The 41,164-nt window shown below is 69.9% G+C and carries 37 protein-coding genes; 14 read left to right on the top strand and 23 right to left on the bottom strand.

The genetic code is table 11. The annotated features are described in order from the left end of the window. A partial coding sequence (locus FLX08_RS36005; RefSeq protein ID WP_142624736.1) for an RloB family protein occupies positions 1–357 on the top strand: 357 nt, incomplete at its 5' end. A 215-nt stretch (positions 358–572) separates the two neighbouring features. Here the strand turns inward: FLX08_RS36005 and FLX08_RS36000 are convergent. Together FLX08_RS36000 and FLX08_RS35995 are read right to left on the bottom strand one after the other, a co-directional pair. Next, positions 573–803, bottom strand: coding sequence for a DUF397 domain-containing protein (locus tag FLX08_RS36000; protein WP_142624735.1), 231 nt, complete (start codon positions 801–803; stop codon positions 573–575). Continuing rightward, complete coding sequence (locus FLX08_RS35995) at positions 794–1,573, bottom strand: helix-turn-helix domain-containing protein (RefSeq protein WP_142624734.1); 780 nt, start codon at positions 1,571–1,573, stop codon at positions 794–796. Before FLX08_RS35995 ends, FLX08_RS36000 begins: the two co-directional genes overlap by 10 nt. A gap of 130 nt (positions 1,574–1,703) precedes the next feature. Between FLX08_RS35995 and FLX08_RS35990 the strand changes: the two genes are divergently transcribed. Further along, positions 1,704–2,234 carry an ATP-binding protein gene (locus FLX08_RS35990; RefSeq protein ID WP_167530705.1) on the top strand — a complete coding sequence of 177 codons (531 nt, stop codon included), beginning with the start codon at positions 1,704–1,706 and terminating at the stop codon, positions 2,232–2,234. A 16-nt stretch (positions 2,235–2,250) separates the two neighbouring features. Here the strand turns inward: FLX08_RS35990 and FLX08_RS35985 are convergent, their stop codons facing one another. Both FLX08_RS35985 and FLX08_RS35980 read right to left on the bottom strand, forming a co-directional pair. After that, the gene (locus FLX08_RS35985; protein WP_142624732.1) at positions 2,251–2,607 is read right to left on the bottom strand and encodes a nucleotide pyrophosphohydrolase; all 357 of its coding nucleotides are present in this window, start codon (positions 2,605–2,607) and stop codon (positions 2,251–2,253) included. Between the two features lies 1 nt (position 2,608). Next, complete coding sequence (locus tag FLX08_RS35980; RefSeq protein WP_208761882.1) at positions 2,609–4,612, bottom strand: N-6 DNA methylase; 2,004 nt, start codon at positions 4,610–4,612, stop codon at positions 2,609–2,611. 146 nt (positions 4,613–4,758) lie between these two features. Between FLX08_RS35980 and FLX08_RS35975 the strand changes: the two genes are divergently transcribed. Further along, positions 4,759–5,238: a PIN domain-containing protein gene (locus tag FLX08_RS35975; RefSeq protein ID WP_142624730.1), complete on the top strand. Its 480-nt coding sequence runs from the start codon at positions 4,759–4,761 to the stop codon at positions 5,236–5,238. Positions 5,239–5,278: 40 nt separating this feature from the next. Next, a complete protein-coding gene (locus FLX08_RS35970; protein WP_142624729.1) occupies positions 5,279–6,889 on the top strand; it encodes a GMC family oxidoreductase in 1,611 nt (536 codons plus the stop codon). 18 nt (positions 6,890–6,907) lie between these two features. On the opposite strand, the gene FLX08_RS35965 is transcribed toward FLX08_RS35970, so the two are convergent. The 6 genes from FLX08_RS35965 to FLX08_RS35940 form a co-directional block, all read right to left on the bottom strand. Next, a complete protein-coding gene (locus tag FLX08_RS35965) occupies positions 6,908–7,234 on the bottom strand; it encodes an RloB family protein (RefSeq protein WP_167530704.1) in 327 nt (108 codons plus the stop codon). 110 nt (positions 7,235–7,344) lie between these two features. Beyond that, positions 7,345–8,622 (bottom strand): AAA family ATPase, encoded by a 1,278-nt coding sequence (locus FLX08_RS35960; protein WP_244313135.1) that lies wholly within the window; start codon positions 8,620–8,622, stop codon positions 7,345–7,347. 109 nt (positions 8,623–8,731) lie between these two features. Then, the gene (gene treZ, locus FLX08_RS35955) at positions 8,732–10,429 is read right to left on the bottom strand and encodes a malto-oligosyltrehalose trehalohydrolase (protein ID WP_142624727.1); all 1,698 of its coding nucleotides are present in this window, start codon (positions 10,427–10,429) and stop codon (positions 8,732–8,734) included. Positions 10,430–10,448: 19 nt separating this feature from the next. Continuing rightward, entirely contained in the window at positions 10,449–12,659 is a 2,211-nt protein-coding gene (gene treY, locus FLX08_RS35950; RefSeq protein WP_244313134.1) for a malto-oligosyltrehalose synthase, read from the bottom strand. A gap of 170 nt (positions 12,660–12,829) precedes the next feature. Next, the gene (gene glgX / locus FLX08_RS35945; RefSeq protein WP_142624725.1) at positions 12,830–14,989 is read right to left on the bottom strand and encodes a glycogen debranching protein GlgX; all 2,160 of its coding nucleotides are present in this window, start codon (positions 14,987–14,989) and stop codon (positions 12,830–12,832) included. Positions 14,990–15,294: 305 nt separating this feature from the next. Next, positions 15,295–15,666, bottom strand: coding sequence for a winged helix-turn-helix transcriptional regulator (locus tag FLX08_RS35940; RefSeq protein WP_142624724.1), 372 nt, complete (start codon positions 15,664–15,666; stop codon positions 15,295–15,297). A gap of 75 nt (positions 15,667–15,741) precedes the next feature. On the opposite strand from FLX08_RS35940, the gene FLX08_RS35935 reads away from it, so the two are divergent. Beyond that, positions 15,742–16,599 (top strand): SDR family oxidoreductase, encoded by an 858-nt coding sequence (locus FLX08_RS35935; RefSeq protein ID WP_142624723.1) that lies wholly within the window; start codon positions 15,742–15,744, stop codon positions 16,597–16,599. Between the two features lie 94 nt (positions 16,600–16,693). On the opposite strand, the gene FLX08_RS35930 is transcribed toward FLX08_RS35935, so the two are convergent. Both FLX08_RS35930 and FLX08_RS35925 read right to left on the bottom strand, forming a co-directional pair. Further along, on the bottom strand, positions 16,694–18,019 hold the full coding sequence (locus FLX08_RS35930; RefSeq protein WP_142624722.1) for a sensor histidine kinase: 1,326 nt from the start codon (positions 18,017–18,019) through the stop codon (positions 16,694–16,696). A gap of 25 nt (positions 18,020–18,044) precedes the next feature. Continuing rightward, complete coding sequence (locus FLX08_RS35925) at positions 18,045–18,728, bottom strand: response regulator transcription factor (RefSeq protein WP_142624721.1); 684 nt, start codon at positions 18,726–18,728, stop codon at positions 18,045–18,047. A 157-nt stretch (positions 18,729–18,885) separates the two neighbouring features. On the opposite strand from FLX08_RS35925, the gene FLX08_RS35920 reads away from it, so the two are divergent. Then, positions 18,886–19,533 carry a hypothetical protein gene (locus FLX08_RS35920; protein ID WP_142624720.1) on the top strand — a complete coding sequence of 216 codons (648 nt, stop codon included), beginning with the start codon at positions 18,886–18,888 and terminating at the stop codon, positions 19,531–19,533. 19 nt (positions 19,534–19,552) lie between these two features. Here the strand turns inward: FLX08_RS35920 and FLX08_RS35915 are convergent, their stop codons facing one another. Beyond that, positions 19,553–20,287, bottom strand: a complete 735-nt coding sequence (locus FLX08_RS35915) for a DUF305 domain-containing protein (protein ID WP_167530703.1) — start codon at positions 20,285–20,287, stop codon at positions 19,553–19,555. A gap of 356 nt (positions 20,288–20,643) precedes the next feature. Between FLX08_RS35915 and FLX08_RS35910 the strand changes: the two genes are divergently transcribed. Both FLX08_RS35910 and FLX08_RS35905 read left to right on the top strand, forming a co-directional pair. Continuing rightward, the gene (locus FLX08_RS35910) at positions 20,644–21,648 is read left to right on the top strand and encodes a LacI family DNA-binding transcriptional regulator (protein WP_142624718.1); all 1,005 of its coding nucleotides are present in this window, start codon (positions 20,644–20,646) and stop codon (positions 21,646–21,648) included. Beyond that, positions 21,635–23,107 carry a serine/threonine-protein kinase gene (locus FLX08_RS35905; protein ID WP_208761881.1) on the top strand — a complete coding sequence of 491 codons (1,473 nt, stop codon included), beginning with the start codon at positions 21,635–21,637 and terminating at the stop codon, positions 23,105–23,107. The genes FLX08_RS35910 and FLX08_RS35905 overlap by 14 nt, the downstream gene beginning before the upstream one ends. A 144-nt stretch (positions 23,108–23,251) precedes the next feature. On the opposite strand, the gene FLX08_RS35900 is transcribed toward FLX08_RS35905, so the two are convergent. Continuing rightward, positions 23,252–23,842 carry a class I SAM-dependent methyltransferase gene (locus FLX08_RS35900; RefSeq protein ID WP_142624716.1) on the bottom strand — a complete coding sequence of 197 codons (591 nt, stop codon included), beginning with the start codon at positions 23,840–23,842 and terminating at the stop codon, positions 23,252–23,254. A gap of 157 nt (positions 23,843–23,999) precedes the next feature. Between FLX08_RS35900 and mscL the strand changes: the two genes are divergently transcribed. Beyond that, the gene (gene mscL / locus FLX08_RS35895) at positions 24,000–24,428 is read left to right on the top strand and encodes a large conductance mechanosensitive channel protein MscL (RefSeq protein WP_142624715.1); all 429 of its coding nucleotides are present in this window, start codon (positions 24,000–24,002) and stop codon (positions 24,426–24,428) included. Between the two features lie 25 nt (positions 24,429–24,453). Here mscL and FLX08_RS35890 read toward each other — a convergent pair whose 3' ends face one another. Together FLX08_RS35890 and FLX08_RS35885 are read right to left on the bottom strand one after the other, a co-directional pair. Beyond that, positions 24,454–25,047, bottom strand: a complete 594-nt coding sequence (locus tag FLX08_RS35890; protein WP_142624714.1) for a hypothetical protein — start codon at positions 25,045–25,047, stop codon at positions 24,454–24,456. Beyond that, entirely contained in the window at positions 25,044–25,322 is a 279-nt protein-coding gene (locus FLX08_RS35885) for a hypothetical protein (RefSeq protein ID WP_142624713.1), read from the bottom strand. The genes FLX08_RS35890 and FLX08_RS35885 overlap by 4 nt, the downstream gene beginning before the upstream one ends. 506 nt (positions 25,323–25,828) lie before the next feature. Between FLX08_RS35885 and FLX08_RS35880 the strand changes: the two genes are divergently transcribed. The 3 genes from FLX08_RS35880 to FLX08_RS35870 all read left to right on the top strand — a co-directional run bounded on the left by FLX08_RS35880 (position 25,829) and on the right by FLX08_RS35870 (position 27,252). Further along, positions 25,829–26,692, top strand: a complete 864-nt coding sequence (locus FLX08_RS35880) for a helix-turn-helix domain-containing protein (protein ID WP_142624712.1) — start codon at positions 25,829–25,831, stop codon at positions 26,690–26,692. A 26-nt stretch (positions 26,693–26,718) separates the two neighbouring features. Further along, positions 26,719–26,976, top strand: a complete 258-nt coding sequence (locus FLX08_RS35875; RefSeq protein WP_142624711.1) for a DUF397 domain-containing protein — start codon at positions 26,719–26,721, stop codon at positions 26,974–26,976. Between the two features lie 75 nt (positions 26,977–27,051). Continuing rightward, complete coding sequence (locus FLX08_RS35870; protein ID WP_142624710.1) at positions 27,052–27,252, top strand: DUF397 domain-containing protein; 201 nt, start codon at positions 27,052–27,054, stop codon at positions 27,250–27,252. Positions 27,253–27,326: 74 nt separating this feature from the next. Here the strand turns inward: FLX08_RS35870 and FLX08_RS35865 are convergent, their stop codons facing one another. The 6 genes from FLX08_RS35865 to FLX08_RS35840 all read right to left on the bottom strand — a co-directional run bounded on the left by FLX08_RS35865 (position 27,327) and on the right by FLX08_RS35840 (position 35,956). Then, positions 27,327–29,303, bottom strand: a complete 1,977-nt coding sequence (locus tag FLX08_RS35865) for a glycosyl hydrolase family 28-related protein (protein WP_142624709.1) — start codon at positions 29,301–29,303, stop codon at positions 27,327–27,329. Then, on the bottom strand, positions 29,303–30,868 hold the full coding sequence (locus FLX08_RS35860) for a glycoside hydrolase family 13 protein (RefSeq protein ID WP_142624708.1): 1,566 nt from the start codon (positions 30,866–30,868) through the stop codon (positions 29,303–29,305). The genes FLX08_RS35865 and FLX08_RS35860 overlap by 1 nt, the downstream gene beginning before the upstream one ends. A gap of 41 nt (positions 30,869–30,909) precedes the next feature. Further along, entirely contained in the window at positions 30,910–31,887 is a 978-nt protein-coding gene (locus tag FLX08_RS35855) for a carbohydrate ABC transporter permease (protein ID WP_142624707.1), read from the bottom strand. Between the two features lie 11 nt (positions 31,888–31,898). Then, positions 31,899–32,822, bottom strand: coding sequence for a carbohydrate ABC transporter permease (locus tag FLX08_RS35850; RefSeq protein WP_142624706.1), 924 nt, complete (start codon positions 32,820–32,822; stop codon positions 31,899–31,901). Positions 32,823–32,995: 173 nt separating this feature from the next. Then, positions 32,996–34,375, bottom strand: a complete 1,380-nt coding sequence (locus FLX08_RS35845) for an extracellular solute-binding protein (RefSeq protein ID WP_142624705.1) — start codon at positions 34,373–34,375, stop codon at positions 32,996–32,998. A gap of 570 nt (positions 34,376–34,945) precedes the next feature. Next, the gene (locus FLX08_RS35840; RefSeq protein WP_142624704.1) at positions 34,946–35,956 is read right to left on the bottom strand and encodes a LacI family DNA-binding transcriptional regulator; all 1,011 of its coding nucleotides are present in this window, start codon (positions 35,954–35,956) and stop codon (positions 34,946–34,948) included. A 344-nt stretch (positions 35,957–36,300) separates the two neighbouring features. Between FLX08_RS35840 and FLX08_RS35835 the strand changes: the two genes are divergently transcribed. Next, the gene (locus FLX08_RS35835) at positions 36,301–39,141 is read left to right on the top strand and encodes a discoidin domain-containing protein (protein WP_142624703.1); all 2,841 of its coding nucleotides are present in this window, start codon (positions 36,301–36,303) and stop codon (positions 39,139–39,141) included. An 81-nt stretch (positions 39,142–39,222) separates the two neighbouring features. On the opposite strand, the gene FLX08_RS35830 is transcribed toward FLX08_RS35835, so the two are convergent. Beyond that, on the bottom strand, positions 39,223–40,215 hold the full coding sequence (locus FLX08_RS35830) for a LacI family DNA-binding transcriptional regulator (RefSeq protein WP_142624702.1): 993 nt from the start codon (positions 40,213–40,215) through the stop codon (positions 39,223–39,225). A gap of 130 nt (positions 40,216–40,345) precedes the next feature. Between FLX08_RS35830 and FLX08_RS35825 the strand changes: the two genes are divergently transcribed. Continuing rightward, positions 40,346–40,717 (top strand): hypothetical protein, encoded by a 372-nt coding sequence (locus FLX08_RS35825; protein ID WP_142624701.1) that lies wholly within the window; start codon positions 40,346–40,348, stop codon positions 40,715–40,717. The last annotated feature ends 447 nt before the right edge of the window (positions 40,718–41,164 follow it).

The following is a 41,164-nucleotide window of genomic DNA, read 5'->3' as shown; positions in this document are numbered from 1 at the left end:
CCGTTCAACGCCGCGAAATCCTGGTATTCACCGAGGGACGGAAGACGGAAATCAGGTGATCGTCGTGATCGGAGACTTTCACGGCGGTCCACTGCAACTCGTCGAGGCGGCGCGTCATCGCAGGGAATCCGACCTTCGCGAGCAGAAGCGCGGGCGTGGCAGAGCTTCGATGAGTACTGGTGCGTTTTCGACGTCGACGAGCATCATTCCCTTGCCCGGGCCATCGAACTGGCGTCCCTGAACTCGATCAACATCGCGGTGTCGAACCCGTGCATCGACCGCTACGAGGCGCAGGATTCGGCGAAAGCACTCCTCGGTTGCGACAAGGTCCTCACGACGAGAGCCTGGAGCAACTGATCGAGCACCACGAGATAGCCATGAGCCGGGCCCAGGCTCTGGACCGCAAGCATGACGGCGACGGCTCGCCGTCCAGGTCGAATCCCAGCAGCGACGTCTGGCGCTTGGTCCAGCGCATCCGCCGGTCCACGACCCTGAACGAATAGCAAGGCACTGCTGTCCGCGGCCCGGATGAGGACCTCGTCACGGCACGGCGTACTGGACGGGCCGCGGCCTCAGGGGGCCGGCTCGAACTCGCCGGCGTGGACGCCGAGCAGGAACGCCTTCCACTCCTCAGGGGTGAAGAACAGCACGGGGCCGTCGGGGTCCTTTGAGTCCCGTACGGCGATCAACCGGCCGCTCTTGTGCTCGGGTCCGTCGCCATCGATCTCCGCCACCTCGACGCAGTCCCCGCCGTTGCTTCCCGAGTAGCTCGACTTGCGCCAGCGCGCCCGGCTCAGGTCCATCTCTCCTCCACTGTCTTTCTGATGAGGTCGGTGGACATGCTCAGCGGCAACGCCTCGGTGCGGATGGCTTCGAAGCACTCGATGGCTGCCGTGACGTCCTCTTGGTCGCTCGTAGTGAGGCCCCGGACGGCCGTCTCCATATAGACCAGATCGTTTCCTCCGTCCAGCGTCGCAATGGAGAACCCACCGAGCAAGCCCGAATGCATCCCATGCGGGACGACCTGAATGCTCAGCCTCGGGCCCACCATCGCCAGCAGGTGATGCAGTTGTTCGCGCATGACCAGCGCTGCCCCGATCGGCCGATGCAAAACGGCCTCGTCGATGACGCATCGGAGGATCGGAGGTGGCGGATCCTCACGGGTGAGGATCCGCTGACGGTCCAGCCGTGCGGCCACCGCCGTCTCGTCCCCCGACAACAGCACGCGGGCGTACGCCTCTGTCTGCAGCAGGCCCGGTATGACAAGCGGCTGATAGGAGCGAAGTGTGGTGGCGACCTGTTCCTTGTCGCGCCACTTGCCGAACCAGGAGGGGGACACCTGGCCCTTGCGCCAGTCGAGCAGGCGGTAGAGCGCGCCGCCTGTGGACAGCGCCTCGTCGCAGCACCGCGCGAACTCCGCACTGGCCGGAAGCTGGCCGGTCTCGATACCGCTGATCAGCGACTCGCTGAAATGCACCTTGTGGGCCAGCTGGGCCTGGGTCAGCCCCGCCGCCTGCCGGTAGTGCCGTAACTCTCTGCCCCATATCGCCTGTGGTGAGTAGACATCAACCACAACGCCCCCTTGTGTCGGAGTTCAACGAATGGACACGACCTTCAAATGTCGTTCTTGGTAACGAAATCGACACTTACAGTAGTCGTGAGCGGACAGTCTGGACATGGATTTCGACAACGGGAGTACGCCGATGACCGAGGCAATCGCGGCCCGCACGGTGCTGGCCCAATATCGCTATACGCCCGACCGCCTCGTCCCCGTCCTCGGCGAGAAATGGCTGCCCCGCGACACCCGCTGCGTCGCCTCGGCGCGGCGGTTCGTCCGAGATGCGGCCGCCGACTGGAACGCGGCCGATGGGGTCCCCGAGGTCGCCGAGCTCCTGGCGTCGGAGCTCATCACCAACGCGCTCATCCACGGCACGACCGGCGTCGGCGGAGCCTCGCCGGCGGGCACGGTCCGGGTCACGGTCAGCCGGGAGAACGACCTGCTCGTCGTGGACGTCCACGACCCCTGCCCCGAGCTCCCCCGGCTGCGGCGCGCCGGCGCGCTCGACCCGTACGGCCGGGGGCTCGCCATCGTCCAGGCATGCTCCCACCACTGGGGCTGGACCCTCACGCCGTACGGCAAGTCCGTCTGGTTCCAGCTCCTCGCCTGGCCGTCGCCCGCCAGGTGGCCGAAGGGATCGATGACGCCGCCCCCGCCTCGCCGCCCGGAGGCGTGACCGGGCGACGGGGACGTCACGAGGTCAGCGGGGGCGCCTTCCTGGCCGAGCCGCGGTAGGTCTCGGGATCGTAGCGGCGTTCGTTCTCGTCCAGCTTGGCGTTCGCCGCCTCGGCCAGGTCGACGCCCAGCGCGTCGGCCAGCCTGACCAGATACAACGTCACGTCCCCGAGCTCGGCGCGGACCCTGCGCAGGGCGTCCTCGCCGAGGTCGCACGACTCCTCGGCCGTCAGCCACTGGAACTCGGCGACCAGCTCCCCCGCCTCTCCGGCGAGGGCCATCGCCAGGTTCTTGGGCGTGTGGAACCTCTCCCAGTCGCGCTCGCGGACGAACTCGCGCAGCCGGGCGGCCAGGTGCTCCAGCTCACCGCTCACGTCAGCCGACCCTGCTCGGCGGCCGTACGGCGCCGTGGGCGAGGCCGTCGGCGACCAGCCTGACCAGGTCCTCGCCGAGCGTCGCCGCCTCCCGCAGGGCCGACCGGAAGTCGGCCAGGCGCCGGAACACCGCGCCATAGCGGCGTTGCTCCTCCAACGGCAGCAGCGGCAGCTCCGCACGCCGTACGTCCACGCGATAGCGCGAGGACATGGAGGTGTAGTGGCGGACGTTCACCGACGCGCAGAGGAAACCGGCCAGGAAGTCGGGGTCGAGCACCTCGGGATCGGGCCGCAGCAGGGACAGGTAGGGGCCGAGCAGGGCGTCGCCCTTCGTCACCACCCGCGCGACCGGGACGGCGACGACCTGCGGCACCACGACGTCGCCGGGCCGCGTGACGATCGGCCGGGCTCCGGCCTGTTCCCAGGATCCCGTCGCGGGCCGGTCCGCCAGCACGTCCTCGACGGTGAGCACCGGCGCCCCCCGGAGAGGTTTCTCTCCCGGCCGGGCCGGTGTCTGCTGCTCGACCACGAGCATGCCGCGCCGCACCAGCTCGGGCAGCGGGGCCAGGGCGAGCTCGTCCGCCGGCGCCGCCGCGACGGACGGCAGCAGCCGGGCGACGGTCCCCAGCAGCTCGTCGAGCCGGGAGCGGGCTTCGGCGATGCGCTCCGGTGACAGGTCGTCGGCGGCGGTGGACAGGTAGCGGGCGGGCGTGAGGTCCACGTCGTCGTCGAGCAGATCGACGAGCGGGACCGACCTGCTGACGCCCGGCTCGTCCAGCTCGCGACCGGCGCTGAACTCGCGCCAGGCCGCGGCGGCCACCCCGGCGTAGTCGTGCGGTCTGCCGGAGGTGTCGACCATCAGCACCTGACTCGGCGTGCCGCCCTCGGGCGGCGGGCACAGGATCCACAGCGTCAGGCCGACCGCCACGTTGGGCACGGCGCCCTGCGGGAGCGCGATGACCGCGCGCAATGCGCCGCGCCGCAGCAGCTGAGACCTGATCCGGCGGCCCGATCTGCGGGAGGCGACGGCTGGAGGCATGAGGAGCACGGCCACGCCTCTCGGCGCCAGGTGGGCGAGCGCGTGCTGCACCCAGGCCAGCTCCGGCTCCACGCGCGGCGGCAGGCCGTACTCCCACCGGGGGTCGGCCGTCAGCTCCTCGTAACCCCAGTTGCGGTCGTTGAACGGCGGGTTGCACACCACCGCGTCCACCAGCTCGCCCGGGAAGGCGTCCGCGCGCAGGGAGTCTCCCGCCCTGATCCGCGCGGTGTCGCAGCGCAGCGCGAGCCGTACGGCGGCGAGCCGGGCGGCCACGGGATCAGCGTCCTGGCCGAGCAGCCGGGCCCCCGGCGAGCGTTCGAGCGCGCGGCCGAGGATGCGGCCCGAGCCGCAGGCCGGGTCGAGCAGAGAGCGGAACCCGTCGCCCACGAGGTCGAGCGTCAGCGTCACGATCTCGGCGGGGGTGGAGTAGACGCGCCGGGTGTGCACCTCGAAGTACCGCTCACGCAGGAACTCGAAGGTGTCGCGGGCGCCGCGTTCGGCGGCCAGGCGGGCGATCGAGCGGACCAGCGGCACACGGGTCACCGGAACGGTCTCGGGGAACGCCTCCGCGCTGACGGTCTCCGCGCACGCGGCGCGCACCCGGGCCGGAAGCTCCCGCGCCACCTCCTCGTCGGCCCCGGCCGAGAGCCTGGCCCAGTCGTCGGCCTCGTGCTGCACGTACACCAGGAAGGCCCCGAGGTCGGCGATCAGGTCGGCGAGATCGTCGTCGTCGACGGTGGTGCGCAGGTCCTGCCAGAGCCATTCGTCCGGGGGAAGGTCCCTGCCCTCGGTGTGGCCGCGCAGCCACTCACGGATCTCCGCGAGAGAGAAGGCCGGGCTGGTGGACGTGCCTCCCACGGGCTCGGGAAAGTCGTCGTGCCTGCGCCGCCAGTTGCTGACCGCCGCACGTCCCACGCCGGCCAGGCGGGCGATGTCCGCCGCGGTGACGTGTACGTCTCGCCGCACGCCGCTCCGCCTTCCGCCGGTTCTTCGATCCGACCGGACGATATCCGATGCCCCGGACATGGGCAACGTCCCGCCAAGGTCTGGTTGATTGTGTCAACACATGCTCTAATGGACGCCTGGAGTCGGCATGGAAGGGAGCAAGGATCGTGAGCACCCCCATCACTCGCCTCAGGTCACTGCGTCGCGGGCGCGCGATCCATCTCCTGGACATCGAGAACCTGACCGGATCTCCCCTGCCGACCACCCATGACGTACGGCGGGTGATGAGCACCTACCAGCGGACGGTGCCGGTCGGGCCGCTCGACCAGTTCATCGTGGCGGTCAACCACAACGCGCTCGTCTCCGTGGGAATCGTGCTGCGCGGGGTGCAGTTGCTGGCCCGTTCGGGCCCGGACGGCGCCGACCACGCCCTCGACGACGCGGCCCGTACGACCCGGGTGGACCTGCGGTTCGAGCGGGCGGTGATCGGGTCGGGCGACGGCTACTTCGCCGACCTCGCCCTCTGGCTGGCGGGCCGCGGCCTGCACGTGACCGTCGTCGCCCAGCGCACCTGCCTGAGCTGGCGGCTCTACACCGCCGTCCCCGACACCGTCACCTTCGAACTGCCCGCCGCCCAGGCCGCCTAGAGATCTGTCCTCACCGGAGCCGCGTGGGCAAGATGGGGGCATGATCGACTATTTGGTGATCGGGGCCGGTTCGGCCGGATGTGTCCTGGCGAACCGGCTGTCGGAGGATCCCGCCGTCCGCGTGCTGCTCGTCGAGGCGGGCGGCGCCGACCGCCACCCGCTCTACCAGGTGCCCAAGGGGTTCGGGAAGCTGTTCGACGATCCGCGGAAGGTCTGGCACTACCGGACACAGCCGTTCGGTCCCGACGGGCAGGCCGAGATCTGGCCGCGCGGGCGGGTGCTCGGCGGGTCGAGCTCCATCAACGGCATGGTGTACAACCGCGGCCACCGCGCCGACTACGACGAGCTCGTACGGCTCGGCAACCCCGGCTGGGGCTGGGACACGATTCTGCCGATCTTCCGGGCGATGGAGGACAACGCCCTGGGCGCCACGGCGACGCGCGGGGCGGGCGGGCCGCTGCACGTGTCCCCTCCGCGTGACCCCGATCCGCTCTGCGACGAGATGATCGCATCCGGCGCCGCACTCGGCCTGACCGCGATGCCGGACGTCAACGAGTCCGACGACGAACGGGTCGGCCACGCGATGGCGACCATCAAGGACGGGCGGCGGTTCAGCGCGGCCCGGGCCTTCCTCCACCCCGTACGCCACCGGAGCAACCTCACCGTCGTGACCGGGACGACGGTGACCGGGCTGCTGTTCGACGGCGACAAGGTCGTCGGGGTCACCGCCCGGGACGCCGGCGGCGCCACCGTCGAATATCGGGCGGCCCGGGAGGTCGTCCTGGCGCTGGGCAGCCTGGGCACGCCGAAGCTGCTGCAGTCGTCCGGCATCGGCCCCGCGGAGGTGCTGCGGGCGGCCGGCGTGGAGGTCCGGCTGGACCGGCCGATGGTCGGCGCCCGCATGCGCGAGCACCGGTGCCTGGCGCTGAAGTTCCGCCTGAAGGACGACCTGGGCTACAACCGCATGCTGTCCACGCCGTTGCGGCAGGGCCTCACCGCACTGCGCTACCTGATGAACCACAGGGGCCCGCTCGCCGCTCCGGCCTACGACGTGATCGCCTTCCTCAAGACCCGTCCCGAGCTGGACCGGCCGGACGCCCAGCTGCTGATGGGGCCGTGGTCGGTGGCGACCTACCGGGCGGGCGAGACGGTCGCGGTCGAGCGGCAACCGGGGGTCTCGGTCGTCGCCGAGATCCTCCGCCCGACGGCGGAGGGCAGCGTGGCCATCACCTCCGCCGACCCCGCCGCGCCGCTCCACATCGAGCCCAACTACTTCGGCTCGGAGCACGACCGGCAGGTCGGCGTCGACCTGTTCCGCCGCATGCGCGAATACTTCGCCCAGGAGCCCATCGCGGGACGGCTGGCGTCCGAGACGTTTCCCGGTCCCGGGGTCGGCTCGGACGAGGAGATCATCGACGCGGCGCTCGGCGGCGGCTACTGCGGCTACCACGCGATGGGCACCTGCGCCATGGGCCCGCACGACGACGACGTGGTCGACGCGCGGCTGCGCGTGAGAGGCCTCGACAACCTGCGGATCGTCGACTGCTCGGTGCTGCCCACGATGATCTCGGGCAACCTCAACGGCCCCATCATGGCGATGGCCTGGCACGCCGCCGACCTCATCCTCGACAAGGCCTTACCAAAGGCCTGATCAGTAGATGCACATGTCTCAGGCGATTCCCAGCGCGACCAGCAGCCGCCACACGTCGGTGGACGGATGGGAAAATGCGAGCTCGATCCGGGACTCAGCCGCCGCTTTGATCGCCTGGGGGATGTCGTCCCAGCGATCGCGGTCGAAGAGCGCCCATGCCTCGTCTTCCGCGGCGGCTGCTCTGGCTGCTTCCACAACCTGGGACGGGGTCATCCCGTTCTTCCGGTAGACCGGCTGAATACGAAAGGGCTGCCGTTCCCGGCCGTCACCGTCGCCGAACTGCTCGTTCAGATACTGCAAATAGTCCGGTTCCGTCGATTCGCCCTCGCATGCCACGTACAGCACGCGCACTTCCCGCCTACGCGACCCGAGCCTGCGCGTGAGCGGGCGCTCGTCGTCCAGCCGGCCGCGTCTCCTGCGTGCTCTCTGCTCCCTGCCGTCCTCTATGCGCCTGCTCACGCCGTCGCCTTCGCCTCCTGCCGGGCAACCTCGCGCGCGACCTCACCCGCCGTCACACGCGGAATCCCACCGTAACGGCCTCGGAGATAACCGCGCTCAAGGTTCTCCTCCTTGCGCGGCTTCACCTCGCTCAACGGGTACAGCTCGGTCTCCCCCGAGCGCTTCTTGGTGGTGATCCACACCTGGTCCCGGCCGAGTGGGCGGTCGAGCACCGCACCGCCGAGCAGGGTCGCGTCGTGCGTCGTGAACAGCAGTTGCGCGCCACGAGGGTTGGCATCGGGATCTTGGAAGACGCGCACGACCTCCGCCGCGAGCGTGGGATGCAGGCTCGAATCCAGTTCGTCGACCACGAGCACCGACCCCTGATCCAACGCGCTGAGCATGGGGCCCAGGAAGACGAACCAGGCATGCGTGCCCAGGGATTCTTCCGAATAGAAGTCGAGAGGGACCTCGCCCCCATCCGGCGTACAGTGCCAGAGTCTGATCTCGCCGGTCTCCGGGTCCGTGTCGAGCCTGGTGATCCCCAGATCGGCCGACCGCAGGAGATCGGCGATCCGTGCGTGATAGCGATCCGTGAACTCCGGGTTCGTCAGCAGATTACGTGTCGGGTACGGCCGGGACTTGCGGATTCTTCCCGGCCAGACAGTCCGCAGGCCGCGCAGAAACCACCGATGGATCGCGGACAACTGAGGATCGTTGAACGTGACGCCGGTGGACAGGAACAGCGCGTTGGGCCGGGTGAACTTCACCAGAGCATCGCGTTCGCCCTTGAAGCCCTCTCCCTTGAAGACGAACTCCCCGCCTTCCGATACGGGCCGAGCCGCCTCGCGGTCGAACCAGACGTTCCGGCGGCCGTGTGGGTAGGCGTGCAACCATTCCGCTTCCACCCGCTCATCCGACAACTCGAAGCCGTAGGTATAGCGGATCGGCTCCCGGCCGAGCATGAGGTCGACTTCGAAGAGGGTCGTTTTCTCGCGTGACTCGGCGTCGAGTTTGAACGGCTCCCGGGGCACCGCCTCCGGCGACTTCGCCCAGTCGGCGAACGAGTTCCGCACCGCCTCTCTCATCGCCAGAAGCGCGCTGAGCAGGTTGGACTTCCCCGAGGCATTGGCTCCGAAGACGCCCACAACGGGCTGCGCCAGGACATCACGCCCTCGGTGGCGGAGGCCGGTCGGCCGTGCCGTCCCCTCGTCGAACTCCGTGGCGATGAGCGACAGCTCCTGCTCATCTCTTATGGATCGGTGATTGGCCACCCGAAAGCGGAGCAGCACCACGATCTCCCCATCGACGCCTGGCGTCTACTCGTCATCTGCGTTTTCATGCAGGTTCTCTGCACGAGCAAGCCTATGACAGCGCTTCTGAGGACGCCAGATTGCGGGGCTGTCAGACCTCCAGGACGGCCAGGGAGCGGGCGGGGAGGTCGAGGACGTGGCCGGTCAGGCGGGCGGAGTCGTCGGAGGCGAGCAGGAGCCGCGACGCGGCCAGCCGTACGGGCACCGGGCAGTCGGCGAAGTTGGCGGCGATCCGCAGCGAGCCGCGTTCGATCACCACGACGCGGCGGTCCTCGTCCACCTCGACCCGCACCCGGTCGAGGCGGGGATCGGTGAGGTCGGGACGCGACTTGCGCAGCGCGATCAGGTCGCGATACCAGCCCAGCAGCGCGGCGTGCTGGCCCTTGGCCGGCTCCTCCCAGTCGAGCTTCGAGCTCAGGAAGGTCGTCTCGTCGCCCGGCTCGGGGGCCTTCCAGTCGTAGCCGAAGCCCTCGAACTCCTTCCTGCGCCGTTCGCCCTCGCCCGCGGCCAGGTGCGGCTCGAAGTGGTCGGTGAAGAAGTAGAACGGCGTGGTCGCCCCCCACTCCTCGCCCATGAACAGCATCGGCGTGAACGGCGAGGTCAGCAGCAGCCCGGAGGCGAGGCGGAGCTGCTCGGGCCGCATGCGGTCGCCTTCGGGCCGGTTGCCGATCTGGTCGTGGTTCTGTGCGCAGCAGACGAACCGGTGGCCGGGCACCCCGGTCGCCGGCCTGCCGTGCGAACGGCCGCGGAACGACGAGTAGGTGCCGTCGTGGAAATAGCCGGACGTGAGCACCTTGGCCAGGGACGACAGCGTGGCGAAGTCGCCGTAGTAGGCGTTGCTCTCCCCCGTGACGTTCGCGTGGACGGCGTGGTGGACGTCGTCGTTCCAGGCCGCGTGCATGCCGAGGCCGCCGGCCTCGCGCGGGGTGACCATGCGGGGGTCGTTGAGGTCCGACTCGGCGATGAGCGTCAGCGGACGGCCCACGGCGGCCGACAGCGTGTCGACCTCGGCCGACAGCTCCTCCAGGAAGTGGACGGCACGCTTGTCGTGCAGGGCGTGCACGGCGTCGAGGCGCAGCCCGTCGACGTGGTAGTCGCGCAGCCACTGCAGGGCGTTCTCGATGAAGTAGCGCCGCACCTCGTCCGAGCCGGGCCCGTCGAGGTTGACCGCGTCGCCCCAGTAGGACCCCTTCGCGTCGTGGAAGTAGGGCCCGAACTTGGCCAGGTAGTTGCCGGACGGCCCGAGGTGGTTGTAGACGACGTCGAGGATCACGCCGAGACCGGCCCGGTGGCAGGCGTCCACCAGGCTCTTGAGCCCGTCGGGCCCGCCGTACTCCTCGAAGACCGCGTAGAGGTCCACGCCGTCGTAGCCCCAGTTGCGCCTTCCCGGCACGGGCGGCACCGGCATGATCTCGACGAAGTCGACGCCGAGCTCCACCAGATGGCCGAGCCGGTCGGCCACCCCCTGGAAGGTGCCCTCGGGCGAGAACGTGCCGATGTGCAGCTCGTAGATCACCCCGCCGCGCAGGTCGCGCCCGTGCCAGCTCTGGTCGGTCCAGGCGAACCTGTCGTGGTGGTAGACCCGGCTCGGGCCGTTCACCCCGTACGGCTGCCGCCGCGTGCGGGGATCGGGGAACGGCCCGTCGCCGTCCACCCAGAAGGCGTAGTCGAGGTCGTGCTCGTCGCCGGGGGCGGTCCACCGCCCGCCCTCGCCCCGCGCCATCGCGTGCCGGGCGCCCCCGTGCTCGACCTCGACCCGCGCCGCCACCGGCGCCCACACCTCGAACATGTGTCGTCTCCCCCGCTGATCAGGATTCGAGAATCGCGACCGGACAGGCCGACAGCAGGCCGCCCATCCGCACCTCGCCGGCGTGCTCGGCGCCGGTGAGCAGGTCGCGCCAGCGCCCCGGCGGCAGCGTGATGGTCTCACTCCCCCAGCCGCCCCTGCGCTCCAGCCCGACCGGCAGCCGGGTCGCGACCACGACGGCGGCGGTCCCCTGCCCGGGGACGCCCCGCGTGAACGCGACCGCGTGCTCCCCCGCCTCGACCGGCGCGTACGGCGCCTCGGGGCCGAGCCGCGTGCGCAGGTGCAGAGCGGCGGCGGTGACGCGGATCTTCTGGCCGTCCCAGCTGTCGTCGGGCTCGGCGAGCAGCCGGCGGCGCCGTTCGAAGTCCACCGGCCGCCGGTTGTCCGGGTCGACCAGCGAGAAGTCGGTGATCTCGTTGCCCTGGTAGACGTCGGGGATGCCCGGCATGAGGAGCTGGACGGCCTTCTGCCCCAGCGAGTTGACCCGGGCGTAGCGGTCCACGACCTCGGTGAACGCGGCGACCGAGTAGCCGCAGGCGTCGATGGCCCGCCGGGCGAAGTCCCTGACGCCCTCCTCGTACGCCGGGTCGGGGTTCAGCCAGGAGACGGACGTCTTGGCCTCGCGCGCCGCCTTCAGCAGATAGTCGGTGAAACGGTCGAGCGGGATCGGCCAGGCCGCCATCAGCGACTGCCAGGCGAGGTAGTCGAGCCTGGGGTCGAACGACACGGCCGCCGCCCAGGAGCCGACGGCCATCGCCCACTCCTCGGGCAGCTCCGACAGCACCGCGAGCCGGGCGCGCACGTCCTCCGACCGCTTGGTGTCGTGGGTCGACAGCGTGGTCATCGTCCGCGGCGGCAGCCCGGCGCAGAACGCGTGGAACTCGGCGGGCGACACCCCGAACCTGTCGGGCTCCCCGCCGACCTCGTTGAGGCAGGCCAGCGGATACCACCGATAGAGCGCGGTGTCCTCCACGCCCTTGGCCATCACCGGCCCGCACGTCTGCTGGAAGCGGGTGACCGCCTCCGGCGGGCCGTACAGGACGAGGTCGGCCACCTTGGCCACCGCGGCGGGGTCGGTCCTGGTGGCCGCCAGGGCCGCGGCCTGCTCGATGATCGCCTCTGACTCGGCGGACGGCTGCTCGCCCGGGTTCACGTACGCCCGATAGACGGGCATCGCGGCCAGCAGCTCCACGACGGCCTCGCGCAGCGCCGGATCGCCGAGATCGTCGGTCAGCCGGTCGATCTCGCCGGAGAAGAACAGGTCGATCACGTACTTCTTGGAGTCGTGGCGCACGGTCTCGTAGTCGTCGCGCACGCCGGTGTGCCGGCCGAACGTCTCGATCAGCGCGTCGCGGCCGGCCGGGTCGACGAACAGCCGGGTGACCATGTTGAGCGCGTCATATCCGGTGGTGCCGTCGCACGGCCAGTCGGCGGGCAGCCGTTCGCCGTCGATGAGGATCTTCTCCACCCACAGCGGTCCGGGCACGTGGGGGCGCAGCCGCCGCAGGTAGCCGCGGGGGTCGGCCAGGCCGTCGGGGTGGTCGACGCGCAGCCCGTGGATCAGCCCCTCCTCGATGAGGCGGAAGGTGACGGCGTGGGTGGCCTCGAAGACCTCGGGGTCCTCCACGCGCAGGCCCATCAGCGACGAGACGTCGAAGAACCGCCGATAGCCGGGGCTGTCCCGCCAGTGGGCCAGCCTGTAGTGCTGGGCCTCCAGCAGCTCCGGCAGCGGCAGGTGCTCGGTGCCGGGCCTGATCGGGAACGCGTGGCCGTGATAACGCAGCACCCTGCCACCCGCGGCGCCGTCGATGCGCAGCGCCTCGCCGGCGTCGTCGCCGAGCACGGGCAGGGTGACCGGCCACTGGAAGTCGAACCACCGGGAGGCCGGCGACCCCGGCCCGTCGCGCAGCGCCGCCCAGAGCTGGGCGTTGTCCGACTCGGGCACCGGCACCGTCATGTGGTTGGGCACGATGTCGGAGATCAGGGGCATGCCCTCGGCCGCCAACGCCCGCAGGCCCTCCTCGCCGCCGAACTCCTCACGTAGGCGGCCGTGGTCGGTCACGTCGTAGCCGTGCTGCGACTCCCGGCACGACTGGAGGATCGGCGACAGATAGAGGTGGCCCACCCCCAGGTCGCGGAGATATCCGACGAGGCTCGCGGCCTGGGCGAATCCGAAGCCGGGCGTCAGCTGCACCCGATAGGTAGAAGTCACCGAACCGCCTTTCACAGCGCGTTTCCGGAGGTCGTGTTCATAGTGCACGGCACGGGCGCGCCCCTGCCACCAGCGCGTCGGGCAGGAGGAGCGCCCATCGCGGCTCCCCTCCTGCCCGGTGTGCCAGGGACTAACGGCCGAAGCGCACTCTATTCGGGCATCGGCGCTGGTCAGACACTTCCCAGCCCCGGCCGGACCCTGCGCAGCACCCGCACCGACCGGCCGCTCACGGGCACGGCCTCGCCGGCCCGGCACACACGCGACTCGCGCATCACCGGCATCGCCGTGTCCAGGTCGGTGGCCCACAGCTCGCCGTAGTCGTCCGGGATCGTGAACTTGATGACCTCGTGGTGGGCGTTGAACAGCAGCAGGAAGGAGTCGTCGCTGATCCGCCGGCCGCGCCGGTCGGGCTCGGTGATGGAGTCGCCGTTCAGGAACACCGCCAGCGCCTTGGCGTAGCCGTTCGTCCAGTCGGCGTCGGTCATCTCCGTGCCGGACGGCGTGAGCCAGGCGATGTCGCTCAGCTCGTCGTGCGATCCGCGTACGGGCCGGCCGTAGAAGAAGCGGCGGCGGCGGAAGACCGGGTGGTCGCGGCGCAGCCGGGCCAGGCGCCGGGTGAAGTCGAGGAGCTGGCGCTTCTCCCTGGTTCCCGCGTCGGCCCTCGCGCCGGCGTCCAGGGTCGCGCCCCAGTCGACCCAGCTGATCTCGTTGTCCTGGCAGTAGGAGTTGTTGTTGCCCTGCTGGGTGCGGCCGATCTCGTCGCCGTGCGACAGCATCGGCACGCCCTGCGACAGGAACAGCGTGGCCAGGAAGTTGCGCTTCTGCCGCTCGCGGAGCTGGGCGACCGGGCCGGTGGCCGGGCCCTCCACCCCGCAGTTCCAGGAGCGGTTGTCGTCGGCGCCGTCGCGGTTGTCCTCGCCGTTGGCCTCGTTGTGCTTGTCGTTGTACGACACGAGGTCCTGGAGCGTGAACCCGTCGTGGCAGGTGACGAAGTTGATCGACGCGGCGGGGCGGCGGCTGTCGTCCTGGTAGAGGTCGCTCGACCCGGTGAGGCGGCCGGCGAACTCCGGCAGCGCGGCGGGCTCGCCCCGCCACATGTCGCGGATCGTGTCGCGGTAGCGGCCGTTCCATTCGGTCCAGCGGGCCGGGAAGTTGCCGACCTGGTAGCCGCCGGGGCCGACGTCCCACGGCTCGGCGATGAGCTTGACCTGCGACAGCACCGGGTCCTGCTGCACGAGGTCGAAGAACGCGCTCAGCCGGTCGACCTCGTGCAGCTCGCGGGCGAGGGAGGCCGCGAGGTCGAAGCGGAAGCCGTCCACGTGCATGTCGCGCACCCAGTAGCGCAGCGAGTCCATGATCAGCTGCAGCGCGTGCGGGCTGCGCATCAGCAGACTGTTGCCGGTGCCGGTGGTGTCCATGTAGTAGCGCCGGTCGTCCTCGACCAGGCGGTAGTAGTTGGCGTTGTCGATGCCCCGCATCGACAGGGTCGGGCCCAGGTGGTTGCCCTCCGCCGTGTGGTTGTAGACGACGTCGAGGATCACCTCGATGCCCGCCTCGTGCAGGGCCTTCACCATCGCCTTGAACTCCAGCACCTGCCCGCCGCGCTGCCCCGAGCTGGAGTAGGCGTTGTGCGGCGCGAAGAAGCCGATCGTGTTGTAGCCCCAGTAGTTGGACAGCCCGCGCTTCTCCAGCATGTGGTCGGTCACGAACTGGTGCACCGGCATGAGCTCGATCGCGGTCACGCCGAGCGAGGTGAGGTGGTCGATGATCTCGGGGTGGCCCAGGGCCGCGTACGTACCCCGGATCCGCTCGGGGATCTTCGGGTGGCTGATCGTCAGGCCGCGCACGTGCGCCTCGTAGATCACCGTGTCGTGGTACGGCGTGGCCGGCGGCCGGTCGTGTCCCCAGCCGAAGAAGGGGTTGACGACGATCGACCTCGGCACGTAGGGCGCCGAGTCGCTGTCGTCCCGGCTGTCCGGCTCGCCGAAGCGGTAGCCGTACACCGCCTGGTCCCACTGCACCGAGCCCTCCACCGCCTTGGCGTACGGGTCCAGCAGCAGCTTGCCGGGGTTGCAGCGCAGGCCGTCGGCGGGCGAGTAGGGCCCGTGGACGCGGTAGCCGTACCGCTGGCCCGGCCCCACACCGGGCAGGTAGCAGTGCCAGACGAAGCCGTCCACCTCGCTCAGCGTGACGCGCTCCTCGTTGCCGTCGTCGTCGAACAGGCACAGCTCGACGCGCTCGGCCACCTCCGAGAAGAGCGAGAAGTTGGTGCCCGCGCCGTCGTACGTCGCCCCGAGCGGATAGGAATCCCCCGGCCAGATCTCCCTCACTGGACCTCCTCGCCCTCCGGCTCGGCGGTCGCGCCGGGAAGGTCCCGGAGCCCACCGGCTCTATGGTCGCGCCCGCTCACGGCCCGGCCGGTCCCGGGAACCCCGCGCGCGGGATCGTGGTGCTGAATGTCGTTCACAAGACATCGTGCCTGCCCGGAAATGGCTTCGACAGTCTCGCCACGTTAACTGCGTGTATGGCAACGGGTTGAACCGCCCATCGGCGAGCAAAGCACCGGTGACCTGCGCCGACTCGCGGCGGCGTCCTTAGCGGCGCTGAAGGCCGGCGAGTCCCGTGGCGCTCCCGGTCAGCGTCCCTCGTGGCGAAGGCGGGCCGCGACGACGTCGGGCATGCGCTCCTCCGTCCAGGCGATGAGGGGAAGCAGGCGCTCGGCGGCCTCGCGGCCGAGCGGGGTGAGGCTGTATTCGACCCGGGGCGGGATCGTGTGCTCGGCCTCGCGCAGCACGATGCCGTCGCGTTCGAGTGCCTGGAGGGTCTGGGACAGCATCTTCTCGCTCACCCCGTCGACGCGGCGGCGCAGCGCGTTGAAGCGGTACGGCGCCTCGTACAGGGCCGCGAGCGCCAGGATCGCCCACCGGCCGGTGATCGTCTCCAGCACCGAACGCGACGTGCACTTCCGCGAGAAGACATCGGCGACGAAGTCCTCGAACTCCTCCATGCCGCAAGCTTACGCTCCCGAAGTACTTTCTGATAGAAAGCACTAACCAAAGGAAAGCGCTGTGGAGGAGAAACCATGATCGTCGTGACCGGAGCCTCCGGACACCTCGGCCGTCTGGTCGTCGAGGAGCTCGCCGGGCACGTGCCCGCCTCGCACATCGTGGCGGCGGTGCGCAGCCCGCAGAAGGCGGCCGACCTGGCCGAGCGCGGCGTCCAGGTGCGCGAGGCCGACTACGACCGTCCCGACACGCTCGGACCGGCGTTCAAGGGCGCCGCCAAGGTCCTGCTCATCTCCGGCAGCGAGGTCGGCCGGCGCGTCGGCCAGCACAAGGCCGTGGTGGACGCCGCGAAGGCCGCCGGTGTGGAGCTGCTCGCCTACACCAGCATCCTGCACGCCGACACCACCCCGCTGGGCCTCGCGCCCGAGCACAAGGCGACCGAGGAGTACATCCGCGCGAGCGGGGTGCCCTTCGCGTTCCTGCGCAACGGCTGGTATCACGAGAACTACGTCGCGACGGCCCGGCAGGCCGTGCAGAGCGGCGTCATCGCGGGCAGCGCGCGCGACGGCCGCGTCGCCTCGGCGGCGCGCGCCGACTTCGCCGCCGCCGCGGCCGCGGTCCTGACCGGTGACGGCCACCGCAGCGCGGTGTACGAGCTGACGGGCGACGTCGCCTGGAGCCTGCCCGAGCTGGCCGCCCTGGTCTCCGAGCTGTCCGGCGCGCCGGTCGAATATCGGGACCTGCCCGTCGCCGAGTACGCCAAGATCCTGGAGGCGCACGGCCTGCCCGAGCCGGTCGCGGCGATGTTCGCCCAGACCGACGCCGGTATCGCCGACGGCTGGCTCGGCGCCACCCCCGGCGACCTGTCCCGCCTCATCGGCCGGCCGGCCACGCCGCTGCGCGACACCCTCGCGGAGGCCCTGAAGAACGCGTGATCACCCGCCCGGCTTCTCTTCGGTTGCGGTCCCCCGAATTCGCCTCGCGACAGGAGGAGTTTTCGGACGATCGGCGGACGATCCCGGCAGAAGGTCAGGAGTGGGAGCCGTGGGCCCGGGTGCGCCGCAGCAGGCGGCGACGCGGGCCCGCGGCCCGGCCGTCGGTGTGCAGCCACAGGTTGACGCCGGTGCCCCCGAGCGCCGAGGGCTCGATCCGCACCCCGCCGCCCGTCGACTCGGCCAGCCGCCGGGCGATGTCGAGACCGAGCCCGGTCGAGCCGGCCCCGCTGTTGCCCCGCCGCAGCGCCTTCTCGGGATCGGGGATGCCCGGGCCCGCGTCGGCGACGAGGATGCCGACCATGCCGCTCCCCCGGTGCAGGGTGACGCGGAAGGCCGTGCCCTGCGGCGTGTGACGGAAGACGTTGCCGAGCAGCGCGTCGACCACCGCGCCGAGGTCTGCCGCGGCGACCGGCACCGGGCTCGGCTCGTCGGCGCCGACGAGCTGCCACGGCCGCGCCTGGTCCTCGGCCAGCGCCGACCAGAAGGCGAGCCGTTCCCGGAGCACGAGCGCGGCGTCGCATCCCGCCGGCACCGCCCTGGACGGCCGCCGGGAGGCCTCGATGATCTCGTCGACCGCCCGTTCGAGCCGGTCGATGGCGAGCCTGCGCTGCTCGGCCTCGGGTCCGGTGCCGCCCAGGTTGAGCCGCAACGCGGTCAGCGGGGTGCGCAGCCGGTGCGACAGGTCGGCGGCGAGCTCGCGCTCGGCCGCGAGCAGTCCCGCGACCTGGTCGGCCATCGCGTTGAACGCGCGCCCGGCGGCCACCAGCTCGGGCGGGCCGTCAGGGGCGATGCGCACCGTCAGGTCGCCCGCCCCGAGGGCCGCCGCCGCCTGCCCGAGCCTGCGGGCCGCCCGCACCACCCGGGCTCCGAGCCGGTCGGCCACCACCACCGACCCCACCACCAGGGTGACCGCGACGCCGGTCAGCACCGCCCAGGAGGTGGACACGCCCTTCCTCGCGTCGGCCTCGGGCGCGTACACCTCGATGACGGCCCACCGCCCGTCGCCCAGCGCGACCGGCCTGAGCAGGACGTATCCCTTGCCGACCGGCACGGTCCTGGCCCTTTCCGCGGCGCTCGCGACGTCGGCCGCCGTGACCCGGGAACGGCCCACCGTACGCCCGTCCGGGAGGTGGACGGCCAGGCGCGAGGTCCCCGCCGGGGTGCTGGCCAGCGCGCGCTCCAGCGCGGCGGCGTCGTCGGTCACCACGAGGGCGGGCACGATCGTGGCGGCCTGGCGCTCGGCGTCCGCGAGCGCGCGGCTCTCGGCGATCTCCTTCACCGCCACGGCCAGCGGGATGAGGAAGGCCAGCGCGACCATCGCCGTCACGGCCACCGCCACCAGGGCCAGGCTCCGTCTCACCGCCGCTCCCGCTCAGGACCTGGGTTCAGCCCTCTGCAGGGGGGCTGAGGCGCACGCCGACGCCCCGCACCGTGTGCAGATAGCGGGGCCGGGAGGCGCTCTCGCCGAGCTTGCGCCGCAGCCAGGACAGGTGGACGTCGATCGTCTGGTCGTCCCCGTACGACTGCCGCCACACCTCCGCCAGCAGCTCCCTGCGCGAGATCACACGGTCGGGACGGGCGGCGAGGTAGGCCAGCAGGTCGAACTCCCGGCGGGTGAGATCGAGCGGCGCACCGTCCAGGCGGGCCTCCCTGCGGTCGGCGTCGACCACCAGGCCGCCGACCCGCGCGACCGACGACGGCGCCCCGGGCCTGGCCCGGCGCAGCACGGCCTCAAGCCGGGCGTTGAGGTGGTCGCCGGAGAACGGTTTGACCAGGTAGTCGTCCGCGCCGTCGCGCAGCAGTCGGACGATCTCGGCCTCGTCGTCCCGCGCGGTGGCCACGATGACCGGCACGTCGGAGATCGCGCGGAGCATCTTCAGCGCCTCCGCGCCGTCGAGGTCGGGCAGCCCCAGATCGAGGACGACCACGTCGGGGGCGACGTGGGCGATCTCTCGCAGGGCGTCGAGCGCCCGGCCCGCGCTGCGGACCGCGTGGCTGCGCCCGGTCAGGTCGCGGATGATCGCGGATCGGACGAACTCGTCGTCCTCAACCACCAGAACGGTCGCCATGGGGCAGAAACGTACACTCCCGCCCGGCACGGCGTCCCGGGAAGAGCGATCCGAAACACGCGGCTTTATGGCTATTTAAGGCATGCACAAATGAGTAGAGGTTGCCCGAAAAAGAACCGGGCGCCAATTCCGATCACGGGCTAGAGTGATCGGCCACATGAGAAGGACCGCCGGTTATGTGATCGCCTGGTGCGGGGCCACCGCCGTCGCCGTCGGCGTGTCCTGGCTCGGCGTGCGCGACGTGTTGCGCAGCGCGATCCTCGACGAGGCTCCCCTCGCTCCCGTGGTGGCCGTCGCCGCGCCCCCGTCCGCCTCGCCGGGCGCCCCCACGCCGGACGGCGAAGCCTCCGGCGGCCCGTCCGGGAAGCCGTCCACGGAACCATCCCCGGAGCCGTCCGCGCAGCCGTCCCGACCGCGGCCCTCCGGCGGCGCGACACCCGGCCGGCCGTCCCCCTCCCGGCCTGCCGCCACTCCGGTGCGGACCACGCGGACCTCCCCGGCGCCGCGCCCGGCCCGTGCCACGCGGCCGGCGCGGTCGACGGAGTCATCGCCCGCCCCCCGGCAGCGCAAGGCCACCGGCGGGGAGAGCCTGCACACGTTCACGCTGAAGGGCGGCCGGGCGACGATCGCGGTGACGTCCACGGACTGCCACGTGGTGACGGCGGCCCCGAACGACGGCTACGAGGTCAAGGTCTGGGAGGAGGACCAGTGGCTGCGGGTCGCGTTCCTCAGGGACGCCCATGAGTCGTCGGCGTTCTGCACCTGGAACGCCCTGCCCCCCAGGCTCGACACGTACGAGAACTGAGGGGTCCCGGCGGCAGGGCTCAGTCGAGCAGGTCGCGGTATTTCTTGAGCTCCTTGACCTCGGCGCCCAGCGCGGTGACGGTGGCGGTGGCCAGCGCCTTGGCGCCGTCGAAGGAGCCGTCGGCCTGCTCGGTCCGGGCGAGCTTGATCGCGCCGTTGTCGTGCTCGATCATCAGCGTCACGTACTTCCGGTCGAAGGAGGGGCCGTTCAGCTTGGCCAGCGCCTCGATCTCGGCCCGCGTCTGCGTGCCCGGCATCGCGTGGTCGCGCGGCAGGGGCTCCGCGCCCCACATGTCGAGCCAGCCCTTGAACGTGCGGATGTCGGTGTCGCGGGCCGTGGCGACCTTCGCCGCGAACTGCCCGACCCACGGGTCGCCCGCCCGGGTCTGCGCGAGCCTGGCCATCTCCAGGGCCTGGAGGTGGTGCGGGACCATCTTCCGGGCGAACGCCACGTCGGCGGCCTTGCTCCCGCCGGGCTGCTGCGCCGCGCCGGTCTCGTCCGGCGTCGCGGCGGCCTCGGAGGTTTCGGTGGCGTCGGGGCTCGGCGTGGCCTCCGTCGCGGTCTCCGTCGTGGGCGTCGTCTCGGGCGTAGCAGCGGGCGAGGCGGCCGCCTGCCCCACCGGAGCCGGTGAGGCGGCCTCGCCCGCCAGGTCCGGGGTTCCGCATCCGGCGAGCAGGGCCGCCGCGAGCACGCCCGTTAATGTTCCCGTCACACGGACCGTGGCGGCGGGGAGGCGGCGGATAGTGGTCGTCACTGGAAGCCTTTCCGGTTCTGCTCGGGGACGGCCGCGACGCCCGCCGGGGCCCGGCGCGAGCGGGTCCGTCCGTGATCCCTTGCCGCAGGACCCTACCGCCGGGCGGTTCCGGCCGCCCTCGCGCGGCGTTTCGGCATATTTACGGTGATTATCGGACAAGCTGGGCATCGCGTGTCAAAATTCCCATTCACTTCCCTGGATCACCCCTGTGCTCTAGCCTCCAACTGTGCCAAACAGGAGCGAAACTCTACGAAAGGTTTCACACCGAGGAAACCTCTGTTGACACGAGCGAAACAGTGATACTTTCGCTTGGGAGCGCTCCCAAGCCGTGTGAACCTTCGGGCCGAGGAGACCGGATGGCCGATCTTCCCACCCTCGCAGAGGTAGCCGCCGCAGCCGGCGTCTCCCCGGCAACAGCTTCCCGGGTCTTGACCGGCTCGGTACGCGTGACCACGTCGACCCGCCGACAAGTCCACGACGCGATGTCGCGTCTGGGCTATGTACGGCGCCGCGCCCCCCGGGGATCCGCGGGCAGGCGGGCCGAGCAGATCATCGCCGCGGTCGTCTGCGAGCACAGTCCACGCCTTTTCACCGAGCCGTTCTACGCCAGGCTCCTGTCCGCCTGCGAGGAGGTGCTGACGACGCACGGGGTCCCCATGGTCGTGATGACCGCGACCCCTGCGACCGCCTCCATCGCCGCACCGCCGCTGGTCGCGGGCGCCGTCGACGGCGTCCTGCTGATCGGGGCACGCGCGCGGCACCCCCTCGCGGTCACGCTGGCGGCCTCGGGCGTCCCCGTGCGCTGTGCCGGGCGGCCGCCAGACGGCATCGACCTCCCGTTCGTCGACATGGACAACCGTGACGGCGGACGGCAGGCGGCCGAGCACCTGCTGCTCAGCAACCGCAAGCACATCGCCACCATCGCCGGGCCGCCGACCCTGCCGGCCGCGCGCGACCGGCTGGAGGGCTTCCGGCAGACGCTTCGCGACGCCGGTGTGCTCGACATGCCGGTGGCGTACGGCGACTTCACCCATGCGTCGGGCGCGCACGCCATGCAGTGGCTGCTGCAACGGGCGCCGCACCTCGACGCCGTGTTCGCGGCGTCGGACGTGATGGCGGCCGGGGCGATGCAGACACTGCGCCGCGCCGGGCGGAAGGTGCCGGACGACGTGGCCGTCATCGGATACGACGACGCGCCCGTGGCCAGGCACACCTCCCCGACGCTGACCACCGTGAGGCAGCCCGTCGAGGAAATGGCCACGCTCGCCGCACGACTGCTTCTCATGACACTCGGGGACGGGGACAATCCCAAGGGCAATCCGGTGCTGCCCACGGAACTGGTGGTTCGTGAATCGGCCTGAGCTTCGAGAAGGCGACGTCCTGACCCGTCGCTATCTGCTCCAGGAGCGGATAGCGACGGGCGGGATGTCGGTCATTTGGCGCGCCTTCGACCAGTCACTCCAGCGCCTGGTCGCGATCAAGGTGCTGGACGGCTCGCTCGGCGACGACAATCCCGGACGGGAACTCATGCGCCGGGAGGCCAGGGCCACGGCCCGGCTGATCCACCCGGACGCGATCGAGGTCTACGACTACGGCGAGACGGTCACGAACGGCGGCAGACTGGCGTCCTTCGTGGTCATGCGCCTGCTGGAGGGCCGGTCGCTGGCCGACCGGATCATCGAGGGGCCGCTGCCCTGGGCCGAGGCGGTGGAGATCGCCGCCGGGCTGGCGAAGGTGCTGGCCGCGGCGCACGACCGGGGCATCGTCCACCGCGACGTCACCCCGGAGAACGTGCTGCTCGCCGACGACGGGCCCAAGCTGCTCGACTTCGGGATCGCCGCGTTCATCGGCGAGGCCGACGACCAGCTCGTCGCCGACTTCGGCACCCCGCCGTACGTCGCACCCGAGCGGTTGAAGGGGAAGACGGCCGACCCGGCCGTGGACGTCTACGCGCTCGGCGTGCTGCTGTTCGAGATGCTCACGGGCGCGCTGCCTTACCCGGAGAAGACCTGGGAGGCCATCGAGGCGGCACGGCGGGAGGGCCCGCCGCCGACCCCTGAAGGGGTGCCCGGCCTGCCGCAGGAGGTCGCCGACCTGTGCCGGCGCTGCCTGTGCCCCGACCCGGTCGACCGGCCCAGCGCGCGGGCCGTCGCCGCCGCGCTGACCTCGATGAAGAAGCCGCCCGGCCCTCGCGGGGCCGGCTGGGGAGCCACCGCCGTCGGGGCAGCCGCCCTTGGCGGCATTCTGTGGTTCACCCAGGCACAGGGCCCCGAGGTCGGAGCCGTCACCGTCCTGCCCACCCCCTCGCCCGCGCAGTCGCAGGTCACCGCCTCGCCGCCGCCGCAGGCCGCGGCCGTGGCCGAACCCCGGCACACCGTCGCCCCCGTCGCCGACCCCCTGGGTACGGCAGGGCCGGGCAGGCACCGCCCCTCCCCCTCGGTGAAGGTCAAGGTCGTCAAGAAGGAGCGCCACGCCGGCGACACCGTGCGGCAGCCGAAGACCTCGGCCACGCGTAAGGCCGACGTGGCGCCGCTGCCGCTGGCCACCACGGCCGCGCCGATGCGGGTCGACACCGCGGTCCGGCAGTTCAACCTGCTCGTGGACGGCGCGGAGGCCACCCACGACATCGACGACGACGTCGCGCTCGACCTCAAGCAGGTGCTGCGCAACGCCGTCGGCAACGGCGAGGGACTGGCCGCCATACGCACCAAGGTCGAGGTCCGCTATCAGGAGGGACGTCTGCCGCTCACGCTGAAGGGGGAACTGCTGGCCGCGCTCGGCCGGGTTGAAGCCGCTCTCATCGAGGCCAGCGATACCTAAAGTGGGAGCGCTCCCAGAACAACCCTCTGTTGAGTTCTGTCAGGACCGAAAGTCCAGCGGTGTCCGTTAACCGGTCAACCTGGGACCGAAATCATCTTCTGCTGCCGGAGGGCCGGCCGACGAAGCCCAGCCCCCGGACGGTTGTCAGATCCGTTTGATCGTGGCGAGCCACGCGGGTGCGCCGTCGTCGTGGTATCTCGTGTGAACCCGATCCGGCTCGACGGCCACGACATCCCATCCGCCGACCGCGGCGAACGGCCCCCTCAGCTCTTCCTCGCCGACCGGATGCGGGCCGGTGCCGGGAGCCCTGTCACTGAAGCACAGCACGAACGCGGTGCCGCCGCGCTCGGTCACCGACGCCAGGCTCGACACGTATCCGAGGCGCTCGTCGCCGTCGAAAGTGTGGAACAGCCCGCAGTCGAGCACCGTCTCGAACCCGCGCCCCAAGCGCTCCAGGTGGAGGGCGTCGGCCACGGCGAACTCGGCCTCGATCCCCCGCTCGCCGGCCTTCGCCCGCGCTCTCGCCAATGCCGTCTCGGCCACGTCGATCCCCAGAACCGGCAGTCCCAGCGCGGCGACGTGCAGGGCGTTCTCCCCGCTGCCGCAGCCCGCGTCGAGAACCGCTCCGGCGAATCGGCCCTCGGCCGCCAGACGTACGATCGCCGGCTGCGGACCTCCGATGTCCCACGGCGCGGGGCCGTCGTGATACGACGCGTCCCACGGCAGCCCCGTCATCCGTTCATGACTGGTCGGAGGCCGCTCACCGAACGAATTGCCGGCGGGGCTTTCCGATCGCTCGGACATCGTCGTCCCCTTCCGCGCATAGGTCTTTACAGATCCGTACGGGTCACACCCTTGCATGGGGAAGGTAAAACAGATAGGCCGTTGCCCCATGAGCGGATTCAAGAAGTTCCTCATGCGGGGCAATCTGGTGGAGCTCGCCGTCGCCGTGGTCGTGGGCGCGACGTTCAGCGGGCTCATCCAGGCCCTCGTAGAGGACCTGATCACCCCCCTGATCGCGGCCGTCACCGGCGGGAGGCAACCCGACTTCTCCAGCTTCACGTTCACCGTCAACGGCGCGGTGTTCAAGTATGGCGACTTCGTCAACCACCTGTTGACATTCCTGATCATCGCCGCCGTCATCTACTGGCTGGTCGTCCTGCCGATGACCCGTTTCCTGAGCCTCTTCGACACCAAGAAGGAGGCCACCGAGAAGAAGTGCCCCGAGTGCCTGTCCGACATCCCCGTCGACGCCAGGCGCTGCGCCTTCTGCACCGCCGAACTGTCCACCGTCGCCGCCGTCGAGAAGCCCCCTGTCTGACCTCTCCACGGGTCCGTCCTCCTTGTCAGGGACGGAACCGGCTCAGCGTCCGCTCTCCGGTTTCCGGCAGTTCCCCGGGAACGGGGCGGCCGGCGCGCCTCAGCACGTCCACGATGACGAGCGACGTCCGGTGCGGGTCCCTGGTGATCCGCACCCCGTGGGCCAGCCAGCACGCGGCGGCGATCATGTCCCGGGCCCGTTCGAGGTCGCCCGGGCTGGTCCCCGCCCTGCACCACACCCACAGGCGCTCGCCGAACGGCTCCGGCCGCGTACGGAGGATCACGGGCAGCTTGCCCCGCCGGTTGACGATCAACGCCTCGGCGCAGGCCTTCCGTACGCGGTGGGGGGTCACCACGCACCAGAAGCGGCCCGCCATCTCCCGGCGCGCCTGCGGCCACAGCAGGATGAGCAGGCAGACCAGAGATCCGGCGACGATCGTCACGGACGGGCCCGCCGTCCGCACGGCGACGACCACGACCGCTGGCCCTCCCACCAGCAGCATCGCCTCGTAACGCCACCTCCACAGCACCACCAGCGGTCCCGGCCGCGCGACGGGAGAGGTCTCCCGCTCGATGAACCGCAGGACCAGGTGCGGATTCCGTCTGACGGAGTGCCTCATGCCCGGCCGCCCGAGGGGCGCTCCGGCCGGCGGGAGGCCGGCGGTTCGAGCAGGTTGACGCGCCCGGTGCCCCGGCATCGGCGGCATGGCAGCCCTGTCGGGCACCGCCCTTTCGCCGAGCAGACCGTGCAGGCGGCCAGCGCGTCGAACCGCGTGTCGCGATAGGTGTGCGTGTGCCAGGCGCGCCGGATCTCCCAGCGCTGCACCCAGGCGAACGCGTCTATCTCGGCGAACGCCTCCTCACCCACCCTCCACAGGAGGGCGATGATGCGCATCCGTAATCCAGTGGGGGAAGGAGCACGCATGTTCTTGTTGTTAGAGTGCACGGGATCATCCCTTTGCTGAGCAGGCAGGTCGGATGGTCGTCTGCGCTGGGTCGATGTGCCACCATCGGCCCAGCAGCGCGTTTCCGGGGAAAAGGGAGCCAGAAGATGGGCCCCCGCCTCGCATCGCCTCCTCCCGGGAACCGGCTGGTCCAGCCGCCACGTTGAGGCTTATGCGTACTATTCCCACTTCTTGACGTTGGCAACCATCACTTGGCAATTGCCAAAGGGACCCTCCTGCCGCCCCCCGTTGACCCGAGCACTACGCTCCGACGTCACCAGGAGCCAGGTAGTAACAGGTGTGCTAGTGGCATCCTCGATCTCGCTTGGCAAATCCCAACGGAAAATACCGGGTGAAGATGCCAACAGGCGCCGCCGCTGGGGTATAAGATCAGTGCCCTCTCTACAGGGACTACGCCACGTGACGTGGAGCCAAGGCCAGGAAGAGGTGAACGTCAGTGGTCAGTTCCAATCCGACCCTGCGACGTCGCCGGCTCGCCAGCACACTAAGAGAGCTTCGCCTTGCCCGTGGCATGACCATTGAAGAGGTCGCCAACGAGCTCATGGTGTCGGTCGCGAAGATATCGCGGCTCGAGACTGGGCAGCGCGGTGCAAGCCTCAGGGACGTGCGTGATCTGTGCCGTATTTACCAGGTCGCCAACGAGGCGCAGATTGAGGCCCTGATGACGTTGGCTCGCGAGGCGAAAGAGCCTGGCCTGCGTCAAGAACTGGGCGATCTGGGGGATGAGGCGGCATATCCATACGTTGACCTGGAGGCCGGGGCTTCCGGCATCACTGAGTTCCAGTGCTGCTTCCTCCCGGGCCTCCTGCAGACGGAGGACTACGCCCGCGCTTTGATCAGCGGCATGCTCCCTGGCATCGCGGACAACATCCTCAACAGCCGCGTACTCGCCCGGATGAAGCGCAAAGAGCTGTTACGCAGGCAGGACGCGCCGCGTTACTGGACACTCATCGACGAAGCGGCGCTACACCGGAACGTCGGCGGCATACAGGTGATGCGCGAGCAACTTCTCGACATCATTGAGGTCGCCCGGCGGCCCAATGTCGTGGTGCAGGTGATCCCTTTCTCTGTGGGCGCGTACATGGGGCTGGACAACTCCTTCGCGTTCCTGGAGATACCCGATCCCAGCACGCCGGCCGTGGTCTTCATCGAAGGCCTGACGACCATGGAGTACCTGGAGAAACCCTCCCAGCTCGTGCCCTACAAGGAAACGATTGATTATCTGCGAGCGGCGGCGCTGCACCCACAAGAGTCCGTGGCACGCATCGCTCGGATCTGTGAAGAACAATTTCCCTCGTAGACACGAAACAGAAGGCATAGGAGACGATGAAGTCTCAGGGACAGGGCTCCGATGAGCCCCTGTGGCGTACAGCCAGCCGCTGCAACAACGGCAATTGTGTCGCCGTGGCCACGCTCTCCGCCGACGTGATCGGCATGCGCGACACCAAGGACGCCGAGGGCCACATTCTGGAGATACGGCGAGAGCAGTGGGAGCAATTCCTACAAGAGGTGAAGGCGGGCCTGTTTGACACACACCTCTTGCCACATCTGCCACAAAAGCACCATCCCGACCAGATGGATTGACACTACGTAAAACGCTACAATCATCATGGCGCGAGATCTTGTGTGAGATCGGCGATCGCCCGGGAGGCAGCGCGCATGATGCAACCGACGTCGGAAGGCTCCGGCTGGATCACCCCCTGTAACGGAGGCAACTGCGTGGAAGTAGCCTTTCGGGACGGTCGGGTCGACGTTCGCGATGGAAAGTGCGGGGAAGATAGTCCCATCCTTTCCTTCACCGCCGAGGAGTGGCAGGCGTTCGTCCAGGAAGTGAAAGTGGGCCGCTTCGACGTCCCCTGACGTGCGTATAAAAACGCGTAAGGGCTTCCCCGGACGAGTGTCTGGGGAAGCCCTCTACCTCTGTGCGAGATCCGTCACCAGGGGGACGGAGCGGGTGGGGGGACGACCGGGGGGCGGTCGTCGCAGGTGATGGTGTTGGGCAGCGTCCAGGGAGCGAGCCAGCCGCCGTCGTTGCCGCCGAGGTCGGTCAGGGAGAACTCCGACCCCGTGGGCGGGAAGTTGAAGGACCCGCAGTTGTTGACGCCCACCGCGCCCACGTTGCGGGCGTCCACGTTCTCGAAGGACGCCGAGCCCTTCACGCGGGCGCTGACCACGGAGGTGCCCGTGCCGTCGACCCGGATGTCCTTGAAGCGGACCTTCGGGATGGCGTACTGGTCCTTCACCGACCACTCGCTGACCAGCATGATCGCGTTGTAGGTGCTGTCCAGGTAGTGGTCGCCGCTGACCTCGATGTCGGCGTCGATGTCCTTCTCCAGGGCGTAGAACCAGATGGCCCCCAGGCCGATGTTCCAGTTCAGCTCGTACGTGCCGGCCCGCACGGTCGTGTTGCCGTTGACGCGGAGCCTGCCGGTGAACGGCTCGGCGCCGAACCGGGAGCCGATCTGGATGGCGCTGCCCTCCCTGATCGGGTCGGCGATCAGGTTGTTCGAGACCGTGTTGTCCCTGCCGCCGTAGATCGCGATGCCGTTGGCCAGCACGGGCGTCTGGATCGTGTTGTGGTCGAACGTGTTGCCCGCGTCGGCGGTCTTCTCCGACCACATGGCGAGAGCGTCGTCGCCGGTGTTGCGGAAGAAGTTGTTCGACACGACGGAGCCCGTCACGCCGGTGTGGAAGTTGAGCCCGTCCGCGATCTGGTCGACGATCACGTTGTTGGTGATCTTGATGTTGCGCATCGGGCCGTCGAACCACATGCCGACCTTGGTGTGGTGGATGTAGAGCCCGTCGATGGTCGAGTCGCTCATCGCGCCGCCGACGCCGTTGACCTGGTCGGTGTCGATGCGCTCCCGTACGTCGCCCTCGATGGCGAAGCCGGACAGGTGCACGTTGCGGCTGCCGCCGGCCGCGGCGTCCTTGCCGTAGAAGCCGGCACCGGTGTGCACCGAGCCGTCCGGGGCCGGGGCGGCCAGGTCGGCCTGGCGGCCCTTGATGATCGTGTACCAGCTTCCGGCACCGGTGATCGTCACGTCGTCCACGACGATGTGGCGGTTCACCTGGTAGGTGCCCGGCGGGATGTAGACCTTCAGGTGCGTACGCTTCGCGAACGCGATCGCCTTGTCGATCGCCCCGGCGGAGTCGCGCTTGCCTGTGGGGTCGGCACCGAAGAGCAGCACGTTCGCGGCCAGGACCTCGACGCGCGGCGGCCCGACGAGGTGCGAGTCGAGCAGGTCGACGACCGTCCAGGCCGCCTTGCTCCCCGCCGGGACCGTCAGCCGCACCGTGTCGCCCGCCCGGTACGTACGGCCGAGCAGGAGACGCTGCTCGTCGTAGAAGTGGTTCGGGCGGAACGGCTTGGTGATCTCCGGCGCCGGGGTGGTGGCGTCCGGCACGCAGGAGCACTCGGTGATCCACCAGTCGGGGTGCAGCAGTCCGGCGTTCGGATCGTTGGAGAACGGATATTGGTTGTAGAGCCAGGCGTACTGCGACGTGAGGGTCATCGTGGCGCGCTTGTGGCCGTTCACCGCGACGTCGAGCGGCGCGGTGATGCCGCCGCCACCGGGGGCGTCCGGGATGCTGTAGCGCACCGTGATCGCGTTGGCAGCCTTGGGCACCCGGAACTCGACGTACTGCCCAGGGGTCAGCTTGACCGCCTTGCGGCCGGACGCCTCCGCGGGCAGCGTGTACGCGTCGCGGCCGGGGCCGATGACCGTGCCGTTCGTCGCCGCGTTCTCCGCCTCCTGCTCGGCGAAGTCGACGTCGGCTCCGCGTCCGGCGACGAGCGCCGGGTCGAGGGCGGCCCGCGTCACGACCGTGGGCTTCACCGTGGCGGACGCGGGCGTCGCTAAGACCACGAGCCCGGTGGCGGCCAGGGCCGCCGCCAGCAGGATTCTCATCAGGCCTCCATGATCCAGATGGCGGTGTCGGACGGCAGCAGGCCGCCGTCGAGGGGGCCGCTGGCCAGCAGCACGGAGCCCGTCTCCGGGAGCGCGACCGGCTCGGCGCCGAGGTTGACCAGGCAGACCAGGCCGGAGTCGCGCCGGAACGCGATCACCTCGTCCCCGTACGGCAGCCAGGTCAGCGTGCCGTCGCCGAGCAGCTCGCGGCGCAGCCGCAGGGCCGTGCGATAGAGGGAGAGCATCGAGCCGGCGTCGGCCTCCTGGGCCTCCACGGTGAGGTCGCGCCACCCGGCCGGCTGCGGCAGCCAGGGCTCGCCCGTGCTGTAGCCGAAGGGCGGCTCGGTGCCCGACCACGGCAGCGGCACCCGGCAGCCGTCACGGCCGCGGACCGTGTGGCCGGAACGCTCCCACATCGGGTCGTCGATGAGCTCCTCGGGGATGTCCTCGACCTCGTTCAGGCCGAGCTCCTCCCCCTGGTAGACGTAGACGCTTCCGGGGAGCGCCATCGCGAGCAGCGCCGCCGCCCGCGCCCGGCGGCGGCCGAGCTCCAGGTCGGACGGCATGCCGTCCCGGCGTTCCTGGTTGTCCCAGGACGTGACGGCCCGGCCATAGCGGGTGACCGGACGGGCGACGTCGTGGTTCGACAGCACCCAGGTCGCGGGCGCGCCGATCGGCACGTGGGTGGCGAGGGTCAGGTCGATGCTGTCGCGCAGCGCGGCCGGCTCCCACGCGCTCGACAGGAAGTCGAAGTTGAACGCGGTGTGGAGCTCGTCGGGGCGCAGATACTTGGCGAACCGCTCCTGGTCGGGCAGCCACACCTCCCCGATGAGGATCCGCGCGTCGTAGGAGTCGGACACCCGCCGCCACTCGCGGTAGATCTCGTGGACCCCGTCGTGGTCGGTGTACGACTCCTCCACGCTGTCGAGGTCCTTGACGATGACGGCGGCCGAGTCGATGCGTACGCCGTCCACGCCCCGGTCGAACCAGAACCGCAGCACGTCGAGGAACTCCTCGCGTACGAGGGGGTTGGTCCAGTTGAAGTCGGGCTGCTCGGGGGCGAACAGGTGGAGATACCACTCGCCGTCCGGCACCTGCGTCCACGCCGGGCCCCCGAAGATCGACTTCCAGCCGTTGGGCGGGCCGTCGCCGACGCCGGGGCGGAACCAGAACCGCTCCCGGGCCTCCGAACCGGGACCGGCCGCCAGCGCCTCCTGGAACCAGGCGTGCTGATCGGACGCGTGGTTGGGGACGACGTCGACGATCGTACGGATGCCCAGGTCATGGGCTTCCTCGATCAGCTTCTCCGCCTCCGCCAGTGTGCCGAAGACCGGCTCGATGCTGCGGTAGTCGGCGACGTCGTAGCCGCCGTCCGCCATCGGCGAGGGATACCACGGGTTGAGCCAGATGGCGTCGACGCCGAGATCCGCCAGGTAGGGCAGGCGTGACCGCAGCCCCGCCAGGTCACCCGTCCCGTCGCCGTTCCCGTCGGCGAAGCTGCGCAGGTAGACCTGGTAGATAGCGGCCCCGCGCCACCATTCGGGGGTCGAGGTGTTGCCGGGCATGCTGAATACAACTCCTTACGGGTGTTAGCGGCGGAGGACGTTCAGCCCTTGAGGCTGCCGGCGGTGAGACCGGCCATGATGTGCCGCTGGAACAGGAAGAACACGACGATGGTCGGGATGCTCGCGATCACCAGGGAGGCGACCAGCACGTTCTGCGGCATCTGCGAGGAGAGCGAGGCGATGCCGATGCTCACCGACATCTTGTCGCTGTCCGGCAGGACCAGCAGGGGCCAGACGAAGTCGCGCCAGACGTTGACGACGGTGAGGATGGAGACCACGCCGAGGATGGGCCGGGAGATCGGGATCACGACCGACCACAGGATGCGGCCCGGCGACGCGCCGTCGATCTCGGCGGCTTCGAGCAACTCCCTGGGGATCGAGTCGAAGAACCGCTTGAGCAGGAAGACGTTGAAGCCGTTGGCCGCGGCCGGCAGCCAGATCGCCCACGGCGTGTTGAGCAGGTTCCAGTGGAGGAACGGCACGTCCTTCACCGTCAGGTACGCCGGGAGCATGATGACCATGGGCGGGATCATCAGCGTCGACAGCATCAGGGCCAGCACGACCTTGCCGAGCGCCGGGCGGAGCTTCGACAGGGCGTAGGCCGCCGAGACGTCCACCGCGAGGGTCAGCAGCCAGGCGCCGCCGGCGTACAGGGCGGTGTTGCCGAGCAGCGTGCCCAGGTCCAGCAGATCCCACGCCTCCAGGTAGCCGTCCAGGGAGAAGTGCGACGGCAGGAAGGTCGGCGGGATCGCGTTGAGTTCCTCGGTGGACTTCATCGCACCGGTGATCATCCAGTAGAGCGGGAAGACGAACGCGGCGGTGAAGCTGACCACCACGATCACCAGCACGATCCAGTAGACGATCCGGCCCCGCGTCGTGTTGAGCTGGTGCGGCGACACGGCGGTGCGGAACTGCGTGTTCATCGGCTTGCGCGGCCGCCGCGGCCCGCGGCGCTCCTGCCGGGCGGAGGTGGCGGGCGTCCCGGCCGAACGGCCGGGCATGACAGTGGTGTCCGACATGGTCGCTCCCCTCACACCGTGTTGTCGCGCGAGACGCGCAGGTAGATCGCGGAGAACACCATGAGCACGATCATGAGCATCAGGCCGAGCGCGTTGCCCGCGTTGAGATTGCCGAAGTTGAAGGCGTACTGGTACATGAGGTAGACGACGCTGACCGTGGCGTTCTCCGGGCCGCCGCCGGTGAGCAGGTAGGGCTCGATGAACACCTGCATGGTCGCCACGATCTGGAGCAGCAGCATCACTAACAAGATCAGCTTGGTCTGCGGGATCGTGACGTGCCGGATCCGCTTGAACAGGCCGGCGCCGTCGAGTTCGGCGGCCTCGTACAGCTCGCTCGGGATCGTCTGCAGGGCGGCGAGATAGATGAGCGTGCCGCTGCCCATGTTCATCCAGGTGGAGACGATGACCAGCGAGATCAGCGCGGTGCTCGTCGAGTTGAGCCACTGCAGGCCGGGCAGGTGGAACAGGTCCAGGACCTGGTTGAACAGCCCGTAGTCTGGGTTGTAGAACCACTGGAACAGCAGCACGCTCACCGCGGGCGGCAGCATGACCGGCAGGTAGACCACGAAGCGCAGGTAGGCGCGCGCGTGCCGCAGCTCGTTGAGGACGATCGCCGTGACGAAGGGGATCCCGTAGCCGCACAGCAGGGCGAGCACCGTGAACAGCGCGGTGTTGACCCAGGCCGGCCCGAAGGCCGGGTCGCTGACGACGGTGCGGAAGTTCTCCAGCCCCACCCACTTGGGCGGGTCCACGAAGTTGGTCTTCTGGAAGCTGAGGATGACCTCCCGGATCATCGGATACCAGGAGAAGAACGCGAAACAGATCAGAGCGCCGCACAGGAAGCCGTAGGCGGTCACGTTGCGCCGCACGGCGCGCCGTAGTTTCGTCGGCTGCCGCCGCCTGCCGCCCGCTGCCGGGATGCTCGCTGTGGTCATCGTTGTGAATCCGATCTCGACGTGATTGCCGGGGCGCCGGCCGCGCGCGTACGGCGGCGGCCGGCGCCCCGGGGTTTAGGTCGTGGCTGACAAATCATGGCCCTGCTGCGCGTGGCCCGCTCGCGACGGGCAGCATTTGTCAGACACTCCCTAGGGCCCGGCTTATCAGGGCGTCAGCTCTTCGAGGCCAGCAGGGAGTTGACCTTCGACTCGGCATCGGAGAGAAGCTGGTCGATGTTCGCGTCCTTGCGGGTCAGCACGGCCGACATCGGGGTGTCGAGGATCTTGTAGATCTCCTGCGCGTACGGCCCGGGCTCGGCCTTGGGCGGGATGCCCTTGGAGCCCTCCACCCAGCCGGCGAACTGGGAGGCGTCGATGTTCGCGTTCTGCTGGCGCAGGTCGTTCACGGCCTTGCCGGACTCGGTGTCCGAGCGGTACAGGTCCGGGTAGGGCTGGCCGACCGTCAGGTTCGCGCCCTTGGCCCGCACGTAGTCGAACTGGCCCTTACCGGGGGTGAGGAACTTGTACTCGATCCACTTGAGGCCGGCCTTGATCTGCTCCGGGGTGGCCTTCGGGTTGATCATGTAGCCGGCGCCGCCGTTGAACAGGGCCTTCGCCTCGGGCTGCGCGGTGATGGCGTAGTTCTCGAATTTGCCGCCGAAGTCGTTGCGCAGCGAGATGAGCACGTCGGGCGCGCCCAGCATCATGCCCATCTTGCCGCCGGCCATGGCCTTCATCAGGGCCGGCCAGTCGATGTAGAGCTGGGAGCCCATGCTGTTGTCGACCCACCGCATCTGGTGGAGGTTCTCCAGCACGGCCTTGCCCTCGGGGGTGTTGAAGGCGGCCTTCTTGCCGTCGTCGGTGAGGACCGATCCGCCCCGGCCGTAGATGGAGGCGGTGAAGTGCCAGCCGCCGACGTTGTTGCCGCTGTACTCGCCGTACCCGACGTAGCCGGGACCGAGCCCGGCGATCTTCTTCGCGGCGGCCTGCACCTCGGCCCAGGTCTTGGGCGGGTTGTTCGGGTCGAGACCGGCCTTGGTGAAGACCTCCTTGTTGTACACGAGGCCCATGCCGTAGCCGTCGGTCGGCAGGCCGTAGATCTTGCCGTCCTTCTTGAACAGGTCGATCGAGCTGTTGTAGTCCTGGAACGTCTTGATCTCGTTGACGTACGGCGTGATGTCGGCCGCCTGCCCGCTTTCGATCAGACGGGCCACGTTGGGAAAGTTGACGTAGAAGACCGTCTCCAGCTCACCGCTGGCCAGCTTGGGCTCGAACGTACGCGGGTCGTAGCAGGGGAAGGCGTCGGTGACCTTCGAGACCTTGATGTTGGGGTTCTGCTGCTGGAAGGCCGCGAGGTCCTCCTCGAAGGTCGCCCGCTCCGCCTTGTTCGTCTTCGGCGGCTCGCAGTTGACGCTGATCGACACCGGCCCGGCGCTGCCCGGCGCCGCGCTCGCCTTGTCGCCGCCGCTGCCGCTGTCGTCGGTGCCGCACGCCGCGGCCGCTGCAATGGCAAGTCCCGAGACCAGCAGTATCGAGAGCTTGTGGGATTTCATCCTCGTTCCCTTCTGGAACCGCGCACCACGACCCGTCGAAGCACACGGCTCGGGGCCGACTGGAGCGCCCCGATCCGCTCGGTTGCGAGAAACATACAGAGGCATGCAGGACTGAGCAATAGTTCGTCATTAACTGTGCAAAAAAGTGACAGTGATCGGTCTGCAACCGACATGCCACGCTCGGCAAGCAGCCACGACGGCCGCGAGCACGCTTACGAGCGTGCTCGCGAGGCCAGACCTGCTCATCGCTTGTGCGGCTGTTGTGCTCATGGGCCTGGTCGGGTCCTTGGGGCTGCGCCTCGGCTCGCGCTCACGGGCATGCTTGTGCTTCACCCATTGCTCCACCTCGGACGGACGCGCTCACGGGCGGGCGGGTGCTCCAGCCGGCCGTGATAGTTGCGGTCTGGTGAACCTCGGGAGCGGCCATCGCGGGCGCGGTGGTACAGGGCACGGTCTTACGCCGGCCTCCGCACCCGCCCGCCCCCGGCGCTCCGCGCCCTCATTGATGTGCCAAAAACCCCACCACGCTGCCAAGCCCCAGGTCGTGGCACGCCCAGCCGGGCCGGCCTGTCAGGGTCGGGGGGCGGGGGCGGTGGAGGCGCGGACGACGAGTTCGGGCTCGAACAGCAGCTCGTCGCCGGGCACCACGGCCGCGTCGATCTGGGCCACGAGCAGCTCGACGGCGGCCCGGCCCATGGCGTCGATGGGCTGGCGGACGGTGGTCAGGGGCGGGTCCACGCAGTTCATCAGTGCGGAGTCGTCATAGCCGATGACGGAGACGTGCTCGGGCACCGACAGCCCCGCCCGGCGGGCCGCCCTGATGGCGCCGAGGGCGAGCACGTCGCTGGCGCAGATGATGCCGGTCACGCCCGCGGCGACCATGCGCGCGGCGGCGGCGTGCCCGCCTTCCAGCGAGAACATCGTGTGCTCGACGTGATCGGGGCCGAGTTCCAGGCCGTTGGCGGCGGCGTACGCGCGGAACGCGGCGAGCTTGCGCTGGGACGGCACGTGGTCGGGCGGGCCGAGCAGCATCGCGACCTGGCGGTGCCCGAGCGCCATGAGGTGGGCGAGCGCGATCTCGGCGGCGGCGACGTCGTCGCACGAGACCTGCGGAAACCCGAGATGCTCGACCGCCGCGTTGACGAGCACGGTCGGCAGCTTGCGGTCGAGGACCCTGCGGTAGTGGCTGTGGGAGGCGTCCCCCTGGGCGTACAGGCCGCCGGCGAAGACCATGCCGGAGACGTGCTGCTGGAGGAGCAGGTCGACATAGTCGGACTCGGAGACCCCACCAACGGTCCGGGTGCACAGGACGGACGTGAACCCCTGCTGGGCCAGCGCACCACCGACGACCTCGGCGAACGCCGGGAAGATCGGGTTCTGCAGTTCCGGGAGGACCAGGCCGACCAGCCGGCCGCGGTCGCCGCGCAGCTGGGTGGGGCGTTCGTATCCCAGCACGTCGAGAGCGGTGAGCACGGCCTCTCTGGTGGCGTCGGAGACCCCCGGCTTGCCGTTGAGGACGCGGCTCACCGTCGCCTCGCTCACGCCCACCTTCTTGGCCACTTCCGCAAGCCGTCGTGTCATGCACGCAACTATACGACAGCGAGCGCAAACACTTGCATCCATTTGCGCAGGCCTTGAGGACCAGCAGGTCAGACCATGGTCGTGCAGCCGCGGGCCTCCCGCCGCCGATCGGGGGGGTGGGCGCGACACCGCCCTTCATGCGGGGAATGTGGGGAGCGTTCCAGGGGGCCGGATGCTGGGGGGACGCGATGACGTAACACGCATGTCATCTTGCGAATTCTCGTCGCAATATTGCAGATGGATGTTCGTCAACTTATCGTGTGGGCCACTCACCTTCTTCGGAGGTGTGGCGGTCCAGCGTCCACGCCGCATCTCCCGGGTCTCGCATGCGGGAAAGGAAGCTCATGAGAAGATCCGGAGCCGCCGTCGCGGTGGCGGGGGCGCTGATCACCGTGGGGACCGTTGTGGCGTTCCCCGGCACCTCGTCGGCCGCGACCTCGCCGTCGCCCTTCTCCGTCCCGGGAAGAGGCGCGACCGTGCCGTTCACGGAGATCGAGGCCGAGGCCGCCGCGACCAACGGCGAGCAGATCGGCCCGGACCGCGTCTACACCCACCTGCCGTCGGAGGCGTCGGGCCGCCGGGCCGTACGGCTCGACGCGCCGGGAGAGTACGTCGAGTTCACCCTGCCCACGCCCGCCAACGCGATGACCGTGCGCTACAGCGTGCCGGACAACGCGGCAGGAACGGGCATCACGGCGCCGGTCGATCTGCGGGTCAACGGCACGAAGCTCAAGGACCTGCAGTTCACCTCCCGATATGGCTGGTTCTACGGCGGCTACCCGTTCGGCAACTCGCCCGGCGACAAGCCGCACCACTTCTACGACGAGGCCCGCACGACGTTCGGGTCGACCCTGCCGGCGGGGACCAAGGTGCGGATCCAGGTGGCCTCCACCGCTGTCGCGCCCTGGTTCGTCGTGGACCTCGCCGACTTCGAGCTCGTGCCCGACCCGATCCCCCGGCCGGCCGGATCGCTGTCGGTCGACGACTTCGGCGCCGACCGCGACGGCACGAGCGACTCGACCGCCGCGTTCCAGGCCGCCGTCGACGCCGGGAAGGCCCAGGGCAAGGAGGTCTACATCCCGGCAGGGACGTACACCCTGTGGGACCACGTGGTGGTGGACGGGGTCACGCTCCGCGGCGCCGGGCCCTGGTACAGCGTGCTCACCGGCCGCCACCCCACCCAGCGCAACCGCGCCGTCGGCGTCTACGGCAAGTACGTGAGCGGCGGCGGCTACACCGGCCCGATCCGGCCGCACGAGGCGGGCGGGCCGAGCCGCAATGTCACCCTGCGCGACTTCGCGATCATCGGCGACATCACCGAGCGCGTGGACGAAGACCAGGTCAACGCCCTCGGGGGCGCGATGACCGACTCGGTCGTCGACAACCTGTGGATCCAGCACACCAAGGTCGGGGCCTGGATGGACGGCCCGATGGACAACTTCACGCTGAAGAACAGCCGCATCCTCGACCAGACGGCCGACGGCGTGAACTTCCACACCGGGGTCACCGACTCCACGGTGACCAACACCTTCGTGCGCAACAGCGGCGACGACGGCCTGGCGATGTGGCCCGACCGGATCGCCAACGTGAACAACGCGTTCACCCACAACACCGTGGTCGCGCCGGTGCTGGCCAACAACATCGTCACGTACGGCGGCCGGGACATAAAGATCACCGACAACGTGGTGAGCGACACCGTCACCAACGGCGGCGGCATCCACGTCGCGAACCGCTATCCCGGGGTGAACTCCGGCCAGGGCACGGCCGTCGCCGGCACGATCAGCGTCGCCCGCAACACCCTGATCCGGGCGGGCAACAGCGACTACAACTGGAACTTCGGCGTCGGCGCGATCTGGTTCGACGCGCTCAACGAGCCGGTCAACGCCACGATCAACGTGACCGACACCGACGTCATCGACAGCTCCTACGAGGCCATCCAGTTCATCGAGGGCAGCACCCAGACCGTCAACTTCTCGAACGTGAACATCGACGGCACCGGGACGTACCTGATCCAGGCCCAGGCGGCGGCGAAGGCGACCTTCACCAACGTGAGCGCGGCCCACATCGGCGCGGGCGTGGCCATCCACAACTGCGTGGGCACGGGGTTCGCCCCCACGTTCGGCACGGGCAACTCCGGCTGGAGCCCGAGCTCCACCGTCTGCACCGGCCAGTGGCCCGAGCCCGACTACATCTACGACGGCAGCGGCCCGAGCCCGAGCCCCTCGCCGTCCACCTCCCCCACCCCCTCGCCCAGCCCGACGACGTGCGCTCCCGGCAGCGGCGACCTCGCCAGGGGCAAGACGGTCACGGCGACGAGCAGCACCCAGACGTACGCCCCGGCCAACACCACCGACGGAAACGCCTCGACCTATTGGGAGTCGGCCAACAACGCCTTCCCGCAGTCGATCACCGTCGACCTGTGCGCCGTGACCCCGATCCAGCGTGTGGTGCTCAAGCTGCCGCCGGACACCGCCTGGGCCACCCGCACTCAGACCCTGTCCGTCCTCGGCAGCACCGACGGCGCCACCTACACGACACTCGCGGCACCGGCCGGCTACACCTTCAACCCCGCCACCGGCAACACGGTGACCATCCCGTTCTCCACCGCCAACGTCCGGTACGTCCGGGTGACGGTCACCGGCAACACCGGCTGGCCGGCCGGGCAGCTGTCGGCCTTCGAGGTGTACGGCACCGGCGGCACCCCCAGCCCCTCGCCCAGCCCCTCGCCCAGCCCGTCACCAAGTGCCTCCCCCAGCCCGCCGCCCACAGGCAACCTCGCCGCCGGCAAGACGGTCACGGCCACCAGCAGCACCCAGACGTACGCCCCGGCCGACACCACCGACGGAAACGCCTCGACCTACTGGGAATCGGCCAACAACGCCTTCCCCCAGGCGTTGACCGTCGACCTCGGCACCTCTGTCACGGTCGCCAGGGTGGTGCTCAAGCTGCCGCCGAGCTCCGCCTGGGGCACCCGCACCCAGACGCTGTCGGTCCTCGGCAGCACCGACGGCACGAACTACACGACGATCGCGGGACCGGCGGGCTACACGTTCAACCCGGCGACCGGCAACAGCGTCACCATCGCCGTGCCCGCCGCCGCCCGGCGCTACCTGCGGCTGAACGTCACCGGTAACACCGGCTGGCCGGCCGCGCAGATCTCCGAGTTCGAGGCGTACGCCTCGTAACCCGGAACGGGACGCCCGGAGGAGGAGTGGACGCCTCCTCCTCCGGGCTCCCCCACACAGCATGACCCCCTCGGCAGGCCGTCAGGAGACGGGGACGCCGACGCGGCCGGTGGAGGAGCGGACGACAAGCTCCGGCTCGAACAACAGCTCGCCGGTGGCGACGGCGGCGCCCTCGATCTGGCTGACCAGCAGCTCCACCGCGGCCCGGCCCATCGCCTCGATCGGCTGACGCACGGTCGTCAGCGGCGGGTCGACGCACGTCATGAGCGCGGAGTCGTCATATCCCACAACGGACACGTCCTGGGGCACGCGCCGGCCGGCCCGCCGCGCCGCGCGGATCGCCCCGAGGGCCAGCGGGTCGCTGCCGCAGATGATCCCGGTGACGTCCTGCCGCACGAGCTTCAGCGCCGCCGCGTGGCCGCCCTCCAGCGAGTGCATCGTGTGCTCGACCAGCTCGCCGCCCGCGGCCCGGAACGCCTCCAGCTTGCGGATGGACGGCATGTGGTCGGCGGGGCCGACGACGAGGCCGATCCGCTGGTGGCCGAGCGCGCGCAGATGCCCGAGCGCCTGCTCCACAGCGATGGTGTCGTCGCAGGAGACGCGGGGGAAGTCCCAGTGATCGGCGGCCGCGTTGACCAGCACGGTGGGCAGCCGCCGCTCGACCAGCCGCAGATAGTGCTCGTGGACGACGCCGGTCTGCGTGTAGAGCCCCCCGGCGAAGACCACGCCGGACACCTGCTGCTGCAGCAGAAGATCGACGTAGTCGGCCTCGGAGATCCCGCCGACCGTACGCGTGCACAGCACGGGGGTGAAGCCCTGCTGGGCCAGCGCCCCGCCGACGACCTCGGCGAACGCCGGGAAGATGGGGTTCTGCAGCTCGGGCAGGACGAGCCCGACAAGGCGGGCGCGCTCGCCGCGCAACTGCGTGGGCCGCTCATACCCGAGCACGTCGAGGGCCGTCAGCACGGCCTCTCGGGTGGCCTCGGACACCCCGGCCTTGCCGTTGAGGACGCGACTCACCGTGGCCTCGCTGACCCCGACCTTCTTCGCAACCTCCGCAAGCCGTCGCGTCATGGCGGCAAGCATACGACGCGGAACGGCCGTGCCAAGGATCTTCGAGGACACGGTTGCAAGCGGGCTGAAAGCACTGTGAAAGAGGTGATTCCTAGCGTCTGCCGTGTTGCAGATCTCCCAGGAAGGCACCATGAACATCCTCAGGAACAGCCTCGCCGTCGTCGCGGCGTCCGCCCTTCTCGGTCTGACCGCCGCCTGCAGCGGCGGCCAGACGGCCGTCTGCGAGGAGGCGACCAAGGCGTTCACCGACTACAGCTCCAAGGCGGCCGGCGCGGCCGGCGATGTCAAGGGCTTCAACGCCGCGACCAGTGATCTGGCCGCGCAGCTCAAGGAGCTGTCGGGCAAGGCCGACGGCGACCTGAAGGTGGCGCTCGCCGGCATGGCCGACTCGTGGGCGGCCTTCAAGATCGACCTGACGGACCCGGCCGCCGCGACCAAGCTCGCCGAGTTCGGCCAGAAGGCCACCCAGGCGACCCAGCAGCTCGCCTCCGCCTGCTCCTGACCTTTCACCGGCCCCGCCCCGCCCATGCCACCGGCGCCTGCGCCGGGGGCGGGCGGGTGCGGAGGCCGGCGTAAGACCGTGCCCTGTACCACCGCGCCCGCGATGGCCGCTCCCGAGGCTCACCAGACCGCAACTATCACGGCCGGCCGGAGCACCCGCCCGCCCGTGAGCGCGTCCGTCCGAGGTGGACAATGGGTGAAGCAAAGCCTGCCCGTGAACGCGCCTGTCCGAGGTGAGCAACGTGGTGGAGCAAAGCCTGCGCGGAGCGCGAAGCGGAGCGCAGCTACGACCTATAAGGGCAGTTGAGCACACACAGCCTCGGCGAAGCCCCAGCTCTTCAACATGGCACAGCAGCCTCGGCGAAGCCTCAGCTCTTGAACCTGGCACAACCAGTCCGTGCCGTCAGTATTCGAGCCCCCAGTCGTGGGTGCCGAGGGTGTAGGCGTC

The organism is Microbispora hainanensis (assembly GCF_006874475.1).
In the GTDB taxonomy this organism is placed as follows: domain Bacteria; phylum Actinomycetota; class Actinomycetes; order Streptosporangiales; family Streptosporangiaceae; genus Microbispora; species Microbispora hainanensis.
This window is presented reverse-complemented; position numbering and strand designations above follow the sequence as displayed.

Bases quoted from the DNA above. Each gene is read 5' to 3' on its own strand.
- FLX08_RS36000 (WP_142624735.1), bottom strand. From the start codon at position 803: ATGGACCTGAGCCGGGCGCGCTGGCGCAAGTCGAGCTACTCGGGAAGC.
- FLX08_RS35990 (WP_167530705.1), top strand. From the start codon at position 1,704: ATGACCGAGGCAATCGCGGCCCGCACGGTGCTGGCCCAATATCGCTAT.
- FLX08_RS35970 (WP_142624729.1), top strand. From the start codon at position 5,279: ATGATCGACTATTTGGTGATCGGGGCCGGTTCGGCCGGATGTGTCCTG.
- treZ (WP_142624727.1), bottom strand. From the start codon at position 10,429: ATGTTCGAGGTGTGGGCGCCGGTGGCGGCGCGGGTCGAGGTCGAGCAC.
- FLX08_RS35940 (WP_142624724.1), bottom strand. From the start codon at position 15,666: ATGGAGGAGTTCGAGGACTTCGTCGCCGATGTCTTCTCGCGGAAGTGC.
- FLX08_RS35935 (WP_142624723.1), top strand. From the start codon at position 15,742: ATGATCGTCGTGACCGGAGCCTCCGGACACCTCGGCCGTCTGGTCGTC.
- FLX08_RS35925 (WP_142624721.1), bottom strand. From the start codon at position 18,728: ATGGCGACCGTTCTGGTGGTTGAGGACGACGAGTTCGTCCGATCCGCG.
- FLX08_RS35920 (WP_142624720.1), top strand. From the start codon at position 18,886: ATGAGAAGGACCGCCGGTTATGTGATCGCCTGGTGCGGGGCCACCGCC.
- FLX08_RS35910 (WP_142624718.1), top strand. From the start codon at position 20,644: ATGGCCGATCTTCCCACCCTCGCAGAGGTAGCCGCCGCAGCCGGCGTC.
- FLX08_RS35900 (WP_142624716.1), bottom strand. From the start codon at position 23,842: ATGACGGGGCTGCCGTGGGACGCGTCGTATCACGACGGCCCCGCGCCG.
- mscL (WP_142624715.1), top strand. From the start codon at position 24,000: ATGAGCGGATTCAAGAAGTTCCTCATGCGGGGCAATCTGGTGGAGCTC.
- FLX08_RS35890 (WP_142624714.1), bottom strand. From the start codon at position 25,047: ATGAGGCACTCCGTCAGACGGAATCCGCACCTGGTCCTGCGGTTCATC.
- FLX08_RS35885 (WP_142624713.1), bottom strand. From the start codon at position 25,322: ATGCGCATCATCGCCCTCCTGTGGAGGGTGGGTGAGGAGGCGTTCGCC.
- FLX08_RS35875 (WP_142624711.1), top strand. From the start codon at position 26,719: ATGAAGTCTCAGGGACAGGGCTCCGATGAGCCCCTGTGGCGTACAGCC.
- FLX08_RS35870 (WP_142624710.1), top strand. From the start codon at position 27,052: ATGATGCAACCGACGTCGGAAGGCTCCGGCTGGATCACCCCCTGTAAC.
- FLX08_RS35865 (WP_142624709.1), bottom strand. From the start codon at position 29,303: ATGAGAATCCTGCTGGCGGCGGCCCTGGCCGCCACCGGGCTCGTGGTC.
- FLX08_RS35860 (WP_142624708.1), bottom strand. From the start codon at position 30,868: ATGCCCGGCAACACCTCGACCCCCGAATGGTGGCGCGGGGCCGCTATC.
- FLX08_RS35855 (WP_142624707.1), bottom strand. From the start codon at position 31,887: ATGTCGGACACCACTGTCATGCCCGGCCGTTCGGCCGGGACGCCCGCC.
- FLX08_RS35850 (WP_142624706.1), bottom strand. From the start codon at position 32,822: ATGACCACAGCGAGCATCCCGGCAGCGGGCGGCAGGCGGCGGCAGCCG.
- FLX08_RS35845 (WP_142624705.1), bottom strand. From the start codon at position 34,375: ATGAAATCCCACAAGCTCTCGATACTGCTGGTCTCGGGACTTGCCATT.
- FLX08_RS35840 (WP_142624704.1), bottom strand. From the start codon at position 35,956: ATGACACGACGGCTTGCGGAAGTGGCCAAGAAGGTGGGCGTGAGCGAG.
- FLX08_RS35835 (WP_142624703.1), top strand. From the start codon at position 36,301: ATGAGAAGATCCGGAGCCGCCGTCGCGGTGGCGGGGGCGCTGATCACC.
- FLX08_RS35830 (WP_142624702.1), bottom strand. From the start codon at position 40,215: ATGACGCGACGGCTTGCGGAGGTTGCGAAGAAGGTCGGGGTCAGCGAG.
- FLX08_RS35825 (WP_142624701.1), top strand. From the start codon at position 40,346: ATGAACATCCTCAGGAACAGCCTCGCCGTCGTCGCGGCGTCCGCCCTT.